The 57,671-nt window shown below is 67.9% G+C and carries 40 protein-coding genes (1 of these 40 running past the window's edge); 26 read left to right on the forward strand and 14 right to left on the reverse strand.

All coding sequences use genetic code 11. From position 1 onward, the window contains the following. Positions 1 to 409: 409 nt before the first annotated feature. The 10 genes from ACXRVZ_RS10570 to ACXRVZ_RS10615 form a co-directional block, all read right to left on the reverse strand. Complete coding sequence (locus tag ACXRVZ_RS10570; RefSeq protein ID WP_457427928.1) at positions 410 to 730, reverse strand: hypothetical protein; 321 nt, start codon at positions 728 to 730, stop codon at positions 410 to 412. A gap of 88 nt (positions 731 to 818) precedes the next feature. After that, positions 819 to 1,520, reverse strand: a complete 702-nt coding sequence (locus ACXRVZ_RS10575; RefSeq protein ID WP_457427926.1) for a polysaccharide deacetylase family protein — start codon at positions 1,518 to 1,520, stop codon at positions 819 to 821. An 11-nt stretch (positions 1,521 to 1,531) separates the two neighbouring features. Continuing rightward, positions 1,532 to 2,848, reverse strand: coding sequence for an MFS transporter (locus ACXRVZ_RS10580; RefSeq protein WP_457427924.1), 1,317 nt, complete (start codon positions 2,846 to 2,848; stop codon positions 1,532 to 1,534). Continuing rightward, positions 2,845 to 4,374 carry a DUF1570 domain-containing protein gene (locus tag ACXRVZ_RS10585; protein ID WP_457427922.1) on the reverse strand — a complete coding sequence of 510 codons (1,530 nt, stop codon included), beginning with the start codon at positions 4,372 to 4,374 and terminating at the stop codon, positions 2,845 to 2,847. The genes ACXRVZ_RS10580 and ACXRVZ_RS10585 overlap by 4 nt, the downstream gene beginning before the upstream one ends. Before the next feature lie 32 nt (positions 4,375 to 4,406). Then, positions 4,407 to 5,960, reverse strand: coding sequence for a DUF1570 domain-containing protein (locus ACXRVZ_RS10590; RefSeq protein ID WP_457427920.1), 1,554 nt, complete (start codon positions 5,958 to 5,960; stop codon positions 4,407 to 4,409). A 24-nt stretch (positions 5,961 to 5,984) separates the two neighbouring features. Then, a complete protein-coding gene (locus ACXRVZ_RS10595) occupies positions 5,985 to 7,709 on the reverse strand; it encodes a glycoside hydrolase family 9 protein (RefSeq protein WP_457427918.1) in 1,725 nt (574 codons plus the stop codon). Then, positions 7,706 to 9,733: a glycoside hydrolase family 2 protein gene (locus ACXRVZ_RS10600; RefSeq protein WP_457427916.1), complete on the reverse strand. Its 2,028-nt coding sequence runs from the start codon at positions 9,731 to 9,733 to the stop codon at positions 7,706 to 7,708. The genes ACXRVZ_RS10595 and ACXRVZ_RS10600 overlap by 4 nt, the downstream gene beginning before the upstream one ends. Continuing rightward, positions 9,730 to 12,540, reverse strand: a complete 2,811-nt coding sequence (gene galA, locus ACXRVZ_RS10605; protein ID WP_457427914.1) for a beta-galactosidase GalA — start codon at positions 12,538 to 12,540, stop codon at positions 9,730 to 9,732. Before galA ends, ACXRVZ_RS10600 begins: the two co-directional genes overlap by 4 nt. 79 nt (positions 12,541 to 12,619) lie before the next feature. Further along, the gene (yicI, locus tag ACXRVZ_RS10610; protein ID WP_458232403.1) at positions 12,620 to 14,890 is read right to left on the reverse strand and encodes an alpha-xylosidase; all 2,271 of its coding nucleotides are present in this window, start codon (positions 14,888 to 14,890) and stop codon (positions 12,620 to 12,622) included. Positions 14,891 to 14,971: 81 nt separating this feature from the next. Next, entirely contained in the window at positions 14,972 to 16,513 is a 1,542-nt protein-coding gene (locus ACXRVZ_RS10615) for a tryptophan halogenase family protein (RefSeq protein ID WP_457419234.1), read from the reverse strand. Between the two features lie 176 nt (positions 16,514 to 16,689). Here ACXRVZ_RS10615 and ACXRVZ_RS10620 point away from each other — a divergent pair, with 176 nt between their 5' ends. From ACXRVZ_RS10620 to ACXRVZ_RS10705, 18 genes are all read left to right on the forward strand, one after another. Further along, entirely contained in the window at positions 16,690 to 17,916 is a 1,227-nt protein-coding gene (locus ACXRVZ_RS10620; RefSeq protein WP_457419236.1) for an ROK family protein, read from the forward strand. Further along, positions 17,916 to 19,370, forward strand: a complete 1,455-nt coding sequence (gene xylB, locus ACXRVZ_RS10625; protein ID WP_458232404.1) for a xylulokinase — start codon at positions 17,916 to 17,918, stop codon at positions 19,368 to 19,370. The genes ACXRVZ_RS10620 and xylB overlap by 1 nt, the downstream gene beginning before the upstream one ends. A 7-nt stretch (positions 19,371 to 19,377) precedes the next feature. Further along, on the forward strand, positions 19,378 to 20,691 hold the full coding sequence (gene xylA / locus ACXRVZ_RS10630; protein WP_458232405.1) for a xylose isomerase: 1,314 nt from the start codon (positions 19,378 to 19,380) through the stop codon (positions 20,689 to 20,691). Between the two features lie 135 nt (positions 20,692 to 20,826). Next, entirely contained in the window at positions 20,827 to 23,823 is a 2,997-nt protein-coding gene (locus ACXRVZ_RS10635) for a TonB-dependent receptor (protein WP_457419242.1), read from the forward strand. Positions 23,824 to 23,890: 67 nt separating this feature from the next. Next, entirely contained in the window at positions 23,891 to 25,537 is a 1,647-nt protein-coding gene (locus ACXRVZ_RS10640) for a DUF5597 domain-containing protein (protein WP_457419244.1), read from the forward strand. Next, complete coding sequence (locus ACXRVZ_RS10645; protein WP_457419246.1) at positions 25,534 to 27,711, forward strand: hypothetical protein; 2,178 nt, start codon at positions 25,534 to 25,536, stop codon at positions 27,709 to 27,711. Before ACXRVZ_RS10640 ends, ACXRVZ_RS10645 begins: the two co-directional genes overlap by 4 nt. Continuing rightward, a complete protein-coding gene (locus tag ACXRVZ_RS10650; RefSeq protein WP_458232406.1) occupies positions 27,708 to 29,987 on the forward strand; it encodes a glycoside hydrolase family 95 protein in 2,280 nt (759 codons plus the stop codon). Before ACXRVZ_RS10645 ends, ACXRVZ_RS10650 begins: the two co-directional genes overlap by 4 nt. Before the next feature lie 127 nt (positions 29,988 to 30,114). Continuing rightward, the gene (locus ACXRVZ_RS10655; RefSeq protein WP_457419250.1) at positions 30,115 to 31,320 is read left to right on the forward strand and encodes a GDSL-type esterase/lipase family protein; all 1,206 of its coding nucleotides are present in this window, start codon (positions 30,115 to 30,117) and stop codon (positions 31,318 to 31,320) included. A gap of 20 nt (positions 31,321 to 31,340) precedes the next feature. Then, entirely contained in the window at positions 31,341 to 32,699 is a 1,359-nt protein-coding gene (locus tag ACXRVZ_RS10660) for a GH1 family beta-glucosidase (RefSeq protein WP_458232407.1), read from the forward strand. 87 nt (positions 32,700 to 32,786) lie between these two features. Continuing rightward, a complete protein-coding gene (locus ACXRVZ_RS10665) occupies positions 32,787 to 34,250 on the forward strand; it encodes a GH1 family beta-glucosidase (RefSeq protein ID WP_457419254.1) in 1,464 nt (487 codons plus the stop codon). Next, complete coding sequence (locus ACXRVZ_RS10670; RefSeq protein ID WP_457419256.1) at positions 34,247 to 35,689, forward strand: MFS transporter; 1,443 nt, start codon at positions 34,247 to 34,249, stop codon at positions 35,687 to 35,689. The genes ACXRVZ_RS10665 and ACXRVZ_RS10670 overlap by 4 nt, the downstream gene beginning before the upstream one ends. Beyond that, on the forward strand, positions 35,686 to 37,272 hold the full coding sequence (locus tag ACXRVZ_RS10675) for a family 43 glycosylhydrolase (protein WP_458232408.1): 1,587 nt from the start codon (positions 35,686 to 35,688) through the stop codon (positions 37,270 to 37,272). Before ACXRVZ_RS10670 ends, ACXRVZ_RS10675 begins: the two co-directional genes overlap by 4 nt. Continuing rightward, positions 37,269 to 38,834 carry a GH39 family glycosyl hydrolase gene (locus ACXRVZ_RS10680; protein ID WP_458232409.1) on the forward strand — a complete coding sequence of 522 codons (1,566 nt, stop codon included), beginning with the start codon at positions 37,269 to 37,271 and terminating at the stop codon, positions 38,832 to 38,834. The genes ACXRVZ_RS10675 and ACXRVZ_RS10680 overlap by 4 nt, the downstream gene beginning before the upstream one ends. Then, positions 38,831 to 40,039 carry a glycoside hydrolase family 5 protein gene (locus tag ACXRVZ_RS10685; protein WP_457419260.1) on the forward strand — a complete coding sequence of 403 codons (1,209 nt, stop codon included), beginning with the start codon at positions 38,831 to 38,833 and terminating at the stop codon, positions 40,037 to 40,039. The genes ACXRVZ_RS10680 and ACXRVZ_RS10685 overlap by 4 nt, the downstream gene beginning before the upstream one ends. A gap of 124 nt (positions 40,040 to 40,163) precedes the next feature. Then, positions 40,164 to 41,546, forward strand: coding sequence for a glycoside hydrolase family 5 protein (locus tag ACXRVZ_RS10690; protein WP_457419262.1), 1,383 nt, complete (start codon positions 40,164 to 40,166; stop codon positions 41,544 to 41,546). A gap of 59 nt (positions 41,547 to 41,605) precedes the next feature. Beyond that, the gene (locus tag ACXRVZ_RS10695) at positions 41,606 to 42,709 is read left to right on the forward strand and encodes a glycoside hydrolase family 5 protein (RefSeq protein ID WP_457419264.1); all 1,104 of its coding nucleotides are present in this window, start codon (positions 41,606 to 41,608) and stop codon (positions 42,707 to 42,709) included. Between the two features lie 94 nt (positions 42,710 to 42,803). Then, the gene (locus ACXRVZ_RS10700) at positions 42,804 to 44,297 is read left to right on the forward strand and encodes a hypothetical protein (protein WP_457419266.1); all 1,494 of its coding nucleotides are present in this window, start codon (positions 42,804 to 42,806) and stop codon (positions 44,295 to 44,297) included. Positions 44,298 to 44,409: 112 nt separating this feature from the next. Beyond that, entirely contained in the window at positions 44,410 to 46,947 is a 2,538-nt protein-coding gene (locus tag ACXRVZ_RS10705; protein ID WP_457419268.1) for a response regulator, read from the forward strand. On the opposite strand, the gene ACXRVZ_RS10710 is transcribed toward ACXRVZ_RS10705, so the two are convergent. Both ACXRVZ_RS10710 and ACXRVZ_RS10715 read right to left on the reverse strand, forming a co-directional pair. Beyond that, on the reverse strand, positions 46,938 to 47,666 hold the full coding sequence (locus ACXRVZ_RS10710; protein ID WP_457419270.1) for an NIPSNAP family protein: 729 nt from the start codon (positions 47,664 to 47,666) through the stop codon (positions 46,938 to 46,940). The genes ACXRVZ_RS10705 and ACXRVZ_RS10710 overlap by 10 nt on opposite strands. A gap of 71 nt (positions 47,667 to 47,737) precedes the next feature. Beyond that, a complete protein-coding gene (locus tag ACXRVZ_RS10715; protein ID WP_457419272.1) occupies positions 47,738 to 48,211 on the reverse strand; it encodes an Lrp/AsnC family transcriptional regulator in 474 nt (157 codons plus the stop codon). A 109-nt stretch (positions 48,212 to 48,320) separates the two neighbouring features. On the opposite strand from ACXRVZ_RS10715, the gene ACXRVZ_RS10720 reads away from it, so the two are divergent. Further along, positions 48,321 to 48,695, forward strand: a complete 375-nt coding sequence (locus tag ACXRVZ_RS10720) for a VOC family protein (RefSeq protein WP_457419274.1) — start codon at positions 48,321 to 48,323, stop codon at positions 48,693 to 48,695. Between the two features lie 5 nt (positions 48,696 to 48,700). Here the strand turns inward: ACXRVZ_RS10720 and ACXRVZ_RS10725 are convergent, their stop codons facing one another. Continuing rightward, positions 48,701 to 49,087 (reverse strand): H-NS histone family protein, encoded by a 387-nt coding sequence (locus ACXRVZ_RS10725; protein ID WP_457419276.1) that lies wholly within the window; start codon positions 49,085 to 49,087, stop codon positions 48,701 to 48,703. A 278-nt stretch (positions 49,088 to 49,365) separates the two neighbouring features. Between ACXRVZ_RS10725 and ACXRVZ_RS10730 the strand changes: the two genes are divergently transcribed. The 5 genes from ACXRVZ_RS10730 to ACXRVZ_RS10750 all read left to right on the forward strand — a co-directional run bounded on the left by ACXRVZ_RS10730 (position 49,366) and on the right by ACXRVZ_RS10750 (position 54,789). Further along, the gene (locus ACXRVZ_RS10730; protein WP_457419278.1) at positions 49,366 to 49,707 is read left to right on the forward strand and encodes a PRC-barrel domain-containing protein; all 342 of its coding nucleotides are present in this window, start codon (positions 49,366 to 49,368) and stop codon (positions 49,705 to 49,707) included. A 164-nt stretch (positions 49,708 to 49,871) separates the two neighbouring features. Then, positions 49,872 to 50,789 (forward strand): non-homologous end joining protein Ku, encoded by a 918-nt coding sequence (ku, locus tag ACXRVZ_RS10735; protein ID WP_457419280.1) that lies wholly within the window; start codon positions 49,872 to 49,874, stop codon positions 50,787 to 50,789. A 4-nt stretch (positions 50,790 to 50,793) separates the two neighbouring features. Further along, the gene (locus tag ACXRVZ_RS10740) at positions 50,794 to 51,597 is read left to right on the forward strand and encodes a tetratricopeptide repeat protein (protein WP_457419282.1); all 804 of its coding nucleotides are present in this window, start codon (positions 50,794 to 50,796) and stop codon (positions 51,595 to 51,597) included. Beyond that, the gene (ligD, locus tag ACXRVZ_RS10745) at positions 51,594 to 54,116 is read left to right on the forward strand and encodes a DNA ligase D (protein WP_457419285.1); all 2,523 of its coding nucleotides are present in this window, start codon (positions 51,594 to 51,596) and stop codon (positions 54,114 to 54,116) included. Before ACXRVZ_RS10740 ends, ligD begins: the two co-directional genes overlap by 4 nt. A gap of 127 nt (positions 54,117 to 54,243) precedes the next feature. Beyond that, positions 54,244 to 54,789 carry a hypothetical protein gene (locus ACXRVZ_RS10750; RefSeq protein ID WP_457419287.1) on the forward strand — a complete coding sequence of 182 codons (546 nt, stop codon included), beginning with the start codon at positions 54,244 to 54,246 and terminating at the stop codon, positions 54,787 to 54,789. Between the two features lie 96 nt (positions 54,790 to 54,885). On the opposite strand, the gene ACXRVZ_RS10755 is transcribed toward ACXRVZ_RS10750, so the two are convergent. Then, a complete protein-coding gene (locus ACXRVZ_RS10755; protein WP_457419289.1) occupies positions 54,886 to 55,119 on the reverse strand; it encodes a hypothetical protein in 234 nt (77 codons plus the stop codon). Between the two features lie 226 nt (positions 55,120 to 55,345). Here ACXRVZ_RS10755 and ACXRVZ_RS10760 point away from each other — a divergent pair, with 226 nt between their 5' ends. Both ACXRVZ_RS10760 and ACXRVZ_RS10765 read left to right on the forward strand, forming a co-directional pair. Further along, the gene (locus ACXRVZ_RS10760) at positions 55,346 to 55,714 is read left to right on the forward strand and encodes a response regulator (RefSeq protein ID WP_457419291.1); all 369 of its coding nucleotides are present in this window, start codon (positions 55,346 to 55,348) and stop codon (positions 55,712 to 55,714) included. Positions 55,715 to 55,813: 99 nt separating this feature from the next. Then, positions 55,814 to 57,671 carry the 5' portion of a response regulator gene (locus ACXRVZ_RS10765; protein WP_457419293.1) on the forward strand. 1,637 nt of this gene lie beyond the right edge of the window, so the window shows 1,858 of its 3,495 coding nt (coding positions 1-1,858); its start codon is at positions 55,814 to 55,816; its stop codon lies off the right edge, out of view.

The following is a 57,671-nucleotide window of genomic DNA, read 5'->3' on the forward strand; positions in this document are numbered from 1 at the left end:
GGGGCTGGAACGGCTTCGTGCACTTCCAGCGGCGCAAGCTGCACGTGTCCAGCGCTCTGCAAGGTCTGCCTATTGGCATTCGTCCCAGAAGTGGATGCGATGGCGTGCATGACGTGTACTTCTGCCATCAGCGCTTCACCCAGTTCGACCTGCGTGAGCCGCTGTTGGACACTTGAGAAGGTGTTACCCATGTCCTGGCACGGGTGTTACCCATGTCTCCGGTCTATACAGCGCCGCAGAAGAAAGTTACCCGCCCGCCGGGGCGGACTCCCGGCGCGATGCACCGAGCGAAAAGGAACATCGCCAAACAGCCTCAACTTCACCCGAAATGCGCATCGTCAGAGAGCGGGAATCGGGGTCACGGGGATCGAAATGTTGGGGTTCACTGCGTTCACTCCAATCTGCTCGCTCAACATACGAGCAACCCAGCCTCCACGACATCGGTTTCGCGCAGTTGGAATCCGAGGTCCTGCTTGGGGCAGATTTCTAAGCCGTCGCGCTGGATGTGAACGTCAACCAAAACATACTTCTCGGCATCTCCTTTCGAAAAGTACCTGAAGTACTTTGGTGGATCGGCGGCGATGATGCGAACTCCGAGAACGTTGAACGCCTGCTCAAACAAAGCGCCGAGCGTCTCGCCCTCCAGTTGCACGCCTGGATAGGTGACGATCTCTGATAGATCAGGACCCATGTCCCAACGCGGAAACTCGTGTGAGTGAAAAGTCGGCATACAGAAATTCAACGGCTAACGCGAGAAATCGAGAGGCGTGAATCTACCCTTCTCACCTCGCCTCGTGCACATGCACCATAAGCAGGGTCTATTGCCAACGGACGTGCACGACCTTGTAGCCCTTCGCCTTCAACGCCTGCAACAAAAACGGCATCGCCCTCGCCGTCTGATCCTGCGCGTCATGCAGCAGCACGATGCCACCGCCGCTCTTGGCCAACTCGCCCAGCAGCTTGTCCGCCAGCATCTGCGGCGTCTGGTCGGGTAGCCAGTCTTCGGCACCGGCGTCGATGGACATGACGGTGATGGCGCGGTCGGCCAGTGCCTTCAGCAGCGTGGGCGTTTCCTCCAGGAAGGGGAAGCGATAGGCCGCCGGCTCGGCGCCCAGCGCCGCGCGGTACACGGCCACCATCGCGTCGAGGTCGGCCTGCTGCGTGGCCGGTGGCAGTTGCGAGAAATGCTCGTGCCGATAGCCGTGCATGCCCACCGTGTGACCAGCATCGCGCACCTGGCGCGCCAGCGCCGAATGCTGCTGCATCGGCTCGCCGTTCATGAAGAAGCTGGCCTTCACGCATTGGTCGGCCAGCGCCTTCAACACCAGCGGTGTGGACTCCGGCCGCGGGCCGTCGTCAAAGGTCAGCACGACCTCGCCCGGCGCCAACGTCGGCAGCGCGGCGTGCTGGGCCTTGCCCCAGGCCGCGCCCTCGCGCTTGAGTGTCAGCGTGCGTGACGTGCCCAGCACGTCGGGCCCGCAGGCGGGCGCGGAGACGGCCGTGGCCAGCACCATGCTCATCAGCAGCCCCATCAGTGGCCACCCGCCGGGGCGGCCTGCCCGCTGAACTCGTCGGCCTCCTCGTGGTCATGCGGGAAGGGTGCCAGCCAGGCCAGGATGACCGGCGGGACGGAGAAGACCAGCACCCAGCCGAAGAAGCTCAGATAGTTGTGGTCGACGGCATTCCACATGAAGCCGCTGACGGTGCCGGTGCCCCATTTGGTGAGCGCCATGACACCGGTGGCCATCGCGTAATGGGCCATGCGGAAGGGCCCCGGGGCGATCTGCTGCATCATGTAAAGCATGTGGCCCACCGAGCCCATGCCGAAGCCGAACTTCTCGATGGAGACGATGACGGCGATGGTGATCGTGTCGGTCGGCATCGTCTGCGCGAGGTAGAAGTAGGTCAGGTGCGGGATGTTGAGCACCAGGGCCAGCGTGAAGAAGCTGCGGGGCAGCGTGCGCTTCGCGACCAGAAAGCCGCCCAGGAAGGCGCCGGCGATGAAGGTCAGCGTGCCCACGGTACCGTTGATGTGGCCCAGGGATTCGTTGTCCATGCCCAGGCCGCCGGCGGCGCGCGTGTCCAGCAGGAACAGCGGACCGAACTTCTCGATGAAGCCYTCGCCGAAGCGGTAGAAGAAGATGACGGCCAGCATCATCCAGATCTGCGGCTTCTTGAAGAAGGTGATCCAGGCCTCGGCCGTGGCCTGCATGCCGACGCCCAGCCCCTGGCCGTGCAGCGCCGAGGGCGAGCCCGGCGGCAGCACGCGCACGTGATAGATGCCGAAGATAGCCATCGCGGCCGCCGCCATGGACACGACGATGACCCAGCACTGCACCCAGCTCATGCCCATGTGGTTGTGCAGATAACCCGTGAGCGACACGAACAGGCCCGAGCCGATGACGGCGCCCATGTTCCAGCACATGCCCTGCAGGCCGGAGTAGCGCGCTTGGTCGGTCTTGGAGACGGTCGTCATGAAGACGCCGTCGGCGCAGGTGTCCTGCGTGGCGGAGGCAAAACCGACGAGCCAGAAGAAGGCCAGCGACAGTTTGAAAAAGCCTTCCAGCGGCAGGCACAGCGCCACGAGGCCGAGGCCGGCGGCCATCGTGAACTCCATGCTGATGACCCAGAAGCGCTTGCTGCGATAGGCCTCCAGCAGCGGCGCCCACAGGGGCTTGAGCACCCAGGGCAGGTACATCTGCGAGGTGTAGAGGGCGATGTCCTCGTTGGAGACGCCCAGGTTCTTGTAGATGATGGCCGCGACGACGCCGACCATCACATTGGGCAAGCCCATGGCCAGGTAGAGCGAGGGCACCCACGTGAGCGGGTGGCGGTAGGTCTGAGTCATGGTGTGGTGGCCTTCTTGCTGCCGTTGAGGAGGGCGAGGACTTCGATGGCCTCTTTGCCGGATTGCAGGGCTTGCAGCGCAGCGCGCGCGCGTTCTGTGCCTTCGCCGCCATGCGGATTGCTTGCCAGTGACTGCAGGGGGCGCAAGGCTTTGTCGCGGTCACCGGCTTCGAGGTGTACGGCGGCGGCCAGGACGGCGTAGTCGGAGACCTGAGGCTCGAGCACGCTGGCCGCTTCGGCGGCGTTGCTGAGGCTGGCGCTGGGACCCTTGCCGTGGAGTACGCGGGCCAGTTGATAGAGCGTTGGCGCGTCGTTGCGGCGCTGTTTGTAGGCGGCGATCAGGAAGCCGCGTGCCTGGTCCAGCGCCTGAGTTCGATCCGCGCCCTCCGAAAGTGCCGCTTCGGCCTGCCAAGCCCAGCCGAGCAGGCGGTTGGCTTCAAACGGTGCGTCGTCGCGCGACGCCCAGGGCGCCAGGATCTGCAGCGCGTGATCCGCGTTGCCATGGCGGATCTCGGCGTAGGCCAGGGCCCAACGCATCACGTCGGGCGCGCGCTCGCCGCCGGCCCGGCTGACGTTCTCACGCAGACGCTTCAGTGCGGCCTTGCCTACCTCTTCCGCAGGCTCCGCCCGGACCACCAGGCTGTCGAACTCCGCCTCGGCCTCGGCCAGCGGAAGGGTCGTGACGCGCACCTCGACGGCAGGCAGCAGGCTCTGGGGCATCTTGAGCGCAAACATGTTGACCCGGTAGCGGCGCAACTCGTCGTTGAGCTGACTCACGGCAATGCCGGTGGCGGGCTCGAATGCGGCGACGGCATCCTCACCGGATGCAACGCGGCGGAAGTACTCGTTGAAACGCTGGATGCGGGTGCTGTCAGCCAGCATGTAGTGAGTCAACAGCCATGCCTGCGCATAGAAGACGTAGACGTTGCCGACGTCTCGCTCTCCCGTTGGCTTGACGACCGGCTTCAGGAGCTTCTCGGCGTCGATCCAGCGCTCCCTGTCCAGCACCCCCGAACCCAGGCTGCCAGCGCCGATTGCCAACCCGTCGGCATCCATGTATGTGGCGGCGAAAAACTCGGCAAAGCCTTCGACGTACCACATGGGATAGCCCACGCGGGCGTACTGGTACATCAGGCGGTGCGCGTACTCGTGATGGATCACTTTGCCGGAGTAGTCGGACCGGCCCTGGTTCAACCAGATCGAGGCCAGCGCCAGCGCACCATCGCGCCTCAGCAAGAAGACACCGGCGACCTCTTCCGGTGTACCCGGGAAGAAGCTGGCGACGACGTTGCCCTCTTTCATGACCATCTCGAAGGGCGGCCGTTTCAGGCCCTGGCCCTCGGTCACGCCCAGCGTCACCAGCATGGCGGCATGAAGTCGCTCCAGGTTCTGGACCCGCCGCAGGACCTCCGGCCCAGAGGCAAGAGCCAGCACGCGGAAATGCGGCGACTCAGCGCGCTGCCATTGCGCGGCACGGGCCGGCGCCACACCGAGGGACAGCGCGGCCAGCAGCAGCGTCAGCGCCACCCAGTGCGCCAGTGCGGCGGTACGCAGTCCGGTCATGGCATCGTGGCCTTCTTGCTGCCGTTCAGCAGAGCGAGGACTTCGGAGACCTCTCGGTTGGATTGCAGGGCTTGCAGCGCGGCGCGGGCTCGCTCGGTGCCCTCGCCGCCGTGCGGGTTGCCGGCCAGCGACTGCAACGCCGGCAGGGCCTTGTCGCGGTCGCCGGCTTCCAGGTGGACCGTCACGGCCAGGTAGGCGTAGTCGAGCACCTGCGGGTCGAGCATGCTGGCCGTTTCGGCGGCGTTGCTGAGGCTGGCGCTGGGGCCCTTGCTGTAGAGCACGCGGGCCAGTTGGTAGAGGGTGGGTGCGTCGGTGCGTCGCTGCTTGTAGGCCGCCATCAGGAAGATGCGCGCCTGTTCCAGCGCCTGCGTGCGCTCGGCGCCACTGGACGAGGCAGCCGCCGTCTGCCAGGCCCAGCCGAGCAGGCGGTTGGCCTCGAAAGGCGTGTCGCTGCGCTGCGCCCAGGGCGCGAGGATGTCCAGCGCCCGGTCGGCATCGCCGTAGCGAATCTCGCCATAGGCCAGAGCCCAGCGCATGCTGTCGGGCGCGCGCTCGCCACCGGCCTTGGCGACGCGTTCGCGCAGCCGCTCCAGCACGGCCTTGCCATAGGCCGCCTCCGGGCGGCCGTTGATGATCATGGCGTCGAGCTCGGCCTCGCCTTGCTCGCGAGTCAGCTCGGTGATGCGCACCTCGGCCGGCGGGCCGACGGGGTACTCGCTGGCGTAGATCTCACCCTCGGTGAAGTAGGAACGCAGCACGTTGTTGAGCCGGGTCAGCGGGATGCCCGTGGCCGGTTCGAAGGCGGTGAGTGGGTCTTCCCCAGCCGCGATGCGGCGGAAGTAGTCGCTGAAGCGTTGCTTGCGGGCCGGATCCTTCAGCACGTAGTGCGTCAGCAGCCAGGACTGCGCGTAGAAGCTGGCGAAGTAGCGATCGTCGGCCTCTTTCTGGCCCGTCGCCCGGAAGCTGGGCTTGAGCAATTGCTCCGGGCTCAGCCAGGCACGGTCGTTCAGGACAGCGGTCGTGGACATGTTGGTTGCACCGACGACGACGCTGCCGCTGCCGATGCGCGAGGACGCGAAAAACTCGGCGAACCCTTCGACGAACCAGGCCGGATAGGCGCCACGCGCGTACTGGGCCTGCACGCGGTGGGCGTATTCGTGAAAGATCACGCCGCCCGAGTAGTCCTCGCGCCAGGGCGCGTTGACGGCAAAGGCCACAGAGCCGTCGACGCCGGCCATGAAGACACCGGCGAAGTTCCGTTGCCGTAAATGGGGCACGGCCTGGCCAATGATGTCGGGGTCGTTGCTGAGGACCATGGGAAAGGGCGAGCGCGCCAGCTTCTCGTCCACGCGCAGTGCCATCAACGTCGCCTCGTGCAGCCGCTCCAGATCCTGCAGCTTGCGGATGGCATCGGCCTTGGAGATGCTGGTCAGCACCCGGAAGTGCTTGCTCTCGGCGCGCAGCCAGTCCGCAGCCGCCCGGGCCGGCGCGGCGACTACCGACAGCCCGACCAGCAGCAGCACGAGCGCCCTCTTTTTCCAGCTTGTCATCATCGCCTCCGGTTCGGTGGTTTCCTATCGGGACGTCGATGGCCGCTCAGACGGCGTCAACGCCTGCAACGCCGCCGACACATAGACCAGCGGCGCGTTCCAGTTGATGGCGATCTCGTTGCTGGCATAGCTGCAGAAGTGGTCGATGTAGGCCAGCGCGGGCAGTGCCGACGGGTAGGCGGGGCATTGCTTCTGGTCCTGCCGGCCGGGGTTGGGGCCGCCGACCAGGAAGCCGGGCACGGGCGCGTCCACGCCATCGGCCTCGGATGGCCGGTGGTGGGGATGCAGCGCCGGGCGCTGGCCGAAGCCGGTCACATAGCTCTGGCCCAGCGGGTTGCGGCCCAGCACGTAGTCCAGCACGGCCTGCGCGGCATCCAGCTGCGCGCGGTCGTTGCTGACGCGGTAGGCCTGGACGAGCATCAGCGCCTGGTTCAGCGCGTGGGCATTGCTGCCCCAGACGAAGTCGGTCTTGCTCTCCATCGTCACGCGGTAGGCCGAGGCTTTCCAGGTGGCGGCGAGTTCGTCGCCGAAGCCGCGCACGCGCTTCGTCACGAGGTCGGCATCGGCCTTGGTGAGCTTGCTGCGGTGCTGGGCCAGGCTGGCCCACGCCAGGCCGGCGACGTCGCCCCAGCCGGGCACGCGGATGGCCAGCTTGTCCAGGTCCGGCCGGTAGCGCGCCTCGCCGGTGGTGATGAACAGTTCGGCGCCGGCCCAGGCGAATTCGTCGTCGAGCTTGTCGTCGCCATAGCCGCCGGTGCGGATGTCCGGCGGCTGGCGATAGACCTCCTTCGGATGGGCCTGCGCCCAGCCCCAGGCACGCTCGGCGGCGGCGCGCATGCGGGCCGACAACCCCGGCCGCTGCGCCTCGAAGGCCGCGAACACGCGGCTGGCCTGGGCCATGACGGCGGCGAAGTCCAGCGCGGCGGCAGTGCCCTTCTGCACGACGTAGCGCTCGCCCTTGGCGTCGGCCGGCATGACGACGCCGTCGAAGCCCTTGTTGGTGAGCTTGTGATAGACCCCGCCATCCGCCGGGTCCTGCATGGACAGCATCCACTCCAGGTTCCACAGCGCCTCGTCGAGCAGGTCAGGCATGGCATCGCCGCTTTCGGGGATGCGCAGATCCTGGGTCTTGAAGAAGGCCGGGAAATGCTCGTACGCGGCCAGCATCGTGTAGACGGTGATGCCGGAGTTGACGATGTATTTGTTGTAGTCGCCCGCGTCGTACCAGCCCTTGGGGGCGCTGATGACGGTGCCCTCGGGCCGGCTCGCGCTGGCCGCCGAGGCGTGCACGAGGACCTTGTCGTCGGCATGCCCCGCCGGTCGGGCCCAGCGGCCGGCGTGCTGGGCCAGCAGCGGCGTGCTGGCGCGGTTGAAATAGAAGGCCTTGATGAACGCGGCGTTGACGGCGGCATAGGCGTCGGCCGCGATGACGAAAGGCGGCGAGTCGGGCAGACCGTCGATGTGCAGGCGGTAGCGGCCCGGTGCTTTCAGCGCGGAGAAGTCGGCCAGCCGCACGTCCTGGCCGGCGGGCTCCCAGCGCGCCGCGGCACCAAGTTGGCCGCGCAGCAGGGTGCGGCCGGTGTCAGCGTCAACCACGGTGAAAGCCCCGGCCTCGACTGCTGGGAGGGCCGCCAGCTTGGCCGCGCCGGGCAGGTAGCCGACCTGGTTGACGGCGATCTCGCCGGTTTGAACCTGAGCGTGAGCCACGCTGGCAGCCAGCAGGCCGGCGCAAAGAATCTGTCGGTTCATGGGGTGACGATCCAATTGATGTTGTCCACCGCACCGTTGTCCCCACGGGCTTGCAGGCGGTTGCGGCCGGGCCGCAGGATAACGCTGTCCCATTGAGCGATACCGCCTTGCACGGCCTGTGCGGGCAGGTCGACGCCGTTGATGCTGAGCACGGCGCTGCGGCCGTTTGCGTACGCCTTGATTTGCACGGGACCGGCAGCACGCGGCGTGGCGCGGCGGCTGGCGATGTGCATGACGGGCTGACGGCTCCACTGCGCCTGGTAGTAGAGGAAGGCGTCCTTGCGCGTCTGGCGGTCGTAGCTCACCAGGCCCTTGTCGTTGATGCCGGGGCGGTCGCCTTCGTTGCGTCCGGCCGAGGCGAGGTCGAAGCCGACCCAGACGAAGCTGCCCCACAGCCAGGGCCGCGCGGCGATCTGCGGCCAGTAGGCCTCGTGGAACAACGCCTGGTATTGCTCGGGGTGCCAGCGGTCGGTCGGCTTGGGGCGCACGGGCGGGTCCTGCTGGTGCAGTGCGCTGGCGCCGGCTCCGTACTCGGCCACCGACATCGGGCGGGCGGGCAGCGCGGCACGAGCGCGGTCCGCCCAGGGGCCGAAGTCGCTGAACTGGCCGTCGTACCAGCCGTAGTAACGGTTGAAGCCGATGACATCGGTCTGCCGCGCCATCGCATGATCGTCAGCGGCGCAGCAGTGGGCGTAGGCCGTCGCCCGCGTCGGGTCGAGTTCGTGGGCCAGGCGGCTCATATCGGCCAGCAGCTTGACGATCGGTTCGTCCGACCGGTAGACCTCGTTGCCCACGCCCCAGATCACGACGGACGGGTGGTGCTGGTTCTGCTTGACCAGCTCGCGCATCTGCTGGGCGAGGTTGGCGCGGAAGTCCTCGCCCTCGTCCATCGCCGAGTTCAGCGGGATCTCGGTCCAGGTCAGCAGGCCGGCGCGGTCGGCGTTGTCGTAGGCGCGCTGCGGGTGCTGGAAGTGGACGAAGCGCAGGCCAGTCACGCCGAGTTCGTTCAGGATGTGGAAGTCCTCGTCGATCTGCGCGTCGCTGACGGCCAGGCCCTGGCCCGGGCGGCCGCTGTGGAACAGGTTGACGCCGTGCACCGCATGCGGCCGGCCGTTCAGCAGCAGGCCGCGTTGCGGGTCGATCTGCACGCTACGAATGCCAACCGGCAGGGTCAGTGTGTCCAGCACGTCGGTGCCGTCGCGCAGCTCGGCGATCAGCGTGTAGAGGGGGGGGGCGGCCGGGCCTTGCCAGAGGTGAGGCTTGGTCAGCGTCCAGGGCTGCTCGGCGACGACGGTGCTGTCAGGTGCGGCTTGCACAGCCTGCTGGCCTTGCGCCACGACGCGACCGGTGGCGTCGCGCAGGCTGAGGGTTAGCGAAAGGCGCCGGGCCTCGCCGCCGTCGTTGCGCACGCGGGCGCGCAGCGCCAGTTGGGCACGCTCGGCGCTGACCTCGGTGGCCGACACGTAGACGCCCGGTCCGCCGTCGTCGAGCAGGTCGAAGTGGGCGGCAGGCACGGCCACCAGCTTAACGCCGCGGTAGAGGCCGCCGAAGACGGTGAAGTCTCCGCCCAGCGGCGCGACGTGCTTCGCCGTGGCGTTGTCCACGCGCACGGCGATCTGGTTGCGGCCGACGCGCAGCCAGCGAGTGATGTCGATGCGAAAGGCCGCATAGCCGCCGTCGTGCTGGCCGGCGCGCTGGCCGTTGACCCAGACCTCGGCTCGCAGTGCGGCGCCGTCGAACTGCAGGAAGTGGCGCAGCACCGAGGCCGGCAGCTGCAGCTCGCGGCGGTACCAGCCCGGGCCGCGGTAGTAGGCGCCACCGGCCTCGCCGTCGCTGCCGTTCCAGGTGTGCGGCAGGCGCACCGCCGCCCAGGTGGAGTCATCGAAGTCGTTGCCGCTCGCGCCGGCCGCATCGGCGCGCAGGAAGCGCCAGCCGTCGTCCAGCGCGGTGACCTGCCGCGACGCCGATGCGTAGCCGCCGACAACCAGCAGCAGCGCCAGGAGCAGCGGCTTGACGAGGCTCATGGCTTTTGCACGACGACCTTGCCGCGCAGGCCGGTGGGCTGGGCCGGGTCGGACTGGATCATCACCGTCAGCTGCCGCGTCGTCGCGCCCTGCGGCAGCAGCACCGAGAACTCGCCCAGCGCGTCCGTCGTCTTCTCGCCCAGCTTCACGCCGGCCAGCCACACCTGGGCCTTGCCGGCCAGTTCGCGGAAGACGAGGCGGGCGCGGCCGTCGTTGAGGTCGGCGCGCAGGCGCAGGTCGGTGCGGTACAGGCGCCAGGCCGGCACCTCGGCGGCCTGCTTGATCGGCACCTCGCCCCAGCCCCAGGTGTTCATGTCGTTGTCGGCGAGCTGGACGTTGGGGTCAGGTTGTGCGGCTTGCGCGGGCGAAATGCGCCAGTACAGCAGCTGCGTCACTGGTTCGGCGGGGCCGACCGCCAGTGGTGCGGCCGCGGCCTGAACGGCAAGGGTGGTCTCGGCAGGCTGGATCCCGTCGGCCAATGCGCGCAGCTTCACTTCACCGCTGCCCGCGCGCCGGCTTTGCAAGATGACCTGGGCCAGGCCGTTGTAGAGGCTGCGCTCGGGGGCCTTCTCGGACTCATGCGAGTTCGGGTCGCCATTGCCCACGCCGATGATGCTGGCCGCGCCGCTCAGCTCGAAGCGCACCTTGAGGTTTGCCGTAGGCACCGGCCGGCCTTGGGCGTCAAGGGCGCTGACGGTGACGGGCAACGCGTCCAGGCCGTCGCCGGCCAGCGCCTTGCGGTCGGGCGTCAGCAGCAGACGCACGGGCGCGCCGCTGGTCTCGACCACGTCGCGGGCGATCTCCGCGCCGCCCTTCAGCGCGACAGCCTCCAGCTTGCCCGGCGCGTAGGCCACGTCGAAGGTGACCATCTCGAAGGGGTCGACATCGCGCTCGTCCACCACCTTGCCGTTCAGCAGCAGGCGCACACGCGGCGCATTGCTCAGCACCATGACGCGCTGCTTCTGGCCCTCCTGCCCCGGCCAGTTCCAGTGCGGCGCAATCTTGACGACCGGCTGCTCCTCGACCTTCACCCACTGCGCGCGGTGTAGCCAAAAGGCCGTCTTGGCAAAGCCGCACAAGTCCATCGCGCCGAAGAAGGAGCCGGCGCTGGGCCACTCGAAGGGTGTGGGCTCGCCTCGGTAGTCGAAGCCGGTCCAGAGGAAGCCGCCGGCGATGAAGGGCCGCTCGGCGATTGCCTTCCAGGCCTGGCGATGCGTGTTGCCCCAGTAGGCGGCCTCGCTGTCATCCGACGCCATGATGTTGCGGGCGCGGTCGCTCTTGAACTCGCCGCGCGACATGAAGGCGGAGGTGTCTTCCGAGCTGGTCAGCGGCAGCTTGGGGTTGGCCTTGTGGAAGCGGTCGTAGTCATTGATCTGGTAGTTGAAGCCGACCACGTCGACGGCCTGCGACACGTTGATGTCGGCGAACAGGCCGCCGTTCATCGCCGCCGTCACGGGGCGGGTGGGGTCCAGCGCCTTCACGGCAGACACCATGCGGCGCACCATCTCGTAGCCCACCTCGGTGCCCTGCATGGGCTCCTCGTTGAAGACCGACCACAGGATGACGCTGGGGTGGTTGCGGTCGCGCTTCACCAGCCAGGTGAGCTGCTGCATGTAGTCAGGCGACGGATTGAAATTGCGGTTCTCGTCCATGACGAGAAAGCCCACGCGGTCGGCCAGGTCGAGCACCTCGGCGGCCGGCGCGTTGTGCGAGAAGCGGATGGCGTTGACGCCCATGTCCTTGAGCCGCCGCAGCCGAAATTCCCAGATGGCCTCCGGCACCGCGACGCCGACACCGGCGTGGTCCTGGTGGATGCAGACGCCTTGCAGCTTGACGTGCTGGCCGTTCAGGAAGAAGCCGTGGTCGGCGTCGAAGCGGAGGGTGCGGAAGCCGGTTTTGATCTCGGCTTCGTCCAGCGTCTGGCCCGCAGTCAAGCGGGCGCGCACGCGGTAGAGCTTCGGGGCTTGCAGCGTCCAGAGTTTGGGTTGCGCGACGGCGAGCTGCAGCTTGGCGGTACTCGTGCCCAGCGCCTGCACGCGCACCTTGCTGCGTGAACGGGCCACCTCCTTGCCGGCCGGGTCTATCAACGTCACCTCGACCTCGGCGTCCTGGGCTGCTTTGCCGCTGCTGTTCACCTCGATCTCGACCGGCAGCGACCAGCGCTTGCCGTCCGCGCTGACCGGGTTGGCATGGATGCCGTCGGTGGCGATGTGCACGGCGTTGCGCTTGACGAGCCAGGTGTGGCGGTAGATGCCGGCGCCCTCGTACCACCAGCCTTCCATCGCGTCGGCGTCCACGCGCACGGCGATGTTGTTCACGTCCTCGCCGTAGCGCAGATAGGGCGTGATGTCGATGTTGCGTCCGTTGTAGCCCGACCAGTTGCGGTTGACGACGTTGCCGTTGACCCAGACGGTGCTGTGGGTGGCGATGGCGTCGAACTGCAGCTCGATGTGGCGGCCTCGGTCCGTGACGGGCAACTGGAAGTAGCGCCGATACCAGCCGACGCCGCGTTCGCGGTAGCCCTGGGAAAGGTTCTCGTTGGGGTTGAAACCGCCCTCGACGGCCCAGTCGTGCGGCAGGTCCAGGCGGCGCCAGCCGGAGTCGTCGAAGCCGGTCGCCGCAGCGCCTGGGGCACTGCCCGCCTTGGCGCTGTTGTACGAAGCGCCGTGGCCCTTGATGGGCGGCGCGGGCACGTCGCCCTTGTGGAAGAGCCAGTCCTGGTCGAGCGACAGGCGCTCGCGTGGGGCGGCCTGAGCAACGCTGGCGACTGCCAGCAACACCATCAACAGAACGCGACGCCAGGCCATGGTCTCTCCATCAAAAGCAATGAGCCGGTGGGCGCGTGAGCGTCCACCGGCCTACCGGGGCAATAGGCCAGTCAGCCCGTCAGGCCGTCCAGCTCAACGAGGCGCCTTCAGCCAGCACGGGGCTGCGCCGGCCGTCCACGTCCAGGCCCCAGTCGCGCAGCGCGCCCTCGGAAACCCGCGCCGTGTACTGCCCGCCGCTGCGGCTGACCGTGCCGCGTGCCGCGACGTTGCCGTCCAGGCCCACGACCGTGAAGGCCGCGCTCGCGCCGTCGGCCAGCTCGAAGACGCGCAGCACGGTGCCGCTGGCGTAGTCGTAGTCCGGCTTCTCGGTCTCGGCCCCCCAGGCGATGACGCTGCCCGGCGCCGCGTACAGCGGCATGGACAGGAAGCCATGCGTCTCGCGATGCCAGCGGCCGCCTTGCTTCTTCTCGCCGCTCAGCAGATGGGTCCATTTACCTTCCGGCAGATAGAAGTCCACCTCGCCGCTCTCGGTGAACACCGGCGCGACAAGCAGGCTCTCACCGAGCTGGTACTGCCGGTCCAGCGGCGCGCAGGCCGGGTCCTGCGGATGCTCCAGGAGCATCGCGCGCATCAGCGGCACACCCGTCTCCGTCGCCTCGTGAGCCTTGGCGTAGAGATAGGGCATGAGCTGATGCTTGAGCCGCGTGAATGCGCGCAGCACGTCGCAGCTCTCTTCGTCGATGAGCCATGGCACCCGGTAGCTGCTGCTGCCGTGCAGGCGGCTGTGCGAGGACATCAGGCCGAACTGGATCCAGCGCTTGTAGACGGCCGGCGGCGGGTTGCCCTCGAAGCCRCCGATGTCGTGGCTCCAGAAGGCGAAGCCGCAGGAGGTGAGCGACAGGCCGCCTCTGAGGCTCTCGGCCATGGACTCAAACGTGCTCCAGCAGTCACCGCCCCAGTGCACGGGGAAGCGCTGGCCCGACGCGTAGGTGGAGCGGGCGAAGACGATGGCGTCCTTGCCCTGCACTTCTTCCAGCAGCTCGAAGACGGCCTGGTTGTATTGCAGCGCGTAGAGGTTGTGCATCTCGACGGGGTCGGAGCCGTCGAAGTAGGTCACGCCCTCGCTGGGGATGCGCTCGCCGAAGTCGGTCTTGAAGCAGTCGGCGCCCTGGGCCAGCAGGCGCTTCAGGTGGCTCTGGTACCAGGCCTTGGCGGCAGGGTTCGTGAAGTCGACGATGGCCATGCCGGGTTGCCACTGGTCGGTCTGGAAGGTCAGTCCGTTGGTGCGCTTGATGAAGTAGCCGTTCTTGACGCCCTCAGCAAACAGCGGCGACTTCTGCGCCACGTATGGGTTGATCCASAAGCTGATCTTCAGGCCCTTGTCGTGCAGGCGCTTGAGCATGGCCTCGGGCTCGGGGAAGCCGCGCGGGTCCCAGGCGAAGTCGCACCACTGGAACTCGCGCATCCAGAAGCAGTCGAAGTGGAAGACGGCCAGCGGCAGGTCGCGGCGCTTCATCTCGTCGATGAAGTGGGTGGCCGTGGCCTCGTCGTATTGCGTCGTGAACGAGGTCGTCATCCACAGGCCGAAGCTCCAGGCCGGCGGCAGCGGGGCGCGGCCTGTCAGCGCTGTCARCCGGTTCAAGACSGCCTTGGGGTCGGGRCCGGCGATGACGCAGTAGTCCAGGCTTTCGCCTTCRCGGCTGAACTGCACGCGSGCGACCTTCTCCGAGCCGACCTCGAAGGACACCGGGCCGGCCTCGTTGACSAGCACGCCGTAGCCGCGGTTGGTCAGGTAGAAGGGCACGCTCTTGTAGACCTGCTCGCAGGCCGTGCCGCCATCCTTGTTGGTGTTCTCGACGATCTGRCCGTTCTTGACCCAGGGCGTGAAGCGCTCRCCCAGGCCGTAGACGTTCTCGCCGACGGCCAGCGAGAGCTGGTCGTGCATGTGGTTGCCCTTGGCACCCCACTGGATGTARCCCAGGCCACGCCAGTCGCTCTTGGTGAGGATGCGGTCGCCTTCGCGGAAGGTCAGGGCCCAGCCCTCGCCCTTCTTGACGTCGACCGAGATGGCGCCGGAGGTCAGCGTGGCCTTGGTCTCGCCGTTCGTGATCTGCACGGTCGGCTTGCTGGCACCCACCATGGGGATGTGCATCCGCGGCGGGCTGGACGCGGTGTAGTGCTCGACGCTGACGCGAATGACGCCTTCGAGCGGCGAGCTCAGCGTCACGGTCAGCGTGGGGCCTTGCAGCGTGTCGCCACGGTGCTTGATGGGGCGGGTCGTGGCGAGCACGACGAGGCGGTCTTCGTGGACTTCGATCGCGTAGGCCTCGGCCGCGTAGTGCGCGGCGACGCCCGGCTGAAGCATCCACTGTCCGTCAGTGAACTTCATGGGGGTGGTTCCTTGTTGTCTCCGTACGGCTGGCAGCGTTGCCGGCCACTTCACTTCTTTTGATTCTGGTCGCCTAACTCCTCAAGCCGGTGGCGCCTTCACATGGCGGGAAATGTAGTCACCGTGGTCGGGCATGCCGGCCGCGGTCTGGTGGATGGCCTGGCGCACGCGCGAAAAGTGCTGCACCAGGGCGCCTTCGTCGATGTGATCGACGAAGGGGTCATAGGTCTCGGGCCGCAGCCCCAGGCCCATCAGCAGCGACACCCAGGACGGCTCGGCAAAGCTGTCGCGGTCGAGGATGGCGACGCGGCCCGTCGAGCGGAACAGCTCGATCTGATGCGCCAGCGTGTCGGGTATCGGCATGGCCGCGCAGTAGCGCCACAGCTCGCTGTCGCGCCGGTCGGTGAGCTTGTAGTGCAGCGCGATGAAGTCGCGCGTGGACTCGTACTGCTGCGCCATCAGGCGGTTGAACTCGGCCGCCAGATGCGGCTTGCAGCGGCGGTCCGGCATGAACTGGATCAGCCGGCCGACGCCGTCCATGATGAGCTGGATGCTGGTGGACTCCAGCGGCTCCAGGAAGCCGCTGGCCAGGCCGATGGCGACGACGTTCTTCACCCAGCCTTGCTTGCGCCGGCCGGTCGTGAAGCGCAATTGCCGCGGCGTGTCCAGCGCCTTGCTGTCCAGGCCGGCGAGCAGCGTGCTGGCGGCTTCGTCGTCGCTGATGAAGCCGTTGCAATAGACATGGCCGTTGCCGGTGCGGTGCTGCAGCGGGATGCGCCACTGCCAGCCGGCCGCCTTGGCGGTGGAGGTGGTGTAGGGCGTCAGCGGCGCGACGCGTTCGCTGGGCACGGCCTGGGCGCTGTTGCAGGGCAGCAGCGCGCTCCAGTCTTCATACGGCGACTGCATGGCGCCGCCGATCAGCAGCGCCCGGAAGCCCGAGCAGTCGATGAAGAGGTCGCCATCGATACGGCGGCCGTCGGCCAGCTTGACGGCGGCGACAAAGCCGTCCTCGGGCCGCAACTCGACGTCGACGATCAGCCCCTCGATGCGCTGGGCGCCACGCTGCATCGCGTAGTCGCGCAGGTAGGCGGCGTAGAGGCCGGCGTCGAAGTGGTAGGCGAAGGAGAAGGCATTGGCGGCCGAGGGCGCGCCACCCTCCGGCGGCGTGAAGCGGTTGCGATGCGCCATGACGGTGGCCATCGACCAATCCTCGTAGCTCGGCAGGTCGGGCACCTTGCGCTGCAGGCGCAACCAATGCTGCCAGGGCGAGCGGCCGTCAATGGCCGGGCCGAAATCGCCAAAACCGTGGAAGAAGCGGTTGCCGACCTGGCCCCAGTCGCGGAACTCGATGCCCAGCTTGAAGCTGCCCTGCGTCTTCTTGACGAAGTCGGCGCCGTCCAGGCCCAGCGTCAAGTTGTAGGCGCGAATGGGCGGCAGCGTCGCCTCGCCGACGCCGATGGTGCCGATGTCGGGCGACTCGACCAGCACGATCTCCGGCCGCGCCTGACCGGCGCGGGCAAACCGCTGGGTCAGCGGCGCGGCCGCCATCCAGCCGGCGGTGCCGCCGCCCACGATGACGATCTTGCGGATGGGGAGGTCGGAGGGGTCTGAGGGGTCTGACATCGGGGCTGGCATCGGGTCTGGCAAGCGTTGGCCTTACCACTTGAGGCCGCGAGCGGCGCCATCTTCGACGCGCTGTTGTGTTTCGCGCTAGGGGCTTTCACCCAATTTACTTCGTGCGACGGTCGAACTAATATGCTCCAAAACCTGATCAACAGGACATAACAAGGAGACAACGCTTGCAGGCCGAAGCCGCTGGAAGCCAACAACTGCTGAAGGTCATCAACCGCATGGCCCTGGTCAGGCACCTCTGTGCCAACCCGGGACTGTCGCGCGCAGACCTCGCAGGCGCCGTTGGCCTGACCAAATCCACCGTCAGCCTGCTCGTGCGCGAGCTGGTCAACGAGGGCTGGCTGGCCGAGCGCGAAGTTGTCGCTACCGGCGATCTGGGCCGCCGCCCCACCCCGCTGTTTATCGACCCGGCCCGCCTGCTGCTGCTGGGTGCCGAGGTGGGTATCGAGTCGGTGCGTGTCGTCGCGACCTCGCTGACCGGCGAGGTGCTGGCCTGCGCGGTGGCCAACTACGGCGCCAGCCGCACGGCCAAGGCCTGCATCGGCACGCTGGCCACGGCGCTGCTCAAGGTGCGCAAGCAGCTCGACCTTGACCAGCAGATCCTCGGCATCGGCGTGGGCCTGCCGGGCGGCGTCAACGAGGTGCGCGGCGTGCTGCACTTCGCCCCCAACCTGGGCTGGCGCGACATTCCCTTCGGCGCCTTGCTGGGCGAGAAGCTGCAGGACACGTCGCTGGCCGGCGTCTCCCTCTTCATCCAGAACGAAGCCGACGTGGCGGCCCTGGGCGAGCTGGAGTTCAACCCCTCGCCGGCATCCGACCCGCTGCTCTACGTGTCCATCAACCAGGGCCTGGGCGCCGGCGTCATCGTCGGCGACCGCCTGCTGACCGGCAGCCGCGGCTTTGCCGGCGAGGTGGGTCACATGGTGCTGCAGCTCAATGGCCCGCGCTGCTCGTGTGGCCGGCGCGGCTGCGCCGAGGCGTTGATCGCCACGCGCGCGCTGCTGGGTGGCAGTGAGGACGGCACCACGCTGCGCTCGCTGGCCGAGGTGCGCGCCCATCTGGTGGACGAAGACGCCGAGACGCTGAAGGCCGTCAACTCCGCCGGCGGGAACCTCGGCGTGCTGCTGCAGAACCTGGCCACCGCCTACGACCCCGGCTGCATCGTGCTGGGCGGCGCCGTCGTCGAGCTGGGCCAGCCCTTCCTGCAACCCGCGCTGGACGCCTTGCTGGACTACGCCACCGCCGCCAACCTGCCGCCGCCCAGCGTGCGCACCTCGCGCTTCGGCGCCAACGCCGTCGCCGTGGGCGCCGCAGCCCTGGCGCGCTATCGCTTGACCCGCCCTGCCCTACCTTTGGCAAACACCGGCGTGACCCTGGCCGAGGAGGCTGCTTGATGTACCTCGGTCTTGATCTCGGCACCTCGGAAGTCAAGGCACTGCTGCTGGACGGCCGTGGCTTCATCGTCGGCACGGCCGGCAGCACGCTGACGCTGTCCAGCCCGCAGCCGCTGTGGTCCGAGCAGAACCCCACTGACTGGTGGACGGCCACCGAGGCCGCCGTGGCCCAGCTGCGCGCCGCCCACCCGGACGAGTTCGCCGCCGTGCGCGGCATCGGCCTGTCGGGCCAGATGCACGGCGCCGTCCTGCTGGATGAGGCCGACACCGTCCTGCGCCCCGCCATCCTGTGGAACGACGGCCGCTGCCACGCCGAGTGCGCCGAGCTGGAGGCCGCCGCGCCGCGCCTGCACGACATCGCCGGCAACCTGGCCATGCCCGGCTTCACGGCGCCCAAGCTGCTGTGGGTGCGCAAGCACGAGCCCGCCGTCTTCGAACGCGTGAAGACCGTGCTGCTGCCCAAGGACTGGCTGCGCCTGCAACTGACCAGCGACAAGGTCTCCGACCCTTCCGACGCCGCCGGCACGCTGTGGCTGGACGTGTCGCGCCGCGACTGGTCCGACGAACTGCTGGCCGCAACCGGCCTGACGCGTGCCCACATGCCTCGCCTTGTCGAGGCCAGCGAACCCAGCGGCGTGCTCAAGCCAGAGTTGGCGCAAGCCTGGGGCCTGGGCGCGGAAGTCATCGTCGCCGGCGGCGCCGGTGACAACGCGGCCAGCGCCATCGGCATCGGCGCCACGCAGCCGGGCGACGGCTTCATCTCGCTGGGCACGTCCGGCGTGCTCTTCGTCGTCAACGACCGCTACCGCCCCAACCCGGCCTCGGCCGTGCATGCCTTCTGCCACGCGCTTCCCGCACGCTGGCATCAGATGAGCGTGATGCTGTCCGCGGCCAGCTGCTTCCGCTGGTTCTGCAATCTCGTGGGCCAACACGAGAGCGCCCTGCTGGCCGAGCTAACGTCAAATGACAGCGCAGTCACCGAACGGGCGCCGACCTTCCTGCCCTATCTGGCCGGCGAACGCACGCCCCACAACGACCCCTTCGCCCCCGGCGTCTTCCATGGCCTGAAGGCGCAGACGAACCGCGCCGACTGCACMTACGCCGTGCTSGAAGGCGTCGCCTTCGGCCTGGCMGACGGCCTYGCCGCAYTGCGYGCYGCMGGCACCGARGTRGCGCAACTYTCCCTCGTCGGCGGCGGCTCGCGCAGCCCCTACTGGGCRCAGCTGATYGCCGACGCGCTGGAYGTSGAAATCGTCGTCCAYRYCGGCAGCGAAGCMGGCGGMGCACTSGGCGCAGCSCGYCTSGGCTGGCTCGCCACYGGCGGAGCCGTCGACACCGTCTGCACCCGCCCCGCCGTCGCCGCGCGTTTCACGCCCGACCCCGAACGCCATGCCCGCCTGGCCCCCCGCCTGGCGCGCTTCCGTGATCTTTACCAGCGCCTGCGTGGCGCCTGACTTATCCATGAGCTACTTCGAACACATCCAGCCCATCCGYTTCGAGGGCGCCGACAGCCMSARCGACCTGGCCTTCAAGCACTACGACAAGGACCGCATCGTCCTGGGCAAGCGCATGGAAGAYCAYCTGCGCTTCGCCGTCTGCTACTGGCACAACTTTGTCTGGACCGGCCTGGACCCGTTCGGCGGCGCCACCTTCGAGCGCCCCTGGTTCCAGGGYGGCTCGCCGATGGAACTCGCCAAGCTGAAGGCCGATGCCGCATTCGAGTTCTTCGCCAAGCTGGGCGCGCCCTACTACTGCTTCCATGACCGCGACGTCGCTCCCGAAGGCGCCACGCCGCGCGAGAGCCACGAGAACTTCCTGCGCATCGTCGACCTGCTGGGCGAGAAGCAGCAGGCCACCGGCCTCAAGCTGCTCTGGGGCACGGCCAACCTGTTCAGCCACCGCCGCTTCATGTCGGGCGCGTCCACCAACCCCGACCCCGAGATCTTCAAGCTCGCCGCACTCCAGGTGCGCGACGCGATGGACGCCACGCTCAAGCTGGGCGGCGAGAACTACGTGCTCTGGGGCGGCCGCGAAGGCTACGAGACGCTCTTGAACACGCGCCTGGGCCAGGAGCTGGACCAGCTCGGCCGCTTCCTCACGATGGTCGTTGAGTACAAGCACAAGATCGGCTTCAAGGGCGCCATCCTCATCGAGCCCAAGCCGCGTGAGCCGTCCAAGCACCAATACGACTTCGACACCGCCACCGTCTACGGCTTCCTGAAGCGCTACGGCCTGGAGAACGAGGTCAAGGTCAACATCGAGGCCAACCACGCCACGCTGTCGGGCCACAGCTTCGAGCACGAGATCGCCACCGCCGGTGCGCTCGGCATCCTCGGCAGCCTGGACATGAACCGCGGCGACCCGCAGCTGGGCTGGGACACCGACCAGTTCCCCAACAACGTGCCCGAGATGGCCGTCGCGATGTACCACGTGCTGCAAGCCGGCGGCCTGGGCTCGGGCGGCCTGAACTTCGACGCCAAGGTGCGCCGCCAGTCCATCGATGCGGCCGACCTCTTCCACGGCCACATCGGCGGCATGGACGTCTGCGCCCAGGCCTTGCTGATCGCCGAAAAGATGGTCAACGACGGCCGCCTCAAGAGCGCCGTCGACACGCGCTACGCCGGCTGGGACGCACCCGCTGGCCAGGACATCCTGCAAGGCCGCCGCTCGCTCGCCGAACTGGCCGACGGCGTGCTCGCGTCGAACACCGACGTGGCTCCCGTCTCGGGCCGCCAAGAAGTCTTCGAGAACCTCGTCAACCGCTTCTGCGCCTGACCTGGCATGACCCCATCCACCACCCCAGCCCCCACCGCCCGCTCTGCCGGGCGATGTTGATCCCTTTCCCTTCCCCGACGAACCAGCAGTAAGTCCACAGCCCACGGCCCATCGAGGCCAACCAGAGGAGACACAGTGAACAAGTACCAGAGAACCGCCATTTCCCTTGCCGCCGCCCAGGCCGCCCTGCTTTGCAGTGGCCTGGCCATGGCCCAGACGCCGGCCGCCCCGGCCGGTGCCGCGTCGGCGCCTGTCCAGAAGGTCGAGACCGTCGTCATCAGCGGGCGCCGCGCAGCGCTCGAGTCCGCGCAGCGGATCAAGCAGAACTCCGACGAGATCGTCGACTCCATCGTCGCCGACGACATCGGCAAGCTGCCCGACCGTTCCGTCACCGAGGTGCTGCAGCGCGTCGTTGGCGTGACCATCGACCGCACCATGTCCAAGGGCGACCCCGAGCACTACTCGGTGGAAGGCTCCAGCGTCAACATCCGCGGCCTGTCCTATGTCCGCTCCGAAGTGAACGGCCGCGACACCTTCTCCGCCAACGGTGGCCGCGCGCTGAACTTCGAGGACGTGCCGCCCGAGTTGCTCGCCGGCGTGGACATCTACAAGAACCCCTCGGCCGCCCAGATCGAAGGCGCCGTCGGCGGCCTCGTGAACCTGCGCACTGCCCTGCCCTTCGACTACAACGGCTTCAAGCTCGGCGCCTCGGTCAGCGGCAACTACAACGCGCTGCAGGGCAAGTGGGGCCCCGCGGCCTCGGGCCTGATCTCCAACCGCTGGAAGACCCCCGTCGGCGAAGTCGGCATGCTGTTGAGCCTGGCGCACAGCAACAGCACGACCCGCACCGACCTGTGGCAGGTCGAGCCCTATTACAAGGTCGACGGCACGCACTGGGCGCCGAAGGGCGCGCAGTGGCGCGACTCCAATTTCGAACGCAACCGCGACGGCCTCTACGCCGCGGTGCAATGGCGCAAGGAAGACGTCAGCAGCACGCTGACCTACTTCCAGTCCAAGTACCGCATGCAGTGGGACGAGAACGCGCTGTTCGCGCAGACCAACCCCTGGAACCTCGTCATCGGCAGCGACGCCAAGTACGGCAGCAACAACGCGCTGGTGTACGGCACGCTGACCGCGCCGGCCGACGGCGGCGTGAACTTCGGCGCCGACACGCGCTACATGACCCGCAACTCCAAGACCAAGGACCTGGGCTGGAACCTGAAGTGGAAGGTCAGCGACCGTCTGAGCCTCAGTACCGACCTGCAGCTCGTCAAGTCCAGCACCAAGGGCTTCGACTCCACCGTGGCCACGGGCCTGCTGATGCCCAAGGAGACGCTGGACCTGTCCGGCTCGACGCCCCGCGTCGTCTTCGACACGGCCGACCTCGCCGCGCTGAAGGACCTCGGCAACTACTACTGGGCGTTCACCATGGAACACCTGGACAAGAGTACCGCCGAGCAGAAGGCGTGGCGCGTCGACGGCAAGTGGAACTTCGACCACCCCGTGCTGCAGGACCTGCAGTTCGGCATCCGCCTGACCGACCGCGACGCGACGACGGTCAACTCGGTGCAAAGCTACAACTGGGCCGCCATCACGCAGACCTGGCAACGCGGCTGGGACATCAACCACCTGGCCTACCTGAACGACCCGCGCTTCAACGCCCCGGTGTCGTTGCACCAGTTCAGCAACTTCTTCGGCGGCAGCCAGAGCGTGCCGGCGGTCTACGTGCCCAACGTGTCGCTGGCCAAGGACTACCCGGGCAGCTACGTGGCGCTGCACAGGTACCACGACATCCTCTGCGCCGAGCAGACCGCCGCACAGGGCTGGGGCAGTGGCTGCGCGCAATGGGCGCCCGCCAGCTTTGGCACCGACCCGGCCGGCAGCAACGAGCAGCATGAGCGCTCGCAAGCCGCCTATGCCCAACTGCGCTTCGACTTCACCGACGTGGGCACCCCCATCGACGGCAACGTCGGCCTGCGCGCCGTGCGCACGCAGATGAAGGCCAACGGCTACATGGTCTTCACCAACTCGGCGCCGGTGCTGCAGCCGAACCAGACACAGGGCGGCCTGCCGGTGCCGCAGATCCAGAACTTCGGCGTCCCGATCGATGCGCGTCAGACCTACACCGACGTGATGCCCAGCCTGAACCTGCGCTTCAAGGCCAGCGATACGCTGCAGTTCCGCGCCGCGGCGGCCAAAGCCATCGCGCGGCCGGACTTCTCGCAGCTGCAGGCCTACCAGACGATGTCACTGACGACGACCAATCGCACCGTCGGCAACACCATCTTCATCGACGCCGTCAACCTGACCGGCTCGGCCAGCGGCAACCCGCTGCTCAAGCCGGTCAAGTCCGACCAGTTCGATCTGACGGGCGAGTGGTACTTCGCCAAGAACGGCTCGCTGACCGTGGCGCTGTTCAACAAGCAGTTGAAGGACGTCATCGTCAACCAGACGCAGACCGTGCCGCTGAAGGACGCCAGCGGCACGCCGGTGAACTTCACCGTGACCTCGCCGGTCAACGGCACCAAGGGCAGCGCGCGTGGCGTTGAGATCGCCTTCCAGCGTTACCTCGACATGCTGCCGGGCTGGGCATCGGGCATCGGCGTTCAGGCCAACTACACGTATGTGGACAGCAAAACCAAGCTCTACAACCCGGTCCTGAACCCCTACTGCGCCGGCACCAGCGGCAACGCCGACAACCTGAACCTGAACATCAACGGTTGCGACACCGACGGCCGCACCTTCGGCAACCTGCCGCTGCAGAACCTGTCCAAGCAAGCCTACAACCTGGCGCTGCTTTACGACTGGGGTCCGATCTCGGCGCGCGTGGCCTACAGCTGGCGCTCCAAGTACCTGCAGGCCGTCAACGTGAACGGCACTCGCGGCACCGACGGCCATCTGGCCAACGGCGACACCGTCGCCTGGGCGCTGCCGACCTGGAGCGCTGCCTACGGCCAGGTGGACGCCGGTGTCACCTACCGCATCAACGACCACTTCAACGTCAGCTTGGAAGGCCAGAACCTGAACAACGCGCTCGCGAAGCAGTTGATGCAACAGCAGATCGGCATGATGACGCGTGCCGTCAACTACACCGGCCGTCGCTACTCCGTGCAAGGCAGCTACTCTTTCTGATCTGCTGGACTTGATCCGGCGGCCTCGTACCGGGGCCGCCGGTTTTCTATCTATCACCCGAATTCCGATGAAGAAGACGCTTTTTCTTGCGGCAGCTCTCGCGTGCCTGTTCACCGCGCAGGCCACAGGCGCTGCGGAACTGCCTCGCCTCGCCACCCGTGACGGGCGCCACGCACTGCTGGTGGACGGCAAGCCCTTCCTCATCCTGGGCGCGCAGGCCCACAACTCCAGCAACTACCCCGGCGCGCTCAAGCCCGTCTGGGAAGCTGCCAACGACCTCAAGGCCAACACCGTGCTAATGCCGGTGGCATGGGAACAGGTGGAGCCCATTGAGGGCAAGTTCGATTTCAGCTTCGTTGACACCCTCGTCAAGGAAGCGCGCCAGCAGAAGAAGAAGCTGGTGATCCTGTGGTTCGCAACCTGGAAAAACACCAGCGCGCAATACACCCCCGAGTGGGTCAAGCTCAACCCGAAACGCTTCCCGGCCAACATGGACCGCGAAGGCAAGCCCAACTACAGCCTCAGCCCCTTGGGCGCCGAGACGCTGAAGGCGGACAAGAAGGCCTTCGTCGCCTTCATGGCCCACCTCAAAAAGATCGACTCGACGGAGCGCACCGTCCTGATGGTGCAGGTCGAGAACGAGGTCGGCACCTATGGCCTGGTGCGCGACTTCGGCAAGGACGCGCAGGCCGCCTTCGAGCAACCCGTGCCTGCCGCTGTGCTGGCGCGCAAGAAAGCCGTCGTGCCGGCCGCTGCGTCGGGCACCTGGCGCGAGGTCTACGGCGATTACGCCGACGAGTACTTCCACGCCTGGGCCATCGCCCGCTACATCGGCGAGATCGCCGCCGCCGGCAAGGCCGTGTACGACCTGCCGATGTACGTCAACAACGCGCTGCGCAACCCGCTGGACCAGCCGCCCAAGCCCTGGAACAAGGACTTCGCCAGCGGCGGCCCGACCTGGGACGTCATCGACATCTACAAGGCCGCAGCACCCGCGCTCGACATCGTCAGCCCCGACATCTACAGCGTCGAATCCGAGCAGGTGAACGCCAACCTGCGGCTGTTCGGCCGCGCCGACAACGCGCTGTGGGTGCCCGAGATCGGCACGAAGACGGCCTACGGCCGCTTCCTGTACGCGATGCTGGGCCGCGGCGCCATCGGCGTGTCGCCCTTCGGCATCGACTACTTCAACTACACCAACTACCCGCTCGGAACGACCGCCACCGACAAGACGCTGGTGGAGCCCTTCGAGCGCGTCTACCGCATGTTCGCCCCCATCCAGCGCCAGTGGGCGCAATGGGCCTTCGACGGCAAGACGCAGGGTATGGCCGAAGGCGACGACCGCAAGCCCCAGCAACTGGACTTCCCCGGCTGGACGGCCAAGCTGACCTACCGCATGGGCCGCTTCGGTGAGGCCGCCTGGGGCGGTGAGTTCGCCAAGCCGACGCCCGGTACCGACGAGCCCAACGGCGGTGCCGCCATGGCGCAGATTGCCCCGGATGAGTTCCTCATCATCGGCCAGCGCGTGCGCGTGCGCATGGAACCGGCCGAAGGCACGAAGGGCATGCTGCTGCGCGCCGAGCAGGGCCGCTTCGACGACCAGGGCCGCTGGATCATGGAGCGCGTCTGGAACGGCGACCAGGTCGACTACGGCCTGAACCTGCCGGCCGAGCCGATGATGCTCAAGGTCAAGATGGGCCGGCCCCAGCCATGATCCACCGCCGCCACCTGCTGCAGGCTGCGGGCCTGGCGGCCACACTGCCCGCTTCAACCGCCTGGGGCGCGGAAGGCGCGCCAACGTACGACTGGCGCAGCCTGGCCTACGGTGCCGGCGGCTTCATCGATGGCTTCGTCTTCCACCCGCGCGAGAAGGGCCTGCTCTACGCCCGCACCGACATCGGCGGCGCCTACCGCTTCGACCCCGCCGGCAAGCGCTGGCTGCCGCTGCTGGACCACCTGAGCAAGGCCGACGCCGACCTGATGGGCGTGCTCAGCATCGCCGTGGACCCGAGCGACGCCAACCGCGTCTACGCCGCCTGCGGCCTCTACACCGGCGAATGGGCGCGCAAGGCGGCACTGCTCGCCTCCAGCGACCGCGGCGCCACCTGGCAGACCTTTGAACTCGGGCTGAAGCTCAACGGCAACGGCCCCGGCCGCGGCACCGGCGAGCGCCTGCAGGTCGACCCCAGCCGCCCCGAGCGCCTGCTGCTCGGCACCACGCAGGACGGCCTGCTGCAAAGCACCGATCGCGGTCAGAGCTTCAGCAAGCTGGGTGGCTTTCCGGCCAAGCATGTGTCGCTGGTGCTGTTCGCCCCGAACAAAACGGTCTATGCCGGCAGCCACGATCAGCCCGGCCTGTTCGTCTCCAGCGACGACGGCGCCAGCTTCACGCGCATTGCCGAACTACCCGCGCAGGCACCGCAGCGCGCGGCCTTGGGGCCGGACGGCTCGCTCTACGTCAGCTTCTCTGCCGGCGGTGCGGGCACCGTCACCAACCCCGGCCAGGCCAAGACCGGCAGCGTCTGGCGCCGCAGCGCAGACGGCCGCTGGCGCGACATCACGCCCGTCAAACCCGGCGGCGGCCAGAGCTTCGGCTACTCCGGTCTGGACGTCGATGCGAAACGCTCCGGCCGCGTCATCGTCTCCACCATCGAGCGCTGGAGCAACGGCGACGAGATCTATGTCTCCGACGACCATGGCGCCAACTGGGCGCCGCTGAGCCCGCGCTCCACCTTCGATTCGAGCAGCCACCCCTGGCTGCAGGCCTTCCAGAGCAAGACGCAGCACAAGCAGGGCCACTGGCTGGCCGACTTCAAGATCGACCCGCACGACGGCGACCACGCCGTCTACGGCACGGGCTACGGCCTGTGGATGACCGGCAACCTCGGCGCGGCGAAGGTGAACTGGGCCTTCACGGTAGACAACCTCGAAGAGACCTCCGTCATCGCCCTTGAGAGCCCGTCCGGTGGCGCCGCGCTGCTGGCGGCCATGGGCGACGTCTCCGGCGCCGCCTGGGACGATCTCGCTCAGGGCCCCAAGAACGGCCTCTTCCTGCCGGCCGCCGAGACCTGCCGCTCGGTGGCCTACGCGGAGCTGAACCCCGGCATCGTCGCCCGCACGTCGGACGGCGCGGCCAACGGCGGCTACTGGTCGCCCGACGGCGGCGCCAGCTGGCGGCCCTTCGGSCCGTCCACGCGCAACGCCAAGACGCCCGAGGGCTGGACGGCGCCGTCGGGCCAGGTGGCCGTGTCGGCCAAGGGTGGCTTCTTCCTGTGGGCACCCCAGAAACAGGCGGCCCTGTTCTCGCGCGACCGGGGCAGGACCTGGGCAGCCGCCCAAGGCTGGCCGGCTGAGCGCGACGTGGCCCTGGTGCCCGTGGCCGACCGCGCCGTGGAAGGCGTGTTCTACGTCTTCGACCGCGCCAATGGCCGCATCCTCGTCAGCGTTGACGGCGGCGCGACTTTCCAGCCCGGCATCACCGGCCTGCCCAAGCTGCAGAACTGGCAGGGCGCCCAGCTCATCAGCGCGCCGGGCAAGCCGCGCGACCTGTGGCTGGCCCTGCCCGAAGGCCTGCTGCACTTTGCCGGCGTCGACAGCAAGGCCCAGGGCATCCGTCCTGTCGTCGAGCCCTGGCGCGTGGCCGTGGGCAAGGCCGCCGAAGGCGCGGCCTATCACGCGGTCTACGTCTGGGGTCGCGTCAAGGTCGGCGGCCAGGACGCCGAAGGCCTGTTCCGCTCCGTCGATGCCGGCGCCACATGGCAGCGCATCAACGACGACAGCCACCGCTTCGGCCGGCTGAACGCACTGGCCGCCGACCCGCTGGAGTTCGGTGTCGTCTACCTCGCGCCCGAGGGCCGGGGCGTCGTCATCGGCAAGCCCAAGGCATGAAGCGAATCCTCGCCGCTCTGGCCCTGGCGGCCTCGTTGCCCCTGTTTGCTGGCGAGCTGACGTTGCGCTACGCCGCGCCCGCGCCGGACACGCCGCAAGGCTGGGAACAGCAGGCCTTGCCCATCGGCAATGGCCGCCTGGGCGCCATGCTCTTCGGCCAAGTCGCACGCGACCGGCTGCAATTCAACGACATCACGCTATGGACGGGCGACGCCGGGAAGATGGGCGCCTACCAGCCCTTCGGCGACGTCGTGCTGGAGCTGGAAGGCGCCGACGCGCCGGTCAGCGACTACCGCCGCGAGCTGGACCTCAGCCGCGCGCTGAACCGCCTCAGCTACACGCAGCAGGGCGTGCACTTCACGCGCGAGGCGCTTGCCAGCCAGCCGGCACAGGTCATCGCATGGCGGCTGACTGCCAGCCTGCCCGGCCGCTACAACGGCCGCGTCGCGCTGACCGACCGCCACGGCGCGGCCCTGGGCGTGGCCAGCCAGTCGCTGGCCGCCGTGGGCGCGCTGCCCAACGGCCTGGCCTATGCGAGTCAGCTGCGCGTTCTGAACGACGGCGGCAGCGTCACGATCGACGGCAACGCGCTGGTGTTCCGCGGCGTCAGCGCGCTGACTCTCATCCTCGGTGCCGGCACCAGTTTTKCCGATGGCCGGCCGCCGCTGCCGCGCGTGCAGGCTCAGGTCGCCGCCGCCAAGCCGTGGCCGGAGCTGCAAGCCGACCACGAACGTGATGTGCAGGCCCTGCTCGGCCGCGTGCAGCTGGACCTCGGCACCAGCCCAGCCGAGCGCCGCGCGCTGACGACCGACGCCCGCCTGTCCGAATACACGAAGAATGGCAACGACCCCGAGCTGGAAGCCCTCTACTTCCACTACGGCCGCTACCTGCTCGTCAGCAGCTCGCGCGACTCGTTGCCCGCCAACCTGCAGGGCCTCTGGAACGACCACCTGCAACCGCCGTGGAATGCGGACTACCACTCCAACATCAACCTGCAGATGAACTACTGGCCGGCCGAGCCGACCAACCTCGCCGAGGCCGCGCGGCCGCTGCACCGCTTCGTTCAACGCCTGATCCCGGAATGGCGCCGCCCCATCGCCGAACGTGCCGCCCAGGCGCTGAGGGACCCCAAGTCCCTGCCACCCGAGACGCCGCCTTGGGACAACTCGGTCACGCCGCCCATCGAGACCTTCCTCACCGCCGCCGGCAAGCCCGTGCGCGGCTGGACCGTGCGCACCGAGACCAACCCCTTCGGTGCCCAGAGCTATCTGTGGAACATGACCGGCAACGCCTGGTACGCCCGCCACTTCTGGGAGCACTACGCCTTCACGCAGGACAAGGCCTTCCTGCGCAACGTCGCCTGGCCGGTGCTGAAGGAAGTGGGCGAGTTCTGGGAAGACCGGCTCAAGGAACGGCCTGACGGCAAGCTCGTCGCGCCCAATGGCTGGTCGCCCGAGCACGGCCCCATCCAGGACGGCGTGGCCTACGACCAGCAGATCCTCTGGGACCATTTCGACAACATGGCACAGGCGGCAGACGCACTCGGCGACCGCGCCGCGCGTGACCACGCCGCCTCGCTGCGCGACCGCCTCGCCGGCCCGCGTGTGGGCAGCTGGGGCCAGCTGCTCGAATGGCAGACCGAGCTGAAGGACGCCGTGCTGGACACACCCAAGGACACGCACCGCCACGTCTCCCACCTGTTCGCGTTGTTCCCGGGCCGGCAGATCTCCCCCGCCCGCACGCCCGAGCTGGCGGCAGCCGCGCGCAAGACGCTGGCGGCGCGCGGCGACGTCAGCACCGGCTGGTCCATGGCCTGGAAGATGGCCTACTGGGCGCGGCTGCGCGACGGCGACCATGCCCACAGCCTGCTGCGCGGCCTGCTCGCCCAACCCGGCGCCAAGGTGGCTCGACAGGGAGCGGAAGTCCATCAAGGCGGCACCTATCCCAACCTGTTCGACACCCACCCGCCCTTCCAGATCGACGGCAACTTCGGCGCCACGGCGGCGATTGCCGAGATGCTGCTGCAATCGCAGGACGGCGTCATCGACCTGCTGCCCGCCTTGCCGGCCACTTGGGGTCAGGGCTCGGTCACGGGCCTGCGTGCACGCGGCGGCTTCGAGGTCGACATCGCCTGGGCAGGCGGCCGCATCACGAGCGCAACGGTGCGCTCGGTGGCTGGCGCCGGTGGCGGGCGTGTTCGCGTGAGCGAGCGCGTCGTCGAGCTGAAGCTCAAGCCCGGCGAGTCGCGCACGCTGGACGCCAAGGATCTGCACTGACATGAAACAACTCAAAGGCAACCACAGAGGCACAGAGACACAGAGAACGTGGTGGTCCCTCTGTGCCTCTGTGACTCTGTGGTTGCATTCCTCTGCCTTTGCTGCGCCTGCACTGACAACGCAGTCAGTGCCCCTCGACAAAGGCTGGCAGATCGCCGTCACCGATTTCGAAGGCGAGGCCAAGCTGACCGGCGACCGCGTCACCGTGCCCAAGCCGGCCAACCCGCGCGTGCCCAACAGCCACGTCGCCGCCCGCCGCAGTGCCGACGGCGCCGTGACGCTGCAGTTCAGCAACACCTGGATCGCCCAGGCGCGCTGGCAGGACGGCCCGCCGCTGGACCTGAATCCCTATCTCGCCGAAGGCACCGTCGAGTTCGACCTGAACGTCGTCGACCTGGCCAAGGGCGGCATGAAGTTCAAGCTCGGCTGCGGCAAGGACTGCGAGCGCAAGGTCCCCTTCCTGTTCGCCGGCCGAGAGCTGGCCGGCAAGGGCAAGCAGCACCTGTCCTTCGCGCTGAAATGCTTCTGGCGCGAGGGCGATGACTTCTCCGCCGTCAACGTGCCTTTCACGCTGGAAGGCACCGGCAGCGGCGAGCTGCAGATCAGCAAGCTGCGCATCAACAAGCGCGGCAAGGCGACGACGGCCTGCCCCGACTACCGCAGCCAGTCCGTCACGCCCGAGCGGCTGCAGGAAGCGTGGGCCGTCGAGTGGTGGCTGCCGCGCCACGAGCAGAAGCTGGCCGAGATCAAGGCCCACCGCGAGGCCGGCCGGCGTGTCGACCTCGTCTTCCTCGGCGACTCGATCACCGAAGGTTGGGAGAGGGACGGCAAGGCGGCATGGGCGGCAAACTTCGCCAAGTACAACGCGGTGGCCCTCGGCTTCGGCGGCGACCGCACCGAGAACCTGCTGTGGCGCCTGCAGCACGGCGAGATCGACGGCATGAGCCCGAAGGCCATCGTCATGATGATCGGCACCAACAACACCGGCGAGCGGCTGGAAGACCCGACCCTCACCGTGGCCGGCATCAAGCGCAATCTGGACGAGATCCGCAAGCGGCAGCCGCAGGCCAAGGTGCTGCTGCTGGCGCTGTTCCCGCGCGACGAGAAGCCCGATGGCCTCCTGCGGCGTCACAACGCAAAGATCAATGCGCTGCTGCCGTCGCTGGCCGATGGCCGCCAGGTCGTCTTCCTTGACATCGGCCGCGCGCTCACGAATGCGGACGGCACGCTGTCCAAAGACATCCTGCCCGACTGGCTGCACCTCAGCCCGCAAGGCTACGAAATCTGGGCCCGCAGCCTCGATACCACTTTGACCCCTTGGCTGACTCCCTGACGGACAAGCCGCAGTACCTCATGACCGCTCTGACCTACTCCAGCCCCTTCCCCGCCGACTTCCTCTTCGGCGTCGCTGCCGCCGCCCCGCAGATCGAGGGCGCCGCCTTCACCGACGGCAAGGGTGAATCCATCTGGGACCGCTTCTGCCGCACGCCCGGCAAGGTGCATGATGACGACACGCTCGACGTCGCCTGCGACCACTACAACCGCTTCGACGACGACTTCGCGCTGATGGCCTCGCTGGGCCTGAAGTACTACCGCCTGTCCCTCGCCTGGCCGCGCATCTACCCCAACGGCGACGGCGCGCTGAACCAGAAGGGGCTGGACTTCTATCACCGCCTGTTCGCCAGCATGAAGAAGCACGGCATCGAGCCGTGGGTCACGCTCTTCCACTGGGACCTGCCGCAGTCGCTGGAAGACCGTGGCGGCTGGACCTCGCGCGTCACCGTCGACGCCTTCGCGACCTACGCCGACACCGTCGTCAAGGCCTTCGGCGGTGTCGTCAAGCACTGGATCACGATGAACGAGATCCGCTGCTTCACGCAGTTGGCCTACGGCTTCGGCACCAAGGCGCCGGGCCGCAAGGAAAGCGCGGCCGTCGTCAACCAGACCTTCCACCACGCGCTGCTCTGCCACGGTCATGGGGTGAGGGCCGTGCGCGAGTTCGGCGGCGCGGGCGCGGTCGTCGGCCTGACCGACAACCTCGACGTCTGCATCCCCGTCACCGAGACGCCGGCCGACATCGCCGCCGCCAAGGCCTGGTTCCTGGAGATGAATGCGCACGTGCTGGGCGCCATGCACGCCGGCCAGTACCCGGCCGACTACCTGGCCCGCGTGGGTGCCGATGCGCCTTCAGTGCTGCCCGGCGACTTCGACCTCATCAGCCTGCCCACCGACCACCTGGGCCTGAACATCTACACCGGGACCTATGTGCGCGCCGGCAAAGACGGTGCGGCCTTCGAGGCCCTGTCACCGCCCGTCAACTACCCGCGCGCCGACAGCCCCTGGCTGCGCCTGGTGCCGCAGTCCATCTACTGGGCCACGCGCCTGGCCGCCGAGTGCTACGGCCACCAGGCGCTCTACATCACCGAGAACGGCTGCGGCTACAACGACGAGCCGGTGGTGAACGGCGAGGTGCTGGACCTGCACCGCCGCGACTTCCTGCGCAACCACCTGCGCGAGGCGCACCGCGCCATCGGCGACGGCGTGCCGCTGAAGGGCTACTTCCTGTGGAGCTTCATCGACAACTACGAATGGGAAGACGGCTACCAGCGCCGCTTCGGCATCGTGCACTGCGACTACGCCACGCAGGTGCGCACACCCAAGCTGTCCTCGCTCTATTACGCCGACATCATTCGCGAGCGTCGCATCCTCTGACATGAAGCGGGCCGAACCAAGCCGCCTATATTCCCTCGCGCCGCAGCGGGCCTCCGCCCCACACGCGGTCTAACGAGGACTATCCAGATGACTGCCTTCCGCCCCCTGCGCCGCCGCCAACTCTTCGCCGCCGCCGCGTTGCCGGCACTGGCTACCGTCTCGCTCGCAGCCACGCCACAGCGCCGAGGCGCGCCGGTCGCGTTGACTTACGAAAGCCCGTTCCCCGACGACTTCGCGTTCGGCGTCGCTGCGGCCTCCGCGCAGCTCGAAGGTGCCGCCTTCGAAGACGGCAAGGGCGAGTCGGTCTGGGACCGCTTCAGCCGCATTCCCGGCAAGGTCCACAACGGCGACACGCCCGACGTCGCCTGCGACCACTACCACCGCTTCGACGAGGACTTCGCCTTGATGGCCTCGCTGGGCTTCAAGAAGTACCGCCTGTCCATCGCCTGGCCGCGCATCTACCCCAACGGCGACGGCGCGCTGAACCAGAAGGGGCTGGACTTCTATCACCGCCTGTTCGCCAGCATGAAGAAGCACGGCATCGAGCCGTGGGTGACGCTCTTCCACTGGGACCTGCCGCAGGCGCTGGAAGACCGCGGCGGCTGGACGTCCCGCATCACCGTCGACGCCTTCGCCCAGTACGCCGACACCGTCGTCAAGGCCTTCGCCAAGGACGTGAAGCACTGGATCACGCTCAACGAGATCGTCTGCTTCACGCTGCTGGGCTACGGCACCGGCACCAAGGCGCCGGGCCGCAAGGAGAGCGCCAAGGTCGTCAACCAGACCTATCACCACGCGCTGCTGTGCCACGGTCATGGGGTGAGGGCCGTGCGCAAGTTTGGCGGCGCGGGCGCCGTCGTGGGCCTGACCGACAACTGCGGCGTCTCCGTGCCCGTGACGGAAACGCCGGCCGACATTGCCGCCGCCAAAGCCTGGTTCATCGACCGCAACGCCCAGGTGCTGGGCGCCATCCATGCCGGCAAGTACACCGCGAATTTCCTGGCGCGCGTGGGCGCCGATGCGCCCGACGTGCAACCGGGCGACTTCGCCCTCATCAGCCTGCCGACCGACTTCCTCGGCCTCAACATCTACAGCGGCACCTTCGTGCGCGCCGCCAAGACGAGTACCGGCTACGAGGCACTGCCTCATCCCGTCAACTACCCGCGCGCCGACAGCACCTGGCTGCGCCTCGTGCCGCAGTCCATCTACTGGGCCACGCGCTTCTGCCACGAGGTCTACGGCCACCCGGCGATCTACATCACCGAGAACGGCTGCGGCTACGACGACGAGCCGGTGGTGAACGGTGAGGTGCTGGACCTGCACCGCCGCGACTACCTGCGCAGCTACCTGCGCGAGGCGCACCGGGCGGTGGCCAACGGCATCCCGCTGAAGGGCTACTTCCTGTGGTCCTTCATCGACAACTACGAATGGGAAGACGGCTACCAGCGCCGCTTCGGCATCGTCCATTGCGACTTTGCGACCCAGGTCCGCACGCCCAAGTTGTCCGCCCGCTATTACTCCGACGTCGTCAAGACAAGAAAGATTCTGTGAACGCCAGCACCCTCCACATGGCGCACGCGGCGCCAGCGGCCAACGAGCGCCTGCCCCTCAAGCAGAAGATCGGCTTCGGCATCGGCTCCATCCTCGACATGTGGGGGCACTGGCTCTACGCGTCGCTGGCCTTCCAGGTGTTCAACATCTTCCTCGGCGTGGCGCCCGGGCTGATCTCGACGGTGCAGGCGATCAAGATCGTCATCGACGCCGGCTCCGACGCCCTCTTCGGCTGGCTCTCCGACAACACCCGCTCACGCTACGGCCGCCGCCGGCCCTTCATCCTCGTCGGCGGCGTCCTCGCCGGCATCGGCCTGCCGCTGATGTTCGCCGTCGGCAAGGGCTGGACCGACATGCAGTACTTCTGGTTCATGTTGGTCAGCATGATCATCTACGTGCCGGTGATGAGCTGCTTCAACATGCCCTGGGTCAGCCTCGGCGCGGAGATGACGCCCGACTACCACGAGCGCACCACCGTGATGGCCGTGCGCAACGCCATTCAGAAGGGCCCCGAGCTGGCGATGTTCTTCGCCGCCCAATTCACGACGCTGTCCTTCTTCCACGATGCGAAGGGCAAGCCCGACATCCTGCGCGGCGCCCAGGTCTACACCGGCATCCTCGGCGCCATCATGGTGGCCGTCTCCATCGCCATCTTCCTGCTGGTGCGTGAGCGGTACTACGAGAAGCTGGTTTCGCACTCGCAGGCGCGCATCCCACTCGCCGACACGCTGTGGCGCACGCTGCGCTGCAAGCCCTTCCGCGCCGTGCTCACCATGTCGCTGGCCTACAGCATCGGCACCGCGATGGTGGGCGCTTTAGGCTACTACGCCACTGTCTATTACGTCTGCAAGGGCGATGTGGTGCTGGCCTCCCAATGGAACACCGCCATGGGCCTGGCCGGCATGGGCTTCGGCTTCGCGGGCATCCCGTTCTTCGCTTGGATCTCGCGGCGCTGGGGCAAGCGCACGGGCCTGGCCGTCGTCTTGACGCTGGCCATCTGCGCCTTCATCGGCGACTGGTGGCTGTACGACCCCGAGCTGCCCGTGCTGCAGCTGTTTGCGTGCGGCTTTGTCGCCTTCACCGGCGCGGGCTTCTGGACGCTGTACACCGCGACCATCGGCGACGTCGTCGACTATGACGAATTGGAGACCGGCCAGCGCCGTGAAGGCTCGTTCTCGGCCTGCCAGTCCTGGATCTCCAAGGTCGGCATCGCGCTGGGCGTGGGCGCGTCGGGTTGGATCCTGCAGTTCACCGGCTTCGATGCGCACATGGAAGGCGCGCAGGCGCCCGAGGCCATCTTCTGGATCCGCATCCTGCTGTCGGGCATCCCGGTCATCGGCCTGGTGCTGGCGCTGATCGCCATCCTGCGCTTCCCGCTGACCGAGGCGCGCATGCTGGAGATCCGCGGCAAGCTCGAGGCGACGCGGGGAACGGTATGAGCATGTCGCGTCGTGTGGCGATGCAAGCGGCACTGGCCGGTGCTGCGGCAAGCCCGGCGTTGGCCGCGCCGCGCTTCGCCGCCGGCATCGAAGGCCAGCGCAAGGCCGACCTGGGCAACGGCACCTACCTGAACCCCATCGTCGCGGGCGACCACGCCGACCCCACCATCCTCAAGGACGGTGCCGACTACTACATGACGTTCTCGTCCTTCCAGTCCTACCCGGGCGCCGTCATCTGGCACTCGCAGGACCTGGTGAACTGGACGCCCATCACCGCCGCGCTGACGCAACCCATCGGCACCGTCTGGGCGATGGACCTCATCAAGCACGCGGGCCGCTTCTACATCTACATCCCCGTGCTGCAAGACGCCGGCACGGGCATCTACGTCACGCACGCCGACGACATCCGCGGCCCCTGGAGCGCGCCCGTCGACCTGAAGGTGCCGGGTTGCATCGACCCCGGCCATGTCGTGGGTGAGGACGGCAAGCGCTACCTCTTCGTCAACGGTGGCCGGCGCATCCGGCTGAAGGACGACGGCCTCGCCACCGACGGCGCGCTGGAGAACAACGCCTGGAAGCCCTGGCAATACCCCAAGGACTGGGTCGTCGAGATGTTCGCGCCCGAGGGCCCCAAGCTGTTCAGGCGCGGCGAATGGTTCTACCTGATCAGCGCCGTCGGCGGCACGGCCGGGCCACCCACCAGCCACATGGTCACCGTGGCTCGCTCGCGCTCCGTGCACGGGCCGTGGCAGGACGCCCCCAACAACCCCATCGTGCGCACGACGAGCGCCAGCGAACCGTGGTGGTCGCGCGGCCATGCCAGCGTCGTCGAAGGGCCGGCGGGGGACTGGTGGATGGTCTATCACGGCTACGAGAACGGTTTCCGCACGCTCGGCCGCCAGGCACTGCTGGAACCCGTCGAGTGGACCAAGGACGGCTGGCTGCGCGCCCGGGGCGGCACGCTGGACAGACCTCTGCCCAAGCCGCGCGGTGGCAAGGCGAGCAAGGCGGGCTTTGCGCTGTCGGACGATTTCTCCAGCGGCAAGCTGGGCCTGCAATGGGCCTTCCACGCGCCCGGGCCGGACGAGGCCAAGCGCCTGCGCTTCGAGGACAAGTCGCTGGTCATCCGCGGCAAGGGCAAGTCCCTGCCCGACTCGTCGCCGCTGACCTGCCAGGCCGGTGACCGCAGCTATGAGGTGAGCGTCGAACTCGAGATCAGCGGTGACGGCCACGGCGGCCTGGCGCTGTTCTACGAGGAGCGCGGCCATGTGGGCCTGGGCTTCAGCACGACGCAGATGCTGACCTATGGCTATGGGCAGGAGCACTCGTGGATGCGCGAAACGCTATCCACAACTGCGGCCACACGCCGCGTCCACATCCAGTTGATCAACCGCGAGAACGTCATCACCTGGCGCTACTCGCATGACGCTGGCAAGACCTGGAAGCAGCACTCCTGGCAGATGGAGGTCTCCGGCCTGCATCACAACGTCTTTGGCGGCTTCGTCAGCCTGCGGCCTGCGCTGTTCAGCGCCGGCGCCGGCGAGGTGCGTGCCCGCAACTTCATCTATCGAGGACTCGCATGACTTCCCGCCGTCAACTGCTCGCCGCAGCCGCCGCCATGCCCCTGGTCGCCCACGCCGCCACCGCCCAACAACGCCGCATCGTGCTGGACCTGACCCAGGCCAAGCAGCCGGTGGATCGCTTCTTCGATCATTGCTTTGGCGCCGACTACCCCGGTACCACCTACCGCCCCGATGCGCTCGCGCAACTGAAGACGGCCGTGGACGAACTGGGCTTTCGCTACCTGCGCTTCCACGCCATCTTCCACGACGTCTTCAAGACGGTGACGCGCGACRCGGCCGGCAAGCTGGTGTTCGATTTCACCGGCATCGACAAGCTCTACGACGCGATGCTGGACCGCCGCATCAAGCCCTTTGTCGAACTGGGCTTCACGCCGCTGGCGCTGAAGACCTCGGACAACAAGATCTTCTACTGGGAAGGCAATACCTCCCACCCCGAGCCGGCCGGCTGGGTGGCGCTCATCGACGCCTTCATCCGCCACCTGCTGGCGCGCTACGGCGCCGCCGAAGTGCACGACTGGTATTTCGAGGTCTGGAACGAGCCCAACCTCGACGGCTTCTGGGAAAAGGCCGATCAAAAGGCCTACTTCGACCTCTACACGCACACCGCCAAGGCGATCAAGGCCGTCAGCCCGCTGCTGCGCGTGGGCGGCCCATCCACCGCCGGCGCGGCCTGGGTGCCCGAGTTCCTGGCCCACGCCAAGGCGACGAACACGCCGGTGGACTTCATCACCACGCACACCTATGGCGTCGATGAAGGCTTCCTGGACGAGTTCGGCAAGGAAGACCGCAAGCTGTCCAAGTCGCCCGACGCCATCGTGGGCGACGTGCGGCGCGTGCGCAAGGAGATCGAAGCCTCGCACCTGCCCGGCCTGCCCCTCTTCTTCACCGAGTGGAGCAGCAGCTACAACCCGCGCGACCTCGTGCACGACAGCTACATGAGCGCGCCCTACGTGCTCACCAAGCTGAAGCAGACCCAAGGGCTGGCCCAGCACATGAGCTACTGGGTCTACAGCGACCTGTTCGAGGAGCCCGGCCTGCCGGACGCGCCCTTCCACGGCGGCTTCGGCCTGATGACGCGGGAGGGCATCCGCAAGCCGGTGTGGTTTGCGTACAAGTACCTCGCCGCGCTGAAGGGCAAGGAGGTGCCGACGAGCGACGCTTCCACGTGGGCAAGCATTGACGGCGACCAAGTGCAGGCGATCGTGTGGGACTGGCGCCAGCCCGACCAGACCGCGAGCAACCGCAGCTATTTCGGCAAGCCGCAGCCGGCCCGGGACGCAGGTAGCGTGGCGGTCGAACTCCGCCACCTCCCGCCCGGCCGCTACACGCTGACGCAGCGCCGCACCGGCTACGAGATCAACGACGCCCACACCGCCTACCTGAAGATGGGCTCGCCCAAGAACCTGGACGCGAAGCAGCTCACCACGCTGCAAGGCCTGACGACCGACAAGCCCGAGGTGCAACGCGAGCTGGTGGTCGGCGCCGCCGGCACTGCCACCGTGAACCTGAAGCTGCGCAGCCACGACGTGGTGCTGCTGAGCCTGAAGAAGGTCGGCGCGTGAAGCGTCGCGAGGCCATCGTCGGGCTGCTGCCGCTGGCGGGCTGCGGTGGTGGTGGTGGCGGCGCATCCGCCGGGCCTTCGCCCGCACCGTCGCCCGTGGCGACACCATCACCCCCACCCCCGGCTCCGCCACCACCGCCCGCTCCCCCGCCGCCGCCCACTACCGGCATGCGCGATCTCACCAGCCTGCAGCTCAGCAAGCTGATGGGCTCGGGCTGGAACCTCGGCAACTCGCTGGAAGCCATCGGCGGCGAGACGGCCTGGGGCAACCCGGCGACGACGCAGCTGCTGATGGACGCCGTCAAGGCTGCCAGCTTCAAGTGCGTGCGCATCCCGGCCTCGTGGAAGCAGTACGCCGACGCCAGCGACAACCTCTCCGCCACCTGGCTGGTCCGCGTGGCCGAGGTGGTGGGCTTCGCGCAGAAGGCCGGCCTCTACGTGATGCTGAACATCCACTGGGACGGTGGCTGGATGCAGCCCACTTTGGCCGCCCAGGCCGTGGCCAACGCGCGCATCACCAAGTTCTGGACGCAGATCGCCAACCACTTCAAGAGCTACGACGACACGCTGCTGTTCGCCGGCACCAACGAGGTCATGGTGGACGGCGACTACGGCACGCCCAAGGCCGAGTACGCCACCGTGCAGAACGGCTTCAACCAGCAGTTCGTCAACGCGGTGCGCGCGACCGGCGGCAACAACGCCGTGCGCCACCTCGTTGTGCAGGGCTTCAACACCAACATCGACCACACCGTCGCCTTCGCCGTCATGCCCACTGACACCACAGCCAACCGGCTGATGATGGAAGTGCACTACTACGACCCCTACAACTTCACGCTCAACGACAAGAGCGCGATCTGGCAATGGGGCGCCGGTGCGACGAGCGCGGCGAACACCGAGACCTGGGCCAACGAGGCCTATGCCGACGCGCAGTTCCAGAAGATAAAGACCGCCTTCGTCGACAAGGGCATTCCCGTCATCCTGGGCGAGTTCTGCGCGACGCGCCGCACCGAGTACGCGGGCACCGAGCCCTACCGACTCGCCTGGAACAAGTACGTCGCCCGCGCCGCCTGGACGCGCGGCGCCGTGCCCGTCTACTGGGACGCCGGCGCCGCCACCGAGAACCACAGCTCCGGCCTGTTCAACCGCACGAGCGGCGCGCAGGTCTACCCCGACATCATCAAGGCCCTGGTCGACGCGGCGAGCTGAGCCGCTGCGACCGAACACGCACACAGGATTCGTGGCGCTGCCGGACAAGGCGGCGCCCGTACCCCGGCGCAGGCACCCGACATGAGGTGCCGCGCCACCACCAGCCCCCTCAGGAGACAAACCCATGAGATCGAAAGTCTGGACAAGCCTGTGCGCCGCGGCGCTCGCCCTCGCCGGCAGCGCCACCGCCGTTGCGCAAACCTGCACGGCCACGGCCATCAACCCCTACGTGAAGGTCGGCAGCGGCAGTTGGACCAACACGGCCACCGCCACCGTCGCCGCCGGCACGGCCTTCTCGTTCGGCCCCCAGCCCACCTCGGGCGGCAGCTGGGCCTGGAGCGGCTGCGGCAGCAGCGGCACCGCCCGCCAGCAGAACCTCACGGCCAAGGCCAGCTGCACCGCCACGGCCACCTACACCAACAGCTGCGGTGCCAAGAGCACGCGGGCCTTCACGATCACCGTGCCCGGCATGCGTGACCTGACCAGCCTGCAACTGAGCAAGCTGATGGGCGCTGGCTGGAACCTCGGCAACTCGCTGGAAGCCATCGGCGGCGAAACCGCCTGGGGCAACCCCGCCGCCAACCAGGCGCTGTTCACCGCCATCAAGGCCGCCGGCTTCAAGACCGTGCGCATCCCCGTGTCGTGGAAGCAGTACGCCGACGTCAACGACAACATCAGCGCCACGTGGATGAGCCGCGTCACCCAGGTCGTCAACTACGCCAGGACCGCCGGCCTCGTCACCATCATCAACGTGCACTGGGACGGCGGCTGGATGCAGCCCACCTATGCGAACCAGTCGCTGGCCAACGCCCGCATCACCAAGTTCTGGACGCAGATCGCCAACAACTTCAAGGGCTATGACGACACGCTGCTGTTCGCCGGCACCAACGAGGTCATGAAGGACGGCGACTACGGCACGCCGACGGTCGAGTACTACACGGTGCAGAACGGCTTCAACCAGACCTTCGTCAACGCCGTGCGCGCCACTGGCGGCGGCAACCTGGCCCGCCACCTGGTCGTGCAGGGCTTCAACACCAATATCGACCACACGGTGAACTTCGCGACCGTGCCGAATGACTCGGCGACCAAGCGCCTGATGATGGAGGTCCACTTCTACGACCCCTACAACTTCACGCTCAACGAGAGCAGCACGATCTGGCAATGGGGCGCCGCTGCCACGAGTGCAGCCAACACCGAGACCTGGGCCAACGAGTCCTTCGTGGACGCGCAGTTCCAGAAGATGAAGACCCGCTTCGTCGACGCCGGCATCCCCGTCATCCTGGGTGAGTTCGGCGTCATCCGCCGCACGGAGTTCTCGGGCTCGGACACCTATCGCAGCAACTGGACGAAGTACGTCGCGCGCTCGGCCTGGACGCATGGCGCCATCCCCGTCTGGTGGGACGCCGGCTCGCCCAACGCCAACCACAGCATGGGGCTGTTCGACCGCAGCAGCGGCGCGCAGGTGCATGGTGGCCTCATCAGCACCATCGTTAACGCGGCGAAGTAAACCGTGCATCGGCCGGCGCTCTTCACAAAGCGCCGGCCTTTTCGAAGAACAGAACATCCATGAAGCTCATCGCCACTCTCGTGCTCGCCCTCGCCTCGCTGGCCGCCCAGGCCGCCCCCTGGCGCGAAGTCAGCAGCCCCGACCTGGCCCGCGAGATGGCGCCCGGCTGGAATCTCGGCAACTCGCTGGAAGCCATCGGCGGCGAGACCGCCTGGGGCAATGCGCGCACGACCCAGCCGCTCATCCAGGCCGTGAAGGCCGCCGGCTTCAAGTCCATCCGCATCCCGCTGGCGTGGAAGCAATACACCGACGCGCACGGCCGCATCAAGGCCGACTGGCTGGCCCGCGTCACCGAGGTGGTGGGCTGGGCACGCGAGGCCGGTCTCGTCGTCATGATCAACATCCACTGGGACGGCGGCTGGATGCAGCCCACGGCCAAGCACCAGGACGAGGTCAACAAGCGCCTGGCGACCTACTGGACGCAGATCGCCGAGCACTTCAAGGACCACGACGAAGGCCTGCTGTTCGCCGGCACCAACGAGGTCATGGTCGAGGGCGACTACAGCAAGCCCAAGGCCGAGTACGTGAAGGCCCAGAACAGCTTCAACCAGACCTTCGTCACCGCCGTGCGCGCCACCGGTGGCCACAACCCGCGCCGGCATCTGGTCGTGCAGGGCTTCAATACCAACATCGACCACACGGTGGCTTTCGCCGTGCTGCCGCAGGACCCCACGCCCGGCCGGCTGATGATGGAAGTCCACTACTACGACCCCTACGAGTTCACCTTGCAAAACGAAGGCAAGGTCTGGCAATGGGGCCGCATCGCGGCTGACCGCAAGCTCACCGCCCCCTGGGGCGGCGAGAGCCACGCCGACAAGCAGTTCGACAGGATGAAGACACACTTCGTCGCCAAGGGCGTGCCCGTCATCCTGGGCGAGTACGGCGTCGTCACGCGCCCTGCCCAGGCCGGCGCCGCGCGCTACCGCGCCTACTGGAACGCCTACATCACCCGCGCCGCCCATGAGCGCGGCATCGTGCCGGTCTACTGGGACAACGGCGTCTATGGCAAGAAGGAAGGCTTCGCCGTCTTCGACCGCGCGACCGGCCAGGTGCTGGATGCCGAGTTGCTGGCGGCCATCGTCGGGGCGGTAGGCCCGCGCTGAAGGTCGCCAGGGCAGGTCAGATGTAACAACTGAGCCTCGGCGGCGCCTTTTGCTGCGCTATCAGGTGTACCCATCTGCAAAGAGGAAACACCCGATGAACCCGACGAGATACCTCCGCCTGCCCGCGGCCGCACTGGCGTTGCTGGTCGCCTCGACAGCCCAGGCCCAGTACGGCGACGCCTATCACGCGCCCGACCGCCTGAAGCTGCAACAGATGGCCGGCCAACGCGCCCGCCAGCAGGCCGACGAGCACCGTGCGCGGATCAGTGCCGCCGGCAGCAGGCCCGCGCCCGCGCCGCTCATCAACTTCGGCGCCAGCAGTTCGACCTGGGCGGATACCAGCCGCATGGAAGCCCAGGGCCAGGCCGCGGCGCGCATCGACGCCCGCGAGCGGGCCTTCCAGGCCAAGTTGCAGCGCATGGACACTTTGATTGCGCAGCGCGGCCTGCAACGCCGCGTGGAGGACTACGAAGGGCTCATGGCCGCCGCCATCGACGCCGGCCACGATGCCTACTGGGCCAGCCGCACCATCGGCGCCAGCCGCGCCGATTTCGCCGAGCGCCTGGCGCACGAGCAGCAGAAGGCCGCCGCCGGCGCCTTCAGCGGCAGCACGCGCGCCAGCTGCCAGGGCGACTGCAGCGAGACGCTGCGCGTGGCCGGCGGCCACAGCTACGAGGGCCAGACACTGAACGGCCTGCCGCACGGCAATGGCATCCTGGCCTACAGCGACGGCACGCGCCTGCGCGCCCAGTGGACGGCGGGCCGCGCGGGCGGGCCGATCCGCCTGCAATACCCCAGCGGCAACGTCTACGAGGGCGGCTTCGATGGCAGCCACTTCAGCGGCGCCGGCCGTCACATCTTCAAGGACGGCGGCGTCGACAGCGGGCTGTTCACTGCCGGCAAGCTGGACGGCCCGGCCGAGCGCCTGATCATCGGCAGCACCGGCTCGCGCGAACTGCGCCGCGGCCGCTACAAGGTCGGCGTGCCGGTGGGCGTGCACGAGAGCAGCTTCGAGAACAGCAAGCGCAAGCGCGTCGTCGAGGACTTCGACAACCCCGCCGCCAGCCGCGCCGAATGGGTCGATGGCAAGGTCTTCGTCGGCGTGCTGGACAACGGCGTGCCGGTCACGGGCACGCTGACCTATGCCGACGGCAGCACTTTCACCGGCGTGTTCCATGCCAACGGCGTGCCGCGTACGGGGCTGTTCAGCAGTGCCAGCGGCGCGTCCCAGTACGGCCACTACAACGAGGCGGCCAAGCGGCACGGCTATGTCGCGTTGACCTACACCGATGGCAGCGCCGCCGAGATCATGCACAACAACGACGCCTGGGCCGGCCCCATCCTGCGCACGCAGCCCAATGGTGATGTGCTGACCGGCATCACCACGCGACCGGGCTTCAGGGTCTGGGGCGTGCTGCGCGCCAACGGCGCCGATGCCGCGGCCGCGCGGCCGGCGGCCTTGACCGAGAAGGGTGAGCTCGTCATGCTGCCCGAGGCCGACCACGCCGCAGCGCGGGAAGCGGCCCAGGCCACAGCGCAGCTCATCACGGCCGAGCGGGAGAAGCTGCGCAAGCTGCTGGGCGCGTGAACGTCCACCCCTGCCCTCATCAGCGCCATCGTCAACGCCGCCAAGTGAGGCACGCACTTCGACTATCCTGTTAGCACTCAGGCGGCCCACCTGCGGGCTGCGGAAAGTCGAAGTGCACAACAGCAGCCGATCACAGGCGCCTGCGAAGGAGACCCCGGCCTTTCTGCTCGACCAGCCGGCCGGTCTGCGGGAGCGCCGCCATGCCCTCATCGTCGCCGCCATCTCGGTTGCGCTCTTCGCTGCGCTGGTGCCCTTTGCCAAGCTGAAGCTGCCGCCGGTACCGGCCTTCATCCCCATCTACCAGTCGGCGCTGGTGCTGACCGACCTCATCACCGCCGTGCTGCTGTTCGGCCAGTACCGCATCCTGCGCTCGCAGGCCCTGCTCCTGCTGGGCTGCGGCTACCTGTTCACCGCCCTGCTGACGACGGCCCACACGCTGACCTTCCCGGGCCTGTTCAGCACCACCGGCCTGCTCGGCGCCACGACGCAGACCACGGTCTGGCTCTACATGCTGTGGCACGGTGGCTTCCCGCTCTTCGTGCTGGGCTACGTCGCCCTGAAGAACGCGCTGAAGGGCGCGGCCCCTGTCGCGGCGCCGGCGCTGGTGTGGCCGGCCGTCACGCTGGCTGCAGCGGCGGCCTGCATCGCGCTGGCCACCTCGGGCACCACCTGGCTGCCCGACCTGCTGGTGGGCGGCCGCTATTCGACTAGCTTTCTAGTCACGGTCGGCTGCGTCTGGGCCTTCAGCCTGGTCGCGCTGGCGGCGTTGTGGCGGCAACGGCCGCGCACCGTGCTGGACCTGTGGCTGATGGTGGTCTGCCTGGTCTGGCTGCTGGACATCGCGCTGTCCGCCGTGCTGAACGCGGCGCGCTTCGACCTCGGCTTCTACGCCGGCCGCATCTTCGGCTTCATCGCCTGCTCGGTCGTGCTGATGGAGCTGCTGCTGGAGAACAGCGCGCTGTACGCGCGCCTGTTCAAGGCCTGGGAGGCCGACCACCAGCAGAGCGAGGCGCTGGCGGCCGCCCGCGACGAAGCCCAGGCGGCCAACGCGGCCAAGAGCCTCTTCCTGGCCAGCATGAGCCACGAGATCCGCACGCCGATGAACGCCGTCATCGGCCTGACCAACCTGGTGCTGGAGACGCGCCTGGACGCCCGCCAACGCGACTACCTCGGCAAGGTGCAGACCTCGTCCAAGGCGCTGCTGGCGCTGCTCAACGACATCCTCGACTACTCCAAGATCGAGGCCGGCAAGATCACGCTGGAGGCCGAGGAGTTCAGTCCCGAGGAGTTGATCGAGAACGTCGGCCACCTGTTCTCGGCGCGGCTGGAGGAGTCGGGGCTGGACCTGCTGTTCGAGTTCGACGAACACATGCCCGACCGCCTGCTCGGCGACGCGCTGCGGCTGACGCAGGTGCTGAACAACCTCGTCGGCAATGCCATCAAGTTCACGCCCAAGGGCGAGATCGTCGTGCGCACCGAGGTGCTGGGCGACGAGAGCAACCAGGGCATGCCGGGCGGCCACCTGCGCCTGCGCATCAGCGTGCGCGATACCGGCATCGGCATGACGCCCGAGCAGGTGGGCGGCCTCTTCGAGCTCTTCAGCCAGGCCGATGCGTCGATTGCGCGCCGCTACGGCGGCACCGGCCTGGGCCTGGCCATCTGCAAGCGCCTGGTGGAGCTGATGGGCGGCAGCTTCGACGTCAGCAGCGAGCCCGGCAAGGGCAGCAGCTTCGCCTTCACCTGCAGCTTCGGCAAGGCCAGGCCCGGCGCCGGGCGCATCGACCCGCACCGCATCCGCGGCATGCGCACCCTCATCGTCGACGCGCAGCCCACCGAGCGTCTCATCCTGCAGCAGATGCTGCAGAGCTGGCGCTTCCAGGTCGGCGTGGCCTCCTTTGGCGACGAGGCCTTGTACCGGCTGCGCCACGCCGACCCCCAGCATCCCTACGAACTGCTGCTGCTCGACTGGAAAACCACGGGCGCCAGTTTCATTGAAGACGCCCGGCGCATCGCCATCGAGCGCGGCATGGCGCCGCCGCAGGTCATCGCACTGGGCAGCCTGCATGCCAGCTTGAGCCTCGTTGAGGCGCTGCAAGGCCAGGCCGCCACGCAGGTGCTGGTCAAGCCCGTCACACCGTCGCGGCTCTTCGACGCCGTCATGCAGCTGCAGAGCGCTGAGGCGCCGCGCGCGCCCGCACAGGCGGGGAGCAGCCTGGCCGACCTGGCCGAGGCGATGCGCACCCTGCACGGCGCGCGCGTACTGCTCGTCGAGGACAACCCSGTCAACCAGCAGGTTGCCTGTGCCTTCCTGGCGATGATGAAGCTGGAGGTCGAGGTGGCCGAGAACGGCGTCGAAGCCGTGGAGCGCGTCAAGCAAGAGGCCTTCGCTGCGGTGCTGATGGACATGCAGATGCCCGAGTTGGACGGCGTCGGCGCGACGCGGCTGATCCGTGCCATGCCCCAACACGCCGCACTGCCCATCATCGCCATGACGGCCGGCGCGATGGACGGCGACATCCAGGCCTGCCTGGCCGCCGGCATGAACGCCCACGTCAGCAAACCCATAGACGCCAGGCAGCTGGTGCGCACGCTGCTGGCGTGGATCCCGCCCGTCGCGCGCAGCGCGACAGGAGAGCCGTCTCAGGCGTGAAGCGCGGACCGTGCGGTGGGCGCCAAGCGCAGCGTCTGTGGTGGTTTGGCAAGCCAAGGCCGCAGCGGCTCGATGCCCTGCGGCCAGGCATCGCCGGTCGCCGCGTCGCCGAACATCGCCAGGCTGAGCAGCAAATGCTCGCCTTCGCGCACCGGCAGGCGCGCAAAGTTGTTCGGCGTGTCTTCGGTGACATACCAGCCCAGCACGCGCGCACCGGCCGCGGCCAGCACCTCCGTCATCGCGCCTCGGCACAGCGTCAGCAACTCGGCGCCGGCCGGCTCGTTGAGGTGAAAGACGGTCGCGGCCAGCACGCCCGGCGGTAACGCCGTGGCGCCTCGTTCGGCACGAGGTTCGGCCGGCGCCGGCAACGCGGCACCCTCCCAGGCCGGGCGCAGCAGCAGCACGTCGTCGGAGTCGATCATGGTCAGGTTGGCCGCATTGCGATGCTCAGCCCAGGCCGGGCCGCCGTAGAAGGCGGGGAGCGCGTCGCCACGCGCCGCCATGTCGGCAAAACCGCGCAACCAGACAAAGCGGTCCGCGTCGCCGTGATCGCGGAACTGGCCCAGCACGCGGATGCCGACGGCCTCCTGGCTGTCGACGAACTCGCGGTCGAAGAGTTCGATCAGCGTGTCACGCCGACCCGGGTGCAGCGTGTACTGGCGCAGTTCGACGACGCGGCAGTCCGGCGCGGCGGGAGGGGTGGATTCGGTAACGGTCATGGCGCTTGAAGCCCAGGGAGTTCATCGTCCGGGCAGTCTGCGCCGCGATACCTGTCAACGCATGGCAGGTATCAATCGCCGTCCGGCACCGGCAGCGTCAGCCCGCGCTTGAGCACGCCCATCGCCACCTGTGTCGTGTAGCGGCGCACATTGGCGTTGGCGGCCAGCAGGCGCGCCATCAGCGCTTCGTAGCTCGCCGCATCGGGCGCCGTCACGACGAGCACGAAGTCGGCCTCGCCCGTCACGTAGAAGGCCTGCTGTACGGCGGCTTCAGCGTGCAGCCACGCGCGCAGCGCCGCCATGGGCTCGGGCCGCTCGCTGTCGACCTGCAGACCGGCGATGAAGGTCGTCGGCCGGCCGACGTGGGCGGCGTCGACGACGGCGATCTGGCGCTGGATGACGCCCTGCTCGCGCAGACGCTTGAGCCGTCGCTGGATGGCCGACGGCGACAGGGCGACGCGTTCGGCCATTTGCTCGGCGGTCAATGCGGCGTCCTGCTGCACAAGGGTCAGCAGTTGGCGGTCGAAGCGGTCCAGTTCAGCCATTGAGAGCAGTACGCAGATTGCGGCCAGACCGCGCTGCGGCGGCACTTCTTGCCGCAATTCGGCGCGGGGCCGCCCCTAGCATCTGGCGTTCAGAAACGAGGACTTGCCGATGATCGACCATGTCTCCCTGGGCACCACCCGCTATGCCGACGCCGTGGCGTTCTACCGCCGCGTGCTCGCGCCGCTGGGAATGGAATTGCTGCGCGACACCGGCGCAGAAGCCGCCTTCGGCACCGCCGCGCAGTGGAGCTTCTTTCTGTATCCGGTGCCCGATGGCGAGGCGGTGACGGCGCGCGGCACTCATCTTGCGCTTGGCGCCACCAGCCGCACTGCGGTCTCGGTGTCGCACGAAGCGGCCATCGCGGCGGCGGCGAAAGACATCTTCACCCCGCGCACGCGGCCGGACATCAGCGAGACCTACTTCGGGGCGATGTTCCATGACCTCGATGGTCATCGCATCGAGGTCCTGACCAACGCCCCCTGAACTGCTCAGCGCGAGACCAGCAGTTCCTCGGCCGTCTTGCCAGCGGCCAGCGCGTCCTTGAACCAGTTGGGGCGCTTGCCCACGCCCGACCAGGTGCGGCCGGCGCCGTCGGTGTACTTGGCCACGCCACCCGCCTTCTTGGCCGCGGGCTTGCGGGCCTTGCCTACGGTCTTGGCCGCGCGCTTGCGCGCCGCCTTCGCCGGCGAGCCGCCGAACAGTTCATCGGCCGTGATGCCGTAATGGGCAATGGCTTCCTTGATTCGGTCAACCACTTCCGTCTTCTCACGCGAACGCAATGCGTCCGCCTGTTTCTGCAATTGCGCGATCTGCTTCAGAAGGGTGTTCAGCGTTTTAGCCATTGGTGTGTCCGACGACATCGTTGTTTTGAGCATTGCATTCAATCACAAATGACGAGTGGGATCTGTGCGCAACCATTCTTGGATCGCAATCGCGTGACCAACCCCAACGAATGCGTGTCATCTCACGATTCGATGAGTGGCAATGCGATGCGAGACCGGCTGCGTCGGTCAATGCCTACATGTAGATGGCCCCGCTCCCGACTCCATCCAGGGCGGGCATGGCGCAAATTGGGGACTGGTGCATGCACCAAGGCGACGGCCCTTGAAGCCACCGCCAACGTCAAGCTCAACCCCCCTACAGGAGCCCCACCATGTCCTATCCCACCATCTCTTCCTCCAAGGTCGAAGGCACCAACGTCTACAACCTGCAAGGCGACAAGCTCGGGTCCATCGACGACCTCGTCATCGACAAGCGCAGCGGCCAGGTGCGCTATGCCGCGCTGGAGTTCGGCGGCTTCCTGGGTGTCGGCACCGACCGCTACCCGCTGCCCTGGAACATGCTGAAGTACGACACCGTCAAGGACGGCTATGTCGTCAACGTCGACAAGACCCAGCTGGACAGCGCGCCGCGCTACACCGAGGACGAAGCGCCGACGTATTCGGATGACTATGGCCGCAAGGTGTATGACTATTACGGCTTCCCCTGGCTTTGATGTGAGCCCCTCGCCTGGCCTCGCCGCGCTGAACGCGGGCGAGTCCAGTCGGACCCCCTAGGGGACGGCGATGCTTACGGCTTTGAGCCGCAGGCATCGCCATCGCGGGCCGGCTTGGGAGCGGCCCGGCGCTCGCCCCGAATACAGAACACGACGGAGCTGCCATGGCCACCAACGCCCGTTCAATTGCCTCGCTGTCGCTGAGCTTCGGCCTGGTCCACGTCCCAGTGAAGCTCTACTCCGCCACGGAGTCGGGCGCGGAGATCCGCTTCAACCTGCTCGACAAGGACGGCTCGCGGCTGAAGCAGCAGTACGTCAACGAGCGCACGAAGCAGGTCGTCGAGCGCAAGGACATGGTCAAGGGCTACGAGGTCGAGGACAACCGCTTCGTGCTGTTCTCGACCGAGGAGCTGAAGGCGCTCGAAGAGGGCAGCAGCCACGTCATCGAGATCGTCAGCTTCGTACCGCTGGCCTCTATCGATCCGTTGTTCTACGACAAGAGCTATCTGCTCGCGCCCGACAAGCGTGGTGACAAGCCCTATGCGCTGCTGGCCGAGGCGCTGCGCCAATCCGGCCGTTGTGCGCTGGCCAGGTGGGCGTGGAAGGCCAAGCAGTACGTGGTGCAGATCCGCGCCAACGAGGACGGGCTCATCCTGCAGCAGCTGCGTTATGCCGAAGAGGTGAGATCGCTGGCCGACCTGGACATCCCCAAGCTGCCCGTCGCCAAACCCGAACTGCAACTCGCGCTGCAGCTCGTCGAGCAGATCGCTGCGGACGAGTTCGACCCCGCTGCCTTCGAGGACGAAGAGAAGGGCCGAGTGCTTGCTGCCATCGAGGAGAAGGTCAAGGGCAAGCAGATCGTCGCCTCGTCCCATGAAGAAGACGGCCCTGCCGGCAATGGCCAGGTCATCGACCTGATGGACGCGCTGCGGGCCAGCCTGGGCGGCAAGAAGCCTTCCAACGTGACGGCGTTGAAGCCTCAGCCCAAGGCTGCCGCAGCACCGGCGCGCAAGGCGGCCAAGCGCGTCGGCGCCGAACCCGAACCTGCACAGGCCACACCGCGCAAACGCGCCCAGAAGTAGGCCCATGGGTCTGGACGCGCCCTACCCGCTGCGCCAGGCGCTGCGCCTGACAGGCCTGACGTCGCGCCTGCTCGGAGCGCTCGTCGAGCAGGGCGTCATCTCGCCGCGCGAGGGCCGGCGCTTCACCCACCAGGACATCGTCGTCGGGCGCACCGCCAAGGCACTGCGCGATGCCGGCGTGCCGGCGCGCAAGGTGGTGCAGGCTCTGCGCAACGTGCAGGCCTCGCTGGCGCCGGATGCGCTGTCGGGCGTGCGGCTGCGCGCGCATGCCGGTGGCGTGGAAGCGCATACGGCGGATAGGCAACGCATCGACGCCCACACCGGCCAGGCCCTGCTGCCTTTCGAGGATGACGAGCCGCCGCGCGCCGGCGTGTGCGCCCTTGGCAGCGAGCCCGATGCCGCAGAGTGGCTTCGTCAGGCGATCGCACTGGACGCCAGCGACGTTGCCAGCACCGACGCCGCCGAGGCCGCCTATCGCCGCGCACTGGCGCTGGACCCCTGCTGCTCGGCCGCCTACATCAACCTCGGCGCCCTGCTCTGCGAATCAGAGCGCTGCGAGGAAGCCGTGGCGCTGTACGAGCAGGCACTGGACCACTGCGAGCCCACGCCCCTGGTGCACTTCAACCGCGCCACCGCGCTGGAGGACCTGGGCCGGCCCCACCAGGCCGTGGCCGCCTACGAGCGCGCGCTGGCGCTGGACTCAGGCCTGGCCGATGCCCACTACAACCTCGGCGTGCTGCTGGAGCGCCTGGGCGACCACCCCGGCTCGCTGCGTCATCTGAACGCTTATCGACGCCAGCAGCCATGAAAGCCGACGACGCCCCGCTGGCCCGCTACAACGCCAAGCGCGACTTCGGCGCCACGCCCGAGCCTGCAGGCCGGCCGGCCCGCAAGACGAAGCAGAAGGCCCTGGCCTTCGTCATCCAGAAGCACTGGGCCTCCCACCTGCACTACGACTTCCGTCTGGAGCTGGGCGGCGTGATGTTGAGCTGGGCCGTGCCCAAGGGGCCGAGCTTCGACCCGGCCATCAAGGCCATGGCCATCCACGTCGAGGACCATCCGGTCAGCTACAACAGCTTCGAGGGAGCTATCCCGAAAGGCCACTACGGCGCCGGCACTGTCATCGTCTGGGACCGGGGCACCTGGACGCCGGTGGCCGACCCGCACGAGGGACTGGAAAAGGGCAAGCTGATCTTCCAGTTGCATGGCCAGAAGCTCGCCGGCCTGTGGGAGCTGGTGCGCATCTCCAAGCCGGGCCAGTTCAAGCAGGACCACTGGCTGCTGCTGAAGAAGCGCGGCGATGCCTGGGCGCGGCCGAGCAGCGACTACGACGTCATCACGGCGCTGCCGGACAGCGTCGTCGAGAAGCCGCTCGGCCTACTGGAGGAACGCGAGCCCCGTGGCCAGCCGGTCGAAAAGGCCGCCGATCTGTCGCGCGCCGTCCGGGCCGCATTGCCAGCCAAGCTCACACCGCAGCTCGCCACACTGGCCGCCTCGGCGCCGCCGGGGGACTGGGTCATCGAGAACAAGTTCGACGGCTACCGGCTGCTCGCGCGCATCTCGTCCGGCAAGGCCCGCCTGTTCACGCGCCAGGGCAATGACTGGACCGACCGGCTCAAGCCCGTCGCCGAAGCGTTGCAAGCCATGAAGCTTGGGGCCGCCTGGCTGGACGGCGAGATCACCGTGCTGAACGACCACGGCGTGCCCGACTTCAACCGCCTGCAGAACGCCATCGACAGCGCGCGCGCCCAGGACATCATCTTCTTCCTCTTCGACCTGCCCTTCAGCGCCGGGCGCGACCTGCGCGCCGTGCCGCTGCGCAGCCGCCGCGCGGCGCTGAAAGACTTGCTCGACGGCAAGACCAACGAGCGCATCCGCTTCAGCGACGAACTGCCCGCCTCGCCCACCGAGGTGCTGGCCGCCGCCTGCCGGCTCGGCCTGGAAGGCGTGATGCTGAAGCGCGCGGACTCGCCCTATGTCTCACGGCGCAGCGACGACTGGCTGAAGCTCAAATGCCAGCGCCGTCAGGAGTTCGTCGTCATCGGCTTCATGGACCGCACGAACTCAGCCAAGGAAGTAGGCGCGCTGATGCTGGGCTATCACGAGGAAGGGCGGTTGCGCTCGGCGGGCTCGGTGGGCACGGGCTGGGGCAATGCGCAGGGGCGCGAGCTGCACCGGCAGTTGGTGGCGCTGGAGACCGCCAAGCCGCCGCTCGACCCGGCCGAGCTGGAGCCCGGCCGATGGTCCAAGCGCAAGCGGGGCAGCGAGCGCTGGGTGACACCGACGCTCGTCGTCGAGGTGGCCTTTGGTGAATGGACGCCGGACGGCCACATCCGCCACGCCAGCTTTCGCGGCGTGCGCGAGGACAAGTCGGCCAAGGCCATCAGGCGCGAGCAGGAGCAGATCGTGGAGCAGACCAAGCCCAAGTCAAAACCTCAGCACAACATCACCCACCCCGACCGCGTCATCGACACGTCGACCGGCCTGCGCAAGATCGACCTCGTGCACTACTACGAGAGCGTGGCCGAGTGGCTGCTGCCGCATCTGCGCCAGCGGCCGGTGTCCCTGGTGCGCGCGCCACAGGGCATCACCGGCCAGTTGTTCTTCCAGAAGCACTCGGAGGCCAAGATGCCCGGCGTCGTCGACCTGGACGCCGCGCTATGGCCGGGCCATGCACCGCTGCTGGAGATCCACAGCCTGGAGGGCCTCATCAGCGCCGCGCAGATGAACGTCGTCGAGTTCCACACCTGGAACTCGACGGTGAAGAAGATCAACCAGCCCAACCGCGTCATCTTCGACCTCGATCCCGGCGAAGGCATCACCTGGCCCCAGCTGCAGGAGGCGGCACTGCTGATGCGCACGCTGCTGGAGGAACTGGGGCTGAAGTGCTGGCTCAAGACCAGCGGCGGCAAGGGCCTGCATGTCGTCGTGCCGCTGGCGCCCAAGCTGGATGCCGACGCGGTGAAGGCCTTCTCCAAGGCGGCCGTGGAGCACATGGCCAAGGCCATCCCGCAGCGATTCGTGGCCAAGAGCGGCGGCACGCGGCGCGTCGGCAAGATCTTCATCGACTACCTGCGCAACGGCCACGGACAGACCACGGCTGCGGCTTTCACCGCGCGAGCACGGCCGGGCATGGGCGTGTCCATGCCGGTGGCGTGGGAGCAGCTGGCGTCATTGAAGAGCGGCGCGAACTGGACGGTAAGGACGGCGCGCGAGTACCTGTCCTTCACGGGTCGCGATGACCCATGGACTGACTACTGGAAGTCCAGACAGACGCTGACAGCTGCCCGCAGATTGCTCAAGCTGCCCTTGGACGCGGCCATCTGACGGTCTTGTCTGACGGCGAGCAGGAAGCGGCGCTGACAAGGCGCCCTATCGCTTCTCTCTAAGCTAAGTTTTGTGGCAACGGGCCTGCCTGCCCATGCCGCCATTCGATCAACCGAAGGAGACCCCGATGACCCGATACAACGCCCCCCGCCTTCTCTGCGCCCTGATCCTGACCGGCCTGGCCGGTGCAGCCTCGGCCAACCTGACGCAGCCCGTCTATGCCACCGCCAAGGACGAAGTGAAGGCCATGTTCAAGGCCGAGCGCGACGCCTGCGACAAGCAGTCGGGCAATATGAAGGACGTCTGCGTCGAACGCGCCAAGGGTCAGGAGAAGGTCGCCCTCGCCCACCTGGAATACCAATACACGGGCAACACCAAGGACCGCAACGACTACCTGGAAGCCCGCTACGAGGCCAAGTACAAGATCGCCAAGGAGGCTTGCGACAGCCAGTCCGGCAACACCAAGGACGTCTGCGTGGCCGATGCCAAGGCTGCCCATGACAAGGCCAAGGCCGACCTGAAGGCGAACAAGAAGATCGCCGACGCCCAGAACGACCAGATGGAAACCAAGCTCAAGGCCGACTACAAGGCCGCCAACGAGCGCTGCGACTCGCTGTCCGGCAACGCCAAGGACAGCTGCCAGGCCAGCGCCAAGGCGCGCTACTTCCAGTAAACCTGGCCCGGCAGCTGACCCCAGCCGCCGGATCTAGCTAAACGCAGAAGCGGGCCTCACGGCCCGCTTCTGCGTTCTTCACCCACACGGTCCGCATCAACGCAGCTTGAGCTGCTCGGTGCGGGCCGTTGTTGCATCTGCCATCGCTGCAAACTTTGGGCGCTTGGCCGCAGCCACCTGCGCCTCGCGGAACTCGTCACCGTGGCGAAGGTGTTCGCGCAGCGTGTCGACGAAAACGGACAGCAGCATGGCCGCCGCAACCGCAGCGACGGCGGCGGTCAACCACATCGGGGGCGCGTAAGTGGCCAGCTTGTCGGTCAGGGCTTTCATCACAAACTCCATGCCGGTCGACGCGACCGGTTGAGCAGGACTGTGAATCGCCGCGGTCGCCCGCCGTGCACGCCGCAACCGCGAGGCAGCGTAGGACAAGTCAGCACGCCGTTGACGGCCTGACGCGCGCAGGCATGGGAGTTGCTCCTACTTGCCCGTTACAAGCGGTGTACCAGCCGCAAGCGGGAACGCCTGGCCTCGTCAAGCCGGGTGCGAGGAGCCATACATGTCAACCGAGGACATCCGCGTCGTGCTGGTCGATGACGACGCCGACACCTGTGAAACGTTGAGCAGCCTGCTGCAGTTCGACGGCTACAGCGTGCGCGTTGCGCGCACGGCGCAGGACGCCATCATTGCCGTCCACGAGTACCAGCCCGTCTGCGCCCTGCTCGACCTCGGCCTGCCCGATTTCGACGGCTGCGAGCTGAGCAAGCGGCTGCGCGCCGCCCATGGCTCCGACCTCGTGCTGATTGCCGTGACCGGCCGCAGCGGTGACAAGGAGCACAACGAGGCCATGGCCGCCGGTGTGGACCATGTGCTGTGCAAGCCCTTGTCCCAGGAAAGCCTGAGGCGGTTTTTTCCGCCGCGCACCTGATTTACAGGCAATTTTTACCGGCTCGCACGCCCTGCGAGCCCGAGCCTGGCGATGCCACACCTCTTGAGCGAGGGCAGGCGCGACAACAAGGACAAACCAATGACTGAGCCCCGCCGGGAGGACTCGACCCAATTCCGCCGCATCCTGAACCGCAACCTCGCGTTGCCGCTGGGCATGGGCCTGGGCAGCGTCGTCATCTTCGTCGCGCTGCTGTGGAAGCTGGTGGGCTTGCTGGAATGGGTGGATCACACGCACCGCACCATCGCCAAGGGGCAGGAGCTGTCGACGCTGCTGGCCGACGAGGAAAGCGGCATGCGCGGCTTTCTGCTCAGCGGCCAGGAGTCCTTCCTCGCGCCCTACTCCCTGGCCCAGGCCAAATTCGACAGTGAGCTGCAGGCCGCGCAGCAGCTGACCACCGACAACAACGCCCAGCAGGACCGCCTGCGCCGCGTGGGCGCGCTGGCCGGGCACTGGGGCGAGTACGCGCGCGACGTCATTGCCATGCGCCGCCGCGGCGAGCCGGTGGAACTGGTGGTGCGCTCCGAGCGCGGCAAGCAGCTCTTCGACGAAATCCGCCGCGAGCTGCGTGCCTTCATCGAAACGGAATCCCGGCTGCTGCGCGACCGCCGCGAGGAAGCGCAGCAGGGCACCTGGATGGCCGTGGGCAGCTACATCCTGCTGCTGCTGGCCGTCAGCGGGCTGATCGCCTGGGCCGGCCGGCGCGACATCACCAACCTGTCGGGCGAATACGGCGGCGCGCTGGCCCGCATGCGCGACAGCGGCCGCGAGAGTGAGGAGCGGGCCTGGCTGCGCGGCGCCCAGCTGGAGCTGGCCAACCAGCTCGCGGGCGAGCTGGCGGCGCGCGGCATTGCCGAACGCACGCTCGCCTTCCTGGCCGAGCGCGCGGGCGCCATCATCTCGGCCGCCTTCGTGCGCGGCGACGACGGCCGGCCGCAACGCGTGGCCTCCCACGGTCTGCGCAACCCCAACGAGGCAGACGGCGAAGCCGACGGCGGCGACCGGTCGGATGGCGAGCAAGGCCTGGTGGGCCAGGTCTGGCGCGACGGCACGATGCTGCGCCTGCCCGGCCTGCAGGCCGGTTTCCTGAAGATCGCGACTCATCTCGGCGACACCTCGCCGCAGGAGGTGGTGCTGCTGCCCGCCCTGCACGAGGGCCAGGTCAACGGCGTGCTGGAGTTGGGCTTCACGAGCCCGCCCGACATGCGCACGCTGGCCCTGCTCGACCAGTTGCAAGGCCTGCTGGGCACGCTGCTGGAGGCGGCCAGCTACCGACAGCGCCTGCAGCGCTCGCTGGAGGAAACGCGCCAGCTCAACGAGGAGCTGCAGGTGCAGCAGGAAGAGCTGCGCACTGCCAACGAGGAGCTGGGCGAGCAGTCGCGCGTGCTGTCCGAATCGCAGCTGCAGCTGGAAGAACAACGCGCCGAGCTGGAGCAGACGAATGTGCAGCTGGGCGAGCAGTCCGAGACGCTGAGCCGGCGCAACGAGGCGCTCAACCAGATCCAGGCCGAGCTGAGGGACCGCGCCGACGAACTGACGCGCGCCAGCCGCTACAAGAGCGAGTTCCTGGCCAACATGTCGCACGAGCTGCGCACGCCGCTGAACAGCTCGCTGATCCTGTCCAAGCTGCTGGCCGACAACAAGCCGGGCAACCTCAGCGACGAGCAGCTGCGCTTTGCCAACACCATCCACTCGGCCGGCAAGGACCTGCTGACGCTGATCAACGACATCCTGGACCTGTCCAAGGTCGAGGCCGGCAAGCTGGAGATCCTGCCGCGCCCCATGCCGCTGCGCGCGCTGGCCGACGGCATGCGCCGCATCTTCGAGCCGCTGGCGCAGGAGAAGCGCCTGGCCTTTCACATCCACCTTGACCCGGCCCTGCCCAGTGCCGTGGTGACCGACGCCCAGCGCGTCGAGCAGATCCTGCGCAACCTGCTGT

The organism is Roseateles sp. P5_E8 (genome assembly GCF_054177665.1).

What these genes read in the sequence shown, in the direction of transcription:
- ACXRVZ_RS10600 (WP_457427916.1), bottom strand. Translation starts at nt 9,733, where the DNA reads ATGAGCCTCGTCAAGCCGCTGCTCCTGGCGCTGCTGCTGGTTGTCGGC.
- ACXRVZ_RS10615 (WP_457419234.1), bottom strand. Translation starts at nt 16,513, where the DNA reads ATGTCAGACCCCTCAGACCCCTCCGACCTCCCCATCCGCAAGATCGTC.
- ACXRVZ_RS10730 (WP_457419278.1), top strand. Translation starts at nt 49,366, where the DNA reads ATGTCCTATCCCACCATCTCTTCCTCCAAGGTCGAAGGCACCAACGTC.
- ACXRVZ_RS10695 (WP_457419264.1), top strand. Translation starts at nt 41,606, where the DNA reads ATGAAGCTCATCGCCACTCTCGTGCTCGCCCTCGCCTCGCTGGCCGCC.
- ACXRVZ_RS10640 (WP_457419244.1), top strand. Translation starts at nt 23,891, where the DNA reads ATGAAGAAGACGCTTTTTCTTGCGGCAGCTCTCGCGTGCCTGTTCACC.
- ACXRVZ_RS10595 (WP_457427918.1), bottom strand. Translation starts at nt 7,709, where the DNA reads ATGAACCGACAGATTCTTTGCGCCGGCCTGCTGGCTGCCAGCGTGGCT.
- galA (WP_457427914.1), bottom strand. Translation starts at nt 12,540, where the DNA reads ATGGCCTGGCGTCGCGTTCTGTTGATGGTGTTGCTGGCAGTCGCCAGC.
- ACXRVZ_RS10700 (WP_457419266.1), top strand. Translation starts at nt 42,804, where the DNA reads ATGAACCCGACGAGATACCTCCGCCTGCCCGCGGCCGCACTGGCGTTG.
- ACXRVZ_RS10750 (WP_457419287.1), top strand. Translation starts at nt 54,244, where the DNA reads ATGACCCGATACAACGCCCCCCGCCTTCTCTGCGCCCTGATCCTGACC.
- ACXRVZ_RS10715 (WP_457419272.1), bottom strand. Translation starts at nt 48,211, where the DNA reads ATGGCTGAACTGGACCGCTTCGACCGCCAACTGCTGACCCTTGTGCAG.
- ACXRVZ_RS10660 (WP_458232407.1), top strand. Translation starts at nt 31,341, where the DNA reads ATGACCGCTCTGACCTACTCCAGCCCCTTCCCCGCCGACTTCCTCTTC.
- ACXRVZ_RS10755 (WP_457419289.1), bottom strand. Translation starts at nt 55,119, where the DNA reads ATGAAAGCCCTGACCGACAAGCTGGCCACTTACGCGCCCCCGATGTGG.
- ACXRVZ_RS10740 (WP_457419282.1), top strand. Translation starts at nt 50,794, where the DNA reads ATGGGTCTGGACGCGCCCTACCCGCTGCGCCAGGCGCTGCGCCTGACA.
- ACXRVZ_RS10690 (WP_457419262.1), top strand. Translation starts at nt 40,164, where the DNA reads ATGAGATCGAAAGTCTGGACAAGCCTGTGCGCCGCGGCGCTCGCCCTC.
- ACXRVZ_RS10590 (WP_457427920.1), bottom strand. Translation starts at nt 5,960, where the DNA reads ATGACAAGCTGGAAAAAGAGGGCGCTCGTGCTGCTGCTGGTCGGGCTG.
- ACXRVZ_RS10665 (WP_457419254.1), top strand. Translation starts at nt 32,787, where the DNA reads ATGACTGCCTTCCGCCCCCTGCGCCGCCGCCAACTCTTCGCCGCCGCC.
- ligD (WP_457419285.1), top strand. Translation starts at nt 51,594, where the DNA reads ATGAAAGCCGACGACGCCCCGCTGGCCCGCTACAACGCCAAGCGCGAC.
- ACXRVZ_RS10675 (WP_458232408.1), top strand. Translation starts at nt 35,686, where the DNA reads ATGAGCATGTCGCGTCGTGTGGCGATGCAAGCGGCACTGGCCGGTGCT.
- ACXRVZ_RS10575 (WP_457427926.1), bottom strand. Translation starts at nt 1,520, where the DNA reads ATGAGCATGGTGCTGGCCACGGCCGTCTCCGCGCCCGCCTGCGGGCCC.
- ACXRVZ_RS10710 (WP_457419270.1), bottom strand. Translation starts at nt 47,666, where the DNA reads ATGACCGTTACCGAATCCACCCCTCCCGCCGCGCCGGACTGCCGCGTC.
- ACXRVZ_RS10570 (WP_457427928.1), bottom strand. Translation starts at nt 730, where the DNA reads ATGCCGACTTTTCACTCACACGAGTTTCCGCGTTGGGACATGGGTCCT.
- ACXRVZ_RS10720 (WP_457419274.1), top strand. Translation starts at nt 48,321, where the DNA reads ATGATCGACCATGTCTCCCTGGGCACCACCCGCTATGCCGACGCCGTG.
- ACXRVZ_RS10760 (WP_457419291.1), top strand. Translation starts at nt 55,346, where the DNA reads ATGTCAACCGAGGACATCCGCGTCGTGCTGGTCGATGACGACGCCGAC.
- ACXRVZ_RS10725 (WP_457419276.1), bottom strand. Translation starts at nt 49,087, where the DNA reads ATGCTCAAAACAACGATGTCGTCGGACACACCAATGGCTAAAACGCTG.
- ku (WP_457419280.1), top strand. Translation starts at nt 49,872, where the DNA reads ATGGCCACCAACGCCCGTTCAATTGCCTCGCTGTCGCTGAGCTTCGGC.